Raw genomic sequence first — 57,543 nt, 5'->3', positions numbered from 1 at the left:
CTGGATTGGCACAAGATGCGATCGCTTCCACCACCGATTCCATACAAGTGCCTGAAAGTACAACAACGTCAGACACTACGGTAATCCAAGCGAAATTAGCAACCGAATCGGCAAGTGAAGATTTGACAAGGTTGGCAAAAGATGCGATCGCTTCCACCAATTCCATACAGGTGCCTGAAAGTACAACAACGCCAGACACTACGGTAATCCAAGCGAAATTAGCAACCGAATCGGCAAGTAAAGATTTGACAAGGTTGGCAAAAGATGCGATCGCTTCCACCAATTCTATACAGGTGCCTGAAAGTACAACAACGCCAGACGCGATTGTGCAAGCGAAATTAGCAACCGAATCGGCAAGTGAAGATTTGACTGGATTGGCAAAAGATGCGATCGCTTCCATCACCGATTCCATACAAGTGCCTGAAAGTACAACAACGTCAGACACTACGGTAATCCAAGCGAAATTAGCAACCGAATCGGCAAGTAAAAAATTGACAGGATTGGCAGAAGATGCGATCGCTTCCACATCCTCTGCCAATCCCCCTGTACAGGTGCCCCAAAGCACACAAATTACAGAACCCACCGTTATACAACCTCTGGTGGAAACAGAGCCGCTTGAGGAGAGAGAAGAACTGCCTCAATTACCTCAAGTGCTGACAAATCTATCCATTCTCAGCCCTCTAGCTCAACAATCCAACCTTCTTGCTTCCCCATTTTCAGACACAGGAAGCAAGAAGGTTGAGGCATCCTTCCTTGCACCGATTACCTCAAACTTCTCGCCTGCTTCGGAGCAGTCTATTCCTATCCAGAGAATGCCAGAAGAGTCATGGAAGAAAAATCAAGAAGCTACAGCATTTCCAAGCAGCATAGAACAAGTGCAAGCAGCAACTTCTTCCCTTTCCTCTCCCTCTGAGACTCTACCTTCTGCAAACAGTTCTACGAACACCAGAGAGATACCAACATCTTGGTCAAGTATTTTTGAATTACTAGGCGAGAGTACACCTAAAGCAAGCGAATCGATAGTTGTACAACCCCTCTCAGAACCGAGGACGTGGGATGCAGCGCCAAAGCCGATAGTTTCCAAAGCATCCGACTACAACAGCTCCCAATCAAATATTTCCCAGCCCATGATAAATTCCCAACAAAACAATAGTTTGGGCAATGTTATTCAGACATATTCCATGCCCTCGCGTCGCACATCAGCCTCTGGAATGGAAGCTCTTATACAGTTGATGGGGGAGGCTGATAGCCAAGTAGGAGCAATCGATCAAAGCTTGTCTAGCGTTGATGATTCCTCACCGGAGGAAGCCGCTGACAACTTAGAAATTCTAGCTCGTGAGGTCTATAGTTTTATACGGCAACGGTTGGAAATAGAGCGAGAGCGTCGAGGAAACAACTATTCAGGACGCCTGCCCTGGTAAAGTCACTGCCATTATTAAGGAGAATGATATGTCAACCACTCGTCTGGTCAAAGCAAAACTTATTCCAAAGGTTCCAGCGCAGGGTGTGGACACCATTGAGTTCATGTTCAACCCCACCAAACTTTCCTTCAGCCGGAGTGTTCAAATCAATTCCCCTCAAGGCGCACGTACTGCTAAAGGACTGCCGAAAGTCAGCTTCCAAAGTATAGATCCTTACAAGCTCACCATCTCAGAGATTCTGTTTGATACCTATGAAGAAGGCACCAGCGTCCTCTGGTACATCAACAAATTGAAAAAAGCTGTTGAGTTTGCCGATGGTCAAGATGTCCCGCCCGTCTATGTATTTACCTGGGGTGCCCAAGAATACCTGCGTTGCTTTGTGCAATCACTCAGCTACGAACTGACCATGTTTCTACCTGATGGCACTCCAGTGCGGGCTTCAGCTAGCCTGACCCTCCACGAGGTAGATGTACTTATCCCCCCAGGCTCTCCGGAAGCTCCTTCTAGTGTGAATCGCGTCGGGGAGAGTCGAGACAGCAAGACTCGAAAGGCGACATGAGTGGTAATCATTTGTTTGGTGGCGCGGAACCAGAATGGTTAGAAAAAGAATTGTAGTTCGACCTTTGGAGAATGGGCGATCGCGTAGAGTTTCTTCTAAACTAGCTGAAACTCTCGTTCTAAATTTTGAATTTAGATTTTAGATCAGGACTCGCCGCACATCACCACATCTGAGGGCAACCACAGGGGGATTGCCCCTACAAAACGCTATATGTATAAGCTTTGCCTAAGTCCTGAGATTAATGTCTGCGCGGGTTTATAGATACTTTCGACAATTGGGCAATCATCAGCGTGTAGAATGCCCCTATTCAAATACCAAAGATTAAAAAAATTGCCAGTTAGCCTTTAATCCAAAATCTAAAATTTAGAATCTAAAATCATTTACGTGTTGCCTACAAATGCCAGAGAATACAGCCCGCTACATATCCCATCCCCAAATAAAGATTGATGGAGATGATGCTCCTGGGAGTTTGATGGAAGATATTCTTCAAATCTCCGTGGAAGAAAGCCTCCATCTCCCAGCCATGTTTACCCTAATCATCCGGAACGACTACTTTCCGGGGCGCGAAGGAGAAGAACTTTGGCGCTACGAAAACTTATTAACAATTGGGAAATCCGTCCAGATTGGTTTTAAATCCAGCACTACAGAAGATGCTGATTTTGACGATACACAGCAAGGTAACATCCTGAATGGCGAGATTACGGCAATTGAAACCCACTTTACCAGTGGCTCTCAAGCTCCGGTCGTGATTCGCGGGTATGACGTTTCCCACCGCCTACATCGGGGACGCTACAACCGCTCTTTCCAAAACATGACCGATACTGACATTGTTCGGCAGATTATCGGTGAATTGGGGATTACAGCGGGCACCATTGACGAAAGCGGGGGTCCTTATGGCTTTGGCGATCCAGTTGGCTATATTTTCCAAGAAAATCAAACCAACATGGAATTCTTGCGAGAACGGGCAGCTCGGAACGGCTTTGAGTTGTTTGTGCAAGATGGGAAACTGCACTTCCGCAAGCCGGTGGCGGGTGATTCTTTGGCTCTCAAGTGGTTGCAAGAAATACATAGTTTCCAGGTTCGGGTGACAAGTGCAGAACAGGTAGATTCTGTTGAAGTGAGAGCTTGGGATTATAAAAGTAAACAGGTGATTGCATCTACTAAAAGTAGTCAAACAACACAGGTCATTACCGATACTAAACAAGGTAAGGGCAAAGCGACTAGCACTAGCTTTAGCAGTACCCCCAAGATGATTGTTGTCGATCAGCCAGTCTCTTCTCAGGCAGAATCAGACGCGATCGCGCAAGCTTTGTATAACGAATTATCGGGGGAATTTGTCTACGCTGATGCCAAGGCTGAGGGCGATCCTCGAATTCGACCGGGACGGGTCATAAACTTGGCAAGTATGGGAAAATACAGCGGCAAGTATTACGTCACGACAACCCGTCACGTCTACCAGGAACGGTTCTATACTACCGAATTTAGCGTGCGGGGATTGCGGGGAGACGATCTTCTAGCAACCTTGTCTCCCCGAACCCATCTTCAAGCCGGACAAACGTTGTTAGTGGGGATTGTCACCAATAACAAAGATCCCAAAAAATGGGGTCGAGTTAGAGTAAAATTCCCCACTTTAACAGAGGAACACGAAAGTAACTGGGCAAGAGTGGTGGGGGCAGGAGCTGGTGTAAATCGCGGTTTTGACTGTCTGCCAGAGGTCAACGACGAGGTATTAGTTGCCTTTGAACACGGCGATATCCATCGCCCCTACGTCATTGGCGGAGTCTGGAATGGTAAAGATGCACCGCCGGAAGATGTGAATAATACAATTTCAGGTGAGGGAAAAGTCCGGCTGCGGACGTTTAAAACCCGTACCGGGCATAAATTTCAGTTTGTGGAAGAAGATAAAGATACCAGTAAGGCTGGCTTCTATATTGAGACGATAGGCGCTCATAAATGTCACATGAATGACAGCGAAAAGTTTGTGGAAATTAAAACCACTGACGGTCATTATGTACGCCTAGACGATCAAAATAAGAAGATCGAAATTAAAACTAAAGGCGGTCATAAGATATTAATTGACGATCTCAATAAGAGGCTGGATATTACAACCACTGGCGGTCAGAAGTTGCTGATGAATGACACGACTAATACCATCACGATGCAGGCAGTGCAAAAAGTGAGTATTTCAGCACCATTGGAAATTCTGCTGCAATCAGGTCCTAGCAGTATAAAACTGGCACCTGCTGGCATAGAATTTCAAACCGCAGCCAAATTAAGCGCTCAAGCAGGCGGAATCTTAGACTTGAAGTCTGGGGGTGCTGCCACTATGAAATCTGGTGCGGCTTTGTCGCTGCAATCTGGCGGTGCTGTGAGCGTGCAGTCTGCCGCAGCGTTGAACCTGCAAGCAGGTGCGGCGGTGGCGATTATGGCAGCTGCCACAGCCAGTATGACCGCGCCGCTGATTCGGCTGAATTGTTAACAATTGCGGGTGGCAAAGAAGAAATAGCGATCGCGACCAATGGCTAATGCCTAACCATACGAAGGTGGTACACAATTAGCCAGTCTTCGATTAACAATTAAGGAAGTCAATGTTACCAGTAGCCGTACTAGGCGATGTCGCTAGTGGTAGTCCCATTATTGGACCTGGGGCACCAACCGTGCTAGTTATGGGGCGACCTATCGCTTGTATGGGAGATGCTGTCGCTGGCCCGTCGATTGCTGGCGGTGTTCTCGCTATGCCTTGTTCTGTCACCGTCCTGGCTTGCGGACGTCCAGTGGCGCATATGGGCACAATGGCTGTGGGAGTGACTCCTACTGTGCCTCCAGTTCCCATTTCTTTACCTGTTATTGCCACAGGCGTCACAGTATTAGTTATCCCTTAATTAGCAATTAAGGAGGTGGAATTATTATTAGGATTGGGTTAGCGATCGCGTAACCCATCCAGATGTTGGGTTTCCTACGTCAAACGCCACGCCTCTCAACGCGGGAAACACAATCTGCACGGGGGTGGCTCCCATTCCCTACGAAAATCTTCAATTTAATTGCATCTAAAAGCTGATAGTTTGAGGAATCTTTCACTTTCTTCAAAGCCAAGACTTTCTTCGGCTACAACCCGCTTTGGGGTAGAAGGGCACCGCACCTAGAACCTAGGCTAAAGCCAGCGCCGGGATAACTCGACTTTTGGCGAATAGTCTGGGACTTTCAGCTTTAGTAAAGTGGCTGCGATACTAGGCACAGAGTCACTTTTATGCCAGAAGGATCGGATAAGCAGCGCCGCCACTTGGGTACGGGATGGTCTTTCCCACTACGGGTGAACGTACAGGGAGGGCTTCAACTCAGTTCCGCAGAACGGAATATCGAAGAATCTATTCGGATTATCCTGCGGACTGAAATTGGAGAAAGGGTGTATCGACCCAATTTTGGGTCGCGCTTATCGGAAATGGTCTTTGCGCCCATGAATACCCAAACCCTTCTGCTGTTGCGTTTGCACGTACAAGAAGCTCTAGAAATGTGGGAGCCGCGCATTGTCATCGATCTGGTGCGTACCGATCCCGATCCCATCCGAGGTCGGGTGGATATTATTGTGGAATACCACCCTAAGGGCACTTATGATGCTCTTAGCTTGGTCTATCCTTTTTACCTGAACGGCAAAGAGGAGTAATGGTTAAGGAGGGTTTTGAGTAAGAAGAGAATTCTTTAATTCAAAATTCAAACCTGATTTATCGCATCTCTACAACTTTTGCCCAATTACTAATTACCAATTCCCAGTTACCTATTATTTATTAATAATGGACTTTGATTTTTTACCCAAGTTACCGAAGTCCGATTTAGATGATCGGACATTCAAAGATTTAGTAGATGAGTGCATTCTGCGAATTCCTCGCTATTGTCCGGAGTGGACGAATTATAACCCTAGCGATCCAGGCATCACGCTGATTGAGCTATTTGCGTGGCTGACTGACCAAATGTTGCTGCGGTTCAATCAAGTTCCCCGTCGCAACTACGTTGCTTTTTTAGAGTTATTAGGGGTGCGCCTGCAAGCTCCAGTTCCAGCTCAGACAGACTTGACTTTTTATCTGAGTGCTGCTTTGCCCGAACCGTATACGATTCCATCTGGGGTGGAAATTGCCACCGTCAGGACAGAAACTGAGCAAGCGATTGTCTTCAGTACCAACCAGCCGCTGGTGATTGGCAAGCCGAGTATCCGACATTTTCTAACGGCTCAGACGGTTGAAGATACTCCCCAAATGTTGCGCGATCGCTTCACGAACCTTTGGACTTTGCGCCCTGACGGTGAGTGGATGGGTAGAGAATTAGCCTTTTTTGATGAGCAACCCCAGTCGGGAAATTGCTTTTATCTGGTATTCGACCCGGAGGACGAATGCGAAGGGAATGTTTTGGCAGTCAAGTTTAAAGGAGAAGTGGCGACATCCACCGGCATTAATCCCGACGCGCCTCCTCGCCGCTGGGAAGCTTGGAATGGCGCGTACTGGCAGCCAGTTTTGTTGCAGGAAGCCGACGATGGCACTAAAGGATTTAGTTTCAGCGAATTCGCCCGTACTGGGAGCAATCCCCTTCAGAGTGGGGATGTCGTGCTACATCTGCCCCAACGCTGGCCGGTGAGCCACTTCCTCACCTACCAGGGTCGCTGGCTGCGCTGCGTTTATAGTCACATCGACCCTACGCAACCGGGTTACAGTAGTTCCCCGCGCATTGTGAGTTTGTCGGCGAGGGCGATTGGTGGTACTGTCCTCGCTTCTCAATGCGAACAGGTTAGAAATGAACTTTTGGGAGAAAGCGACGGTACGCCCGGTCAAACTTTCCAATTGCAAGGCGTTCCTATTTTGACACGGCGGGAAGATGAATACATTCTGGTGAGTCCGCCTGGAGCCTTGCCTCAAATATGGACAGAAGTCAATGACTTTGCCGATTCTGGCCCCCAGGATCTTCACTACACGATTGACTCGCGGACTGGGATGGTTCAGTTTGGTCCCCTGATTCGAGAACCCGCCCAACTCCAGCAGCAGACGCAGTTGCGTGCGAGAACGCAGATGCAGAACCTGGTGAGCGATCGCCTGCTGAATGCCAGTCCCCGTCCCGAAGAAGTGCGATCGCTAGAGCGTCAATATGGTGCAGTGCCGCCTAAAGGCTCCGCGATTCGCATGGTCGCCTACCGCACGGGAGGAGGTCGAAAAGGCAATGTTCAACGAGGAACCATTACCATCCCCAAGTCAGCAGTCCCCTACGTTGCCAGAGTCATTAACCATATCCCCGCCCGCAACGGTGCCGACGCCGAATCCTTGGAAGACGCCGTCATCCGAGTGCCAGCAATGCTCCGCACCCGCGATCGCGCCGTCACCCCCGAAGATTTTGAGGTACTGGCACTACAGGCAGCAGGCGGTGGCGTGGCTCGTGCCCGTTGTCTGACTCCTACCGATAGTAGCGAAGCCGGAACCGTCCGACTGATGCTGGTGCCCCAGGCGAATACGGATGCGATCGCGCGGGGGGAAGGCATTCACCCAGACCTATTTTCCCTCAGCCCTCAACTGAGCGAGCAAATCCATGCTTACCTGAATGAGCGACGACTGCTGGGAGTGCAAGTGCGTCTGCAAGCACCCGAATATATCGGAGTGTCCGTTCAAACTGAAGTGGCACTAGAGCCAGAGTACAACAACCCCCGCGCCCAAGAAGAAATTCTTCTGAAATTACGGGTAGCCCTGTACCGCTTCCTCAACCCGCTTACTGGCGGGATGGATGGGAAAGGTTGGCCTTTCGGACGCCCCCTTTATCCTTCAGACATCGTCACCTTATTCCAGCAAATTCCAGGCGTTCGCTATTTAGGTGTGGTGCAGCTGTTTGAGTTGCGTCAGCAGGAACAAACCTGGGTACGAACACTGCCTCAAAATCCGGTCATCGATCCCGGTCCTTTAGGGTTAGTCTGTTCCTGGCTGAACACTCGCCTGCGCTCCGGTCATGTCGTCAACCTGATTCAATAAAGGACACAGGGATGAGGGCTGAGGACTGAGTGCAAGGGTGAAGAGAATGAGAAAGTAGTATCAGTTATTCTAGATTTTTGACCTCGCCTGCGCTCCGGTCATGTCGTCAACCTGATTCAATAAAGGACACAGGGATGAGGGATGAGGGCTGAGGGCTGAGGACTGAGTGCAAGGGTGAAGAGAATGAGAAAGTAGTATCAGTTATTCTAGATTTTTGACCTCGCCTGCGCTCTGGTCATGTCGTCAACCTGATTCAATAAAGGACACAGGGATGAGGGCTGAGGACTGAGTGCAAGGGTGAAGAGAATGAGAAAGTAGTATCAGTTATTCTAGATTTTTGACTGCTGTGGCTTTTCACTTTCTGATTCCTCATTCAGTCCTCCTCCCTCACTCCTGATTTTCAGCACTCACCACTGACTATGACTCAAAGCACGTCGCACGGTAAAATCTTACACCTGACACTCACCCCCATGCAGCTTGCCGAGGCAGTTCAGCCAGTGGGGGCGAGTAGCACTGCCAATGCGCTGGCACTCAGTGGCAGTGTCAGTACCGAAGGCATGACGAGCAATCAATTGCTTGTGTATCCAGGCGAACCGAGTGAAATGGTGGTACAGCTAAAAAACCTGGGAACCCGAATCCTACAGGTTAACCTGCAACTTGAGGGCAACTTCCTCAGCCAGTGGTGTCGCATTGGCATGGAGGGTCATGAAATTGCTCCAGGTCAGCAGATGGATGCTGTGTTATATTTCCAAATCCCAGCCAATTTCTTTGAGAATAACCAGTCTTTAGAGTCGGGTGAAACCCTAGTCGTCGATTATCATAGCCGCCTTTATGTGTACTACACAGAGCAAGCAGGAACTGGGGGGCTTGCCATACCAGGCAGGCAACTGCTCGAATCCGCAGCCTTCAACCTCTATGTACGTCCCCGCAGTCTCTACCTAGATTTTTTGCCCAGTCTCTATCGGGAAGTAGACTTTATTGGTCGCTTTTTGAAGATTTTTGAGGAGACTTTTGAACCCGCAGTGCAGTCGATGGATCTTCTGTGGGCTTATTTAGATCCCTTGACTGCGCCGACGACGCTGCTACCCTTTCTTGCCCACTGGGTAGCATGGCCGATGGACCCCCGGTGGAGTCTGAATCGGCAGCGATATCTGATTCGTCAGGCGGTGGAACTTTATCGCTGGCGTGGGACGCGACGGGGGTTGCGGCTCTATCTACATCTCTATACAGACTTGCCCCTCGACGATCATCTACCCGAAGAAGCTGATAAGCACATTAGTATTGAAGAAATCTTTGGTCAAGGTTTCCTTTTAGGGGAAACGCGCCTTGGCGAAGACTCCATGCTGGGCGGTGGGCGTCCCTATCACTTCATTGTACGCCTGCGACCTGACCGACTTGGTCAAGTCGATGAAGGATTAGTGCGGCACATCATCGACCAAGAAAAACCGGCTTTTTGCACTTACGATCTTGATATTGCAGAGGTAATCGGGAGTGGGTAATCGTAATAAAAAAAGCAATTAGTCATTAACAATCCTTCAATTAGCTATTAACAATGATGTTTCCTCCACCACCGACTAATCCTTTAGAACGTCTCCAGGTTACTGATGGTCTGTTGATGAATGCCGACCGCTGGCGTCGGACGCATGAGTACCACCGACAGCGACAGAATATCCATTATCAGTCTCTTAACCAGCCAGGGATTGTCTGCGGTTTGGGCGTGCGCTTGATTGCGGCACCAGCGGAAGTTGCGCCGCAATTCCGGGATGGACGTTGGGTACAAATTCAGCCGGGAATTGCGATTGACTTGGCGGGAAACCCAATTATTGTTTCCGAACCGATTGAATTTCGGGTGTCGGGTGAGACGCTAACAGAGAACCCTCAGATGGTTTATCTGGCGATTAGTTATGTAGATCCGGAAAAATTGCGCCGGAAAGAGTCTCGTGAATTTGAAAAGGAAACTTTCCGGCTTGATGAAAAGACTACTCCACCGAGTGAAATGGAAGTGGAATTGTGCCGAATTTTTCTGCGATCCGAGTTAGAGGAATTAGAGAATCCTAGGGATGTGTTTTTTCCGACGGTTAATAGCTTAGATTTGCGTTATCGAGCGATCGCGCGATCGCGTCCCCAAGCAGTTGTCCGCGTTGCCCAAGTGACGCAGCAGCAACCTGCCGATGAGCGTAGTTTTTCCCATCTCTCTTACTTACTCAATTCGGTTGCTGCACTTTACCCCAGCTTACAGGGAGCGGATCTGATTGGACAAGTTCCCTTTTTGGGTACCGAAAAGTCTTTGCCGCTTGCCGCTTTAGGCTATGATCTGCTTTACTTCAGGGGTCGTCAGGCACTCTATTTAACGACCCCTGAATTTGAAGCCCTAAAAAATTATTTAGAGACAGGGGGTGTCCTGCTAGTCGATGCTGCCACCGATGCCATAGACCTGATTGAGAGCATCATGGCGATCGCTCAACAACTCGGAACTCCTTTAGAGGATATCAGACGCCTGAGCCGAAATCATCCCTTGCGGACACAGCCTTTCTTGTTTGCAGCGTTACCCACTTTGAATCAACAGCCCATTCAACTCGGCTATGGCGGAGGAATTATCTTAGTAGTTGGCAGTTTGTCAGCAGCTTGGGGATTGGATGACAAGTTTTTACTGTCGCGAGAAACTATCCGCACCGCCCAAGAATTGGGAATTAACCTTCTGCATTTCGCATGGCGCAGGCGGCAACTCACCCAATTATTAAGAGCAGATAAGCCCGCATCAACCGTCGCCAAACCCTCTGTCAAACAAGCTATTTTTGACAAATTACAATTTTAAAATCTTCTATCCTCCAAACAAAAACTAGACGGTGTTTTTTCCGGTGTTCTTGTTCGCTGCTAGTAACAGTTAGCAAATAAAGGTCATTAGCTATCTAGCTACTATAGCAATTTTAATAAGTTGATGAAATTCTCTCTCTCTCTCTCTTTCTTCCTTAGCGCTCTTTGCGCTTTCGCGGTTCATTAAAAAAAGGTAGCTTTCACCAATTCAATAAGACTGCTATCGCTAAAAAGGTATATTTTTGATGGTAAATAAAAGTCTCATCAATGCTAAATTATCCACCCAGTTACTTAGATACAAACCGGGAGGGATACCGGCTTCCTTAGAAGTAACTGTTACAAATGAAAGCAATCAATTTGCTACTTTTCAAGTAGAACTGCTAGCAGCTGGTGCTGACTCTAGTGTGGCTAATTCCTGGTATAAACTATCTCCAGGAATTAGCGCCAAAACGCCCCCTGGAGATAGTACAAAGTTTTATGTAGCGATTACTGACACGCCCGTTCCTGGGTTTGTTGGCAAAATGAATATCACAGTCCGCATCTTCTCGATGGAACTGCGGGAAGAAGAAAGACAACTTCTCAGAATAGCCATTGAGCAGGGAACTGGCTCCATCCCCATGCAGGTTGAGCTGCCAGTCCGAGAATTCGTAGTTCATCCGACAGACTTGGTCGAAATACCAGTCTGGGTATACAATCCCAGTCAACTATCCACCAATGTCGTGCTACATTTTGTGGGCATAGAGCCGACTTGGCTAGTCGAGAGTGCCCAACGACGGCTGCAAGTTGCACCAGCGGGCAAGGTAGAAACAAGTTTCTTATGCCAAATACCCATTGCAACCCTTGCCCCCAGCCAGGTATACCCTTTTACCGTTGAATGTACTCAGCACAATGGTCCCCCATCCAGGAATGCAGGATCAATCAAGATCGTTGCTGCGGGATTTATGGATTTCAGTTGCACCCCAGCCTTGCAGCAAATCCCTCCATCGCGGAATTGGCTACCTAGATGGAAGTCTAACTCCGCAAGTTACAAACTCAATTTTGAGAATGCCAGCAATTTAACTCAGCAAGTGAGTTGCGAAGTCGAGGCGGAGGATCAGCGGAGATTCCATTTGCAGGTCATCCCTGAAGTGGTAGACCTGAACCCAGGCGAGACGACTCAGTTGCAGCTGGTGTGTACGAGGAAGCGGCGCTGGTGGGGTTCAGTCCAAAAATTTCTTTTAGAAGTTAGGGCGATTGTGTCGGATGATCGCTTAGATGTCCGCAATGACACCCAAATCTTGAAACTGCTCGTCCAGCCGGTTCTCCCTATCTGGATGCAGTTAGCGGGATTAGTATTGCTGCTTTTCCTGCTCTGGTCGCTGTCGTGGCTAAACCCCGGCAACCCATTTTGGGGTCACAAAGCTTCTGTCACGTCGGTGCAATTTAATGGACTAGGCGAGCAACTGATCAGTGGCTCGAATGACCAAACCGCAATCAGATGGCGCACTTCAGGCTTTGTGAATCCTTTGATTAATCAAGAAATTGGGGTTGTGGGAAAGGCGGGTAAAGCCGTGCGCGTCATCCGGTATAAACCAGTAGACAATAATGTGGTTGCAGCAGGCTTAGAGAATGGGGAGATCCAGCTGTGGAATGTATCGGGGGAAAAGCAACCGATAAATTCTTTCTCTTTCCAAAAAGACGATCGGGTTTTGGCTCTAGAATTCACCAAAGACTCGCGTTATCTATTGAGCGGTCACGGGAGTGGTTTGGTTGCGGTGTGGGATATAGAACGCGACCTCGACAATCCTAACTCTACCAATCAACCGCTGCGAGGGAAGAAATTTGATTTTGTAGTGAATGCTTTAGCATTGGTGGGAAAAGCCGATAGAAACTTAGCGATCGCGGGACGCTACAACCAATTTGTAGTCTGGAATTTGGCAAAAGATAAGTGGGGGCGCGTATCCTATCCCCGGCAAGGAGGTCAGGAAGATTACATCGTCAGCTTGGATAGTGCTGAATACAAGCCGAATCTTTTAGTCACTGCTGATAACCAGGGGTATATTACCTTATGGAATATGCAAAAATGTCTTGCCGAGCAGGGACCTTGTGAAGTTTTGGATGAATGGTCAGATGGTCACGGCGGCAAGTCAGTTCGGTCGGTAGCCTTGAGCGCCAATGGTTGCTACTTGGCGAGTGGAGGGGATGACGGACGGGTGATGCTTTGGCCTCTGACTGCTGAAGGTAAACGCGATTCCCAATTAAAAGGCAGAAAAATCGATCTCTCGTTTGGTCAGTCTTGGCATATTAATAGTGTAGATATCAAAACGGTCGGAAACTCTATCTTCGTAGTTAGTGGTAGTGATGATACTGAGGTGAGGTTAAAACGTGTCGATCGGCTACCGCAACTACAGTGCGACCAACAAAACTGAGGTAAAAAAACTGAGAACTGAGCAGGACGCCTCACTGAGTTTTCAGTCGCGTAGAGACGCCGATTTATCGCGTCTCCTCAGTCCTTATTTCTGGGGAGGGAAACAATGACAACGAGACAACCGTTCGATGCTGGTTCCTTAGAGAGACAGGGGAGACAGGATGAAAAAGCCGGTGGTCTCACAATGGTTGATGTCCTGACGCTGCCAGACTCCCAGCGACAGATCGTGCAATGGATGATGCGTAAAAAATCAGAAGTCAGTCTGGCTGAAGTGGCAGATCGTACTGGCTCAGGGGAGGACGTAGCGATCGCTCTGTTGGACGATCTGGTAGATCAAGGCTTTGTACAGGAGACGGAAGTTGCAGGCGAATTACGCTATCGGATGCGTCTTGCTGCCAAACGAGGCAGTCAGCAGTTGCCTCAAACCATCCACCAAGCGCTGGCTCCTGGTAATCCCCTCGCGGTTATCCTAAATCCTTCCGGAGACTACGCCCTCGTTGCCGGAGCGACCTTCGATCTATGCATCACGGTGAGTAATAAGGGCAATCAAAGTGCCTTAATTGATATTTTTGTCGATGAAGTATCCCAGCCTCTTCGTCAGTGGTGTGCTTCTCCCCATCAGCGGCTGGCATTAGGTTCCAACTCTACCAGCGAGGCGATCTTTCAGTTTCAGGTGCCAGTCGAGACGAAACCGGGCACCTACCCATACCTGCTGGTAGTCGATGCGCCGCAACACTACCCCGAAGATACCCCGATCCGGCATCAAGCGCGACTCCAGGTTTTACCGCCGATTGAGACTGCCATTCGGGTTAGCGACCCCACCTTTAGTCTTGTACCAATCACCAGTTCTGCTGTCCCAGCTCGTCTCCAACCCGGTTCGCTGTTGCAAGTTGTGGTGAACGTACACAACCGCTCTGACCGAGTCGATCGGTTTCGGCTGATGTGCCCGGATCTGGATGAGAAATGGTTTAGCGTGCGTTATCCGGAAGGGCTAGAGTCGCCGGGACTGGTGACAACGACGACGGGATTAGACCTCAACCCCGGAGACAGGGGGCAAATCCTGCTACTGTTAAACCCGCCAATGGACGCGCTGGCAGGAACTTACTATCCCACCGTTCGCTTATATTCTGTCAACAATCCAGACCTGGTGCTGCTGGATGTCGTTTACCTAGAAATTCTCCCGACTTACCTTCTGACCGTAGAATTTCGCACCCTGGTAGGTAAGGTGAGACGCCTATCCGGATTGTATGAACTCAGATTAAATAATGGGGGCAACACCTCGCGCGAGGTGATCTTGCGCGCCAAAAGTTTGGATGAGGAGGATGTGTGTTCTTACACGGTGTCGCCTTCCCTGGTGCGGATAGCGCCTTTTTCTTTAGCGATCGCCGAAGTTCAGGTAAAACCGCTCAAGTGGTGGCGTCGTCCTCTGTACGGGGGAGGACGGTTGATCGGCTTCGGCGTTGAAGTTGAAGATACGCAGCAGTTACCGCTGATTAATGATGTACCTCAGGGGACGCTGTATTGGGAACCCCGTCCTTGGTGGCAGTTCCTGCTGGTATTGCTGCTTTCTATAGGAATTCTGGTAGCGATCGCTTTCCTGATTTGGTTGCTATTCTTTAAGCCAAAGCCGCCACCAAAAATTCTGCAATTTAGCTCTGAAGACCCTCTCTATCAAGCCTCTGAAGGCGACTTAATTCGTCTGAGTTGGCAAATTCGCCACCCAAATCAGATACAGTCGCTCTTGCTCACCGGGCAATCGCCTGACGGAACGGCTACCGTTGAACCAATTTCTTACGATTTCCGCCAGGGTGTTCCAGAGCAACTCAAGTCATTTTGTGCGATTCGGCAGGTTTTAATCTGCAAAAATGTGCGTACAGATGCCCGCAAAGCCGGTGACTATGTTTTTGAACTGAAAGTATTCTCGAAAAAGGGAAAAGATGCCGCATCGGACACCCTGAAGACCAGTCCGATCAAAATTGAACCGGAGCCTCCCCCGAAGATTATCGAGTTTTCCTCTACAAAACCTATTTATGCAGAGGTTCCTGGCAACCCCACCAATGCCAATAAAAAAGTCAGCGATGAAAATAAAATTCGCCTCAATTGGAGAGTTGTCAATCCAGAGCAGATCAAAGAGTTGCAGTTGATCGGGCGATCGCCTGACGGTGCGGTGAATAGTGTATTGAAGCGGTTTGACTTCAGCAAAGGTGTTGCAACTGGTTTGGCAAAATACTGTACCGCCGACGCAGCGCTAATCTGCAAAAATGTGCCTACAGATGCTCGCAAACCTGGAGACTACATCTTTGAATTGATGGTCGTTCCCAATACAGGACAACCGGAACCATCAGATTCTAAAAAGACGGATGCGATTAAAATTAAAGCTCAACCTTCTAGAATTGTTAATTTTCAAATCAACAATCAAGAAGCTTTACCAAAATATATTGTTCCAGTCAATCAGGCAAAACCCGGTGCAATTATTAAAATATCTTGGAAAGTAGAAGGCGGCAACGATATTAAGGTTGAGCTGCTTCCGGCACCCGGTACGGTTCCAGCTCAAGGCAGTATCCCCTATACTCTCAGTCAAAAACCGGGTAGTGAAACGATTACGCTGCAAGTCACCAATGCCTCTGGCGAACAAATTAGCAGAGCAGTTACAATTGAAACTTTTGAACCGCCGCCCCCACCGGCTCCACCTGCCTTAGTCCCGGCTCCACCTGCCCTAGTCCCTACTCCACCTGCCTTAGCCCCGGCTCCACTCGTCCCACCGCCGCTACCCCCAGCTCCCCCTCCCGGAGCCTCTGGGGCACCCGCCGCGACCTCTAATACTGGTTCCCCAGAGGCTTCTGGCGCTGGTACCCCTGCTGTTAGTACTCCTGCCGCCGGTACTCCTGCCACTCCCGCCGCCGGTACCCCTGCCACCCCCGCCGCCGGTTCACCCACACCCAGCGAGCCTGGTTCGCTCTCGCCCTCCGAGTTACCACCCCGTTCTGACTGACTTAATTAACGACTGGTAAGTAAGCGAATGCAATTAAATTGAAGATATTTGTAGGTTGGCTTGACGGAGGAAATCCCAACACCTGCATTGGTTTCGCTTATGCTCTACCCATCCTACAAATCAGGACTTACGCAAAGCTTATACATATAGCATTTTGTAGGGGCAATCCCCCTGTGGTTGCCCTCAGATGTGGTGCTGTTGCGTAAGTCCTGAAATAATTAATCCCACTTACTTAAGTAGGTAGACATAATTAAACTAAACATATGAGGTAGGGAATGGTTGAGGTAACGTTACCCAACACTGAAATGGGTTTGATGGGTTACTCTCCCTTGAAGGCTAAAGCCTTACGGCATGAACGCGCCTACGCTTATGCTCTACCCATCCTACAAATATTAGATCCATCTACTTAGTAGGTTTTGGTGTTTGGGGTAGTCGATTCAATTGGCTTTCACCCCCTATGCTGTCAATGTTAATTGAAGGAGTAGGGACTTTCCGACCGAAAAGCTTCTACAAACCGTCAAAATATTATTAAATCAGCACTACTTACTACCTGTGTCAACAAAAATGCCAGGACGGGCTAACAATTAAGTATTTTAGAAACGTCGGCACTTTTAAATAAAAATCCACTGCTAGAACGCTCATTCTATATATAAAAAAGAAAAACAGCGTTAAGCAGTGGAAGTGTCAATCTGCTGGAGACTAGGCTTGTTAATGTTTTTGTCTTAAAACTTAGTAGCGTCGAGAGAAGCCACCACTACTGGGTCTGCGATTACCGCCGCCGCCGCCAGATGGTCTTGTATCTTCACGGGGTTTGGCTTTGTTAACTTTTAAATCCCGACCCATCCACTCCGCTCCATCTAGAGCTTCAATGGCAGCCGTTTCTTCAGCTTCAGTTTCCATTTCCACAAAACCAAAGCCACGCGGGCGACCTGTCTCGCGGTCAGTGGGTAGCTGAACCCGCTTAACAGTTCCGTATTCGGCAAAAACTTGGCTAAGGTCTTCTTGGGTGACGTCGTAGGATAGGTTGCCTACATAGATAGACATGGAAGTATCTCGCTTTATGCAGATGGTGTAGAGACTTCGATTCGGCGAGATGTCTGTCAACATAGACAACCAACTCACTCAGCCGAATTAAATTCCCAGTGATTAACTTAGCACAGGATCGGTCTTCAGACATTCGCCATTGGGTAAAATAGCATGAAATTTGTCAAGTGAATGATTTGGTAATTTAATTGACAATTTTCTGCCAAGTATTGCAGTTTATACAGAAGGTAAAAACAACAGCTACACAGGGTTTCCAACCGCTACAGATGGGGGGAAAAGTCATGTGTTTGGCGATCTTTCCAATGCTGGATGCTGGTTAACATATAGAGTGGAATAGCTATTATGGCAGAGATGGCTTTTAAAAACTTTGACAAAAAGTGGCTACTCGACTGGCACAAGTGACTCTCGCCAGCGCACACTAGGGTTGTACTCAAGAGGCTCCTGAACACTTCTTATGTTTCCAGATGAACCTCCCGCTTCTGGTAGCGGCTTTCGCGCTCTGATGAAGAATCGACCTTTTCTCATCCTGTGGATAGGGCAGATCGTGTCTCAGGTAGCAGACAAGGTCTTCTTCATTTTGTTGATTGCGTTGCTGGAAAACTATCAGACGTCGCTGATGGGGGCAAATTCTATGCGTTCCGCCATCATGGTAGCTTTCACGCTTCCCGCAATCTTCTTTGGCTCAGCTGCGGGTATTTTTGTAGATCGCTTTCCGAAGAAGCAAATTATGGTGGCTTCTGATTGGATTCGCGGTTTATTGATGCTATTGATTCCCATATTGCCAAAGCAGTTTTTAATTTTGTTAGTAATTACGTTTTTGATCTCTACTGTCACGCAATTTTTTGCACCAGCAGAGCAGGCGGCTATCCCCCTATTGGTAAAGCGCGAAAATTTAATGACGGCAAATGCGCTGTTTACAACCACCATGATGGGGTCGCTGATTGTCGGTTTCTCTGTGGGAGAGCCGCTGTTGAGTCTAGCCAGAACTTGGGGGGGAAAGTATGGTCAAGAAATTTTGGTGGCGCTTTTGTACCTGTTGGCTGCTGGTATCAGCCAGTTAGTGAAAATTAAAGAAACTCCGATTCCGATAGGATCGATGGCAGTTCATCCTTGGAACGATCTCAAAGAAGGCTTCAGTTATTTATGGAAAAAACGCCTTGTTCGGACTGCGATGGTGCAGCTGACAATTCTGTATTCGGTGTTTGCGGCTTTAACTGTACTGGCAATTGAGCTGGCGAAGGAAATAGGTCTCAATGAGCCTGGTCAATTTAGCTTTTTACTATCCGCTGCTGGGGTGGGTATGGTGTTTGGTGCGGGTGTCTTGGGGCATTGGGGCGATCGCTTCCACCACAAGCCTTTGCCTCTGGTGGGTTTTTTGAGTATGGGCTTTGTATTGGGTGTGTTTACGTTGACTACACATCTCTGGCTGGGCTTAGGATTAAGTGCCCTGTTGGGACTGGGTGCCTCGTTCGTTGGCGTGCCGATGCAAACTCTGATTCAAGCCTCAACGCCAGAAAATATGCGCGGCAAAGTTTTTGGGTTTCAGAATAATGTCGTCAATATTGCTCTGAGTGCCCCGCTGGCGATCGCTGGCCCGCTTACGGATCAATTTGGCTTGCGAGGCGTTCTTTTGAGTATGAGCATTATTGTGAATATCGTTGGGGTCTGGGCGTGGCTCAGTACCCGCAATGTTTTGGAAGATGTAATCTAGCTTGAAAGGAGGACTCTCGGACCGATCTTAGCCGCTATCCTTGGCACACCTCCTTCCCGGCGGCGTGACCGAATTGAGCAATAAAGTCAGAGAAAATAAACACTCTCCAATTTTTGTGGATTAATCCCTCGACAGGAATTGATATCAGGATTAGACTTAAGAATTAACCCTCTATTTCTGATGCTGAATTAGATAGAAACCTTAAAAAAGAACTTAAGTTTAGTGAGAGGTTGACTGGTGCGATCGCAAAGCGTCTCGGAAAAAGAATCAATACGTCAAATGAGCAGCCGCAGAACAGGTGCATTTGCCCTGATTGACAGTCTGAAGCGTCACGGTGTTCAGCATATTTTTGGCTATCCGGGTGGTGCAATTCTGCCGATATACGATGAACTGTACCGGGCGGAAACGGATGGCGGGATTCATCACATCTTGGCAAGACACGAGCAAGGCGCGGCTCACGCGGCGGATGGCTATGCTCGTGCCACCGGCAAGGTGGGTGTCTGTTTTGCCACGTCTGGTCCTGGGGCAACGAACCTAGTGACGGGCATTGCTACAGCGCACATGGACTCGATTCCAATGGTCGTGGTCACGGGGCAGGTGCCTCTTAACGCGATTGGCAGCGATGCGTTTCAGGAAACCGATATTTTCGGAATTACGCTGCCAATTGTGAAACACTCCTATGTCGTGCGCGATCCCAAAGACATGGCGCGGATTGTGGCAGAAGCGTTCCATATCGCCAGTACGGGGCGTCCGGGGCCGGTGTTGATTGATGTGCCGAAAGATGTGGCATTAGCAGAATTTGACTATGTGCCGGTGGAGCCGGATACCGTAAGATTGCCGGGATACCGTCCTACGGTGAAAGGCAATCCTCGTCAGATCAATGCAGCGTGTACCTTACTTGGGCAAGCACGGCAGCCGTTGCTATATGTGGGCGGGGGCGCGATTACAGCCGGTGCCCATGCAGAAATTCAGGAACTGGCAGAACTCTTCCAAATCCCCGTAACAACGACGCTGATGGGCATTGGTGCCTTTGACGAGAACCATCCCCTCTCAGTTGGGATGTTGGGGATGCACGGCACCGCCTACGCTAACTTTTCAGTGAGCGAGTGCGACTTGCTGATTGCGGTGGGAGCCAGATTTGATGACCGCGTGGCGGGTAAGTTGGATGAATTTGCTTCTCACGCTAAGGTTATTCATATTGACATCGACCCCGCAGAGGTGGGAAAAAATCGCGCTCCGGAAGTGCCTATTGTCGGCGATGTGCGGAACGTGTTGATTGACTTGCTGCGCCGATGTCATGAAACCAATGCTGCCTTTGAGCTAAATCAAACGAAAGCATGGCTGGAGCGGATTAATCGCTGGCGAGAAGATTATCCTCTGGTGGTGCCTCAATATCCCGATAGTTTGGCACCGCAAGAGGTGATTGTAGAACTGGGGCGTCAAGCTCCTCAAGCCTACTACACGACAGACGTGGGTCAGCACCAAATGTGGGCGGCGCAATTTCTCAAGAATGGGCCGCGTCGGTGGATTTCCAGTGCTGGTTTGGGCACGATGGGGTACGGGATGCCAGCGGCGATGGGTGCTAAGGTAGCGCTGCCGAACGAAGAGGTGATTTGTATTAGCGGCGATGCCAGTTTCCAGATGAATTTACAGGAACTGGGGACGCTGGCACAATATGGCATAAATGTCAAGACCGTTATTATCAATAATGGCTGGCAGGGAATGGTGCGTCAGTGGCAGGAGGCGTTCTACGGAGAGCGTTACTCGTCCTCGAATATGGAAGTGGGGATGCCAGATTTTGTGCTGCTAGCAAAGGCGTTCGGGATTAAGGGGATGTCGATCCGCGATCGCTCGGAACTGAAAGATGCGATCGCCGAAATGCTGGCTCACAATGGCCCAGTTTTGCTGGATGCCCAAGTCAAAAGGAACGAAAACTGTTACCCAATGGTGGCTCCAGGTAAGAGCAACGCTCAAATGATTGGCTTGCCAGAACGCCGCAAGTTGGAAAAAGCCGCAGAGCTAGTATATTGCAGCGGTTGCGGTGCGAAAAACATCGCCAGCAACAACTTCTGTCCGGAGTGCGGTACCAAAATCTAATGGGTAATTAGTGATGAGTTTTTGAGCGATCGCTGATGAGTTCTTAATCGTTTGGATGACTATCCTTTACTTTGGGATATTACACTGAGGCTGGCTATCGATAGCCAGTCTCTTTATTTTCAGGCTGAGTCTGGAAGAATTTGGATGAGATCGCCTTTACCCTGAAAAGGGGCGATCGCACAATCTAAAAGTATTCGCAAATCACCGTTTTTTAAGCCTTTAGTAATCTTTTGATTACCTATCCTTTACCTTAGGGGGTTAAAGTGGCAGTGCCTATCCATAGCCAATTTTTCATAGCTGGAAATAATTACAGCCATGCCCCCAACTTCCAAAGCAGTTCTAGCAATAGACCAATACGATCCCAATGAAGGGCGTCGTTTGCATTTTTATGCCAAGGGAGACCTAATTCCCCTCGTACCACAGGGCATTTGGCAAATCGATCGGGGTTTGGTGCAGCTGAGTACACTTTGCCCGAATGGAGAAGAAGTGTTGCTGGGTTGGGCAGGAACTTCGACATTTTTTGGTCTTTGGATGACCTGGCTGCAAGCCTATCAGGCAACGGCGCTCTGTGATGTCTATTTAAGATGGTTTTCAGTCACAGAAATAGAAGCTTCCCCACGTCTAGCTCAGCTAATTTTGCCGCAAATGGGGCGACGGATGCGACAAGCAGAGGCACTTTTAGCCATTGTCGGACAGCGACGGGTAGAAGATCGCTTGCAGCGACTGCTGTTGCTGTTAAAAAAGGAAATCGGTCAACCTGTGGCTGGTGGAACTCGTCTGGGGGCGCGCCTCACCCATCAACATATCGCCAGTGCCATCGGTACCACCCGCGTGACCATCACGCGATTGCTCAGCAAGCTACAACAGCAGGGATCGATTAGTCTGGATAGCGATCGCCATATTATCTTAAAAGATGAGAGCTTTGCCAGCATCTCTGATTGGTGAGTCGCATTTGTTAGGAGTAAGCTTCTGTCTCTCTCAGTTATTTCGATTCCATCGGCAGCGAATCAACAGCCATCTGGGTTGATTGTCGTGTTGCATGGCTTTGGAGGGAATGCCCAGCAGTTGGCATCCTTAGCCCCATTTTTGAATTTACCGGAGTATCAGTTTTTGGTGCCCGATGCCCCTTTTACGAATCCCTATGTAGCGGGGGGGCGAATGTGGTACGAATTTGGGAAACCAGGAGGATCTCAGTCTCAGGATTTAGTCAAAAGTCAGCATTTGCTTACTGAGTGGCTCAAATCTCTCGAAAGTTCAACTGGCGTCCCCCTTTCACGCACAATTTTGTGTGGCTTTTCTCAAGGCGGGGCAATGACGCTGGATGTAGGATTGAATTTGCCTTTAGCGGGTTTGGTGGTGTTGAGTGGCTATTTGCATCCCCTCTCTCCACAACCTGATGCTACTTATCCACCTGTATTAATTTTGCATGGGAGACAAGATTCTGTGGTGCCGCTGAGTGCTGCCCAGAAGGCGCGGGACGCTTTAACAGCGCTGGGAGTATCGGTACAATACCAGGAATTTGATATGGGGCATGAGGTTCAACCGGCAGCTTTAGAAGTGATGCGGAAGTTTGTCAAGGCAAATACTTGATCGGTGCTAGCCGCTAATGACTGCTCTCGTTAGCGCAACGCTTGACGGTCTGAGGTAAAAATCCTGTTCAGCGTTGCGGTGCGAAGCACGGACTGAGTATAGCCCTTAACGCCATCAGGGCTGGAAATATGGAAATAATGACGCGAGAGTTTCTTCAGGCTGCGCCAGCAGAGAAACAATTCTTTCTTCTTGTCCATAATTAAATAATGGTGCTTGAAACCATTATTTATTCAGCCCTCAGCCCTCAGCCCTCAGTCCTCAGCCCTCAGCCCTCAGCCCTCAGTCCTCAGCCCTCAGCCCTCAGCCCTCAGTCCTCAGCCCTCAGTCCTCAGCCCTCAGTCCTCAGCCCTCAGCCCTCAGCCCTCAGCCCTCAGCCCTCAGCCCTCAGCCCTCAGCCCTCAGCCCTCAGCCCTCAGCCCTCAGTCCTCAGCCCTCAGCCCTCAGCCCTCAGCCCTCAGTCCTCAGCCCTCAGTCCTCAGCCCTGTTTCGGTCAAATCTCCCGCTTAAAGCTAGTAGACCCGCTAACTTGACGTTTTTTTAAATCAAGCGATCGCCAGTAATGGCGTTAAGATAAAATGGTTGGTTGCATCTGTATAATTCATGGCACAGATGCAGATTGAGGGAGGCGCGGTCAATGACAACTGTTAGCATTTCCAACCGGGATATTTCTGCTGTGACGGCAACTGAAGTGGAACAGCTGGCTGTACGGCTAGAGCAAGATAATTACACCAATCCCTTTGAAGGATTGGATGATTGGCATTTGCTCAGAGCGATCGCTTTTCAACGTCCAGATTTAGTTGAACCCTACCTCTACCTGCTGGATTTTCAACCCTTCGATGAAGCTTAAATGCAAAGTGGCAGACGAGTTCTCATTGGGATAGGCGGCGGTATCGCCGCCTATAAAGTTTGTGAGGTAATTTCGGCGCTTGCCAAAACTGGGGTGGAAGTTCGGGTGATTCTTACTGATTCTGCTCAAGCATTTATCACCCCTCTAACAGTGGCAACGCTGTCTCGTCATCCTGCTTATACGGATGAAAATTTCTGGCAACCGACACGCGGACGCCCTTTGCATATTGAGTTGGGAGAATGGGCAGAGGTTTTGGCGATCGCTCCTCTAACCGCGAATACTTTAGGCAAGTTGGCTTATGGTTTCGCTGACAATCTGCTTGCGAATACTGTCCTCGCTTCCACTTGTCCGGTGTTGTTAGCACCAGCAATGAATACGGATATGTGGGAACAGGTGGCAGTGCAACGCAATTGGCAACAGGTATTCGTAGATAAACGCTATCACAGTGTTGGTCCCGGTGCTGGACTCTTGGCTTGCGATCGCGTCGGTGCTGGACGTATGGCAGAACCTGCTGAAATTTTGCCGCAAATTACATCTCTATTGCACACTGGCGGTAAGCGAGATTTAGCCGGGAAACGAGTTTTAATTAGTGCTGGAGGAACGCGAGAGCATCTCGATCCGGTGCGCTTCATCGGCAATCCTTCGACTGGCAAAATGGGATTCGCATTGGCACAAGCTGCACTGCATCGCGGTGCATCTGTGACACTGGTGCATGGGCCAATGGAGACGCAATTAATCGCCTCTCTACAAAAGGTGCAATCGATTGGTGTGATGAGCGCCCACCAGATGCAGCAGGCGATGTTAGAGTGTTTTCCAGATGCCGATTTGATAGTGATGTCGGCGGCGGTGGCAGATGTGAAACCAGCCGAGTATAGTGCCCAGAAATTGCCGAAGCGATCGCTTCCCGCTTCCTTACCTCTAGAATCTGTACCCGATATCGTGGCAGAATTGGCGAGTCTCAAACAGCCGCATCAAAAGTTAATTGGGTTTGCCGCACAGACTGGGGATATTGTTACGCCAGCGCTGGAGAAGTTGCGGAAGAAAAAATTGGATGCCATTGTTGCTAATCCCATCGATCAACCCGATGCTGGTTTTGGCAGCGACAACAACCGAGCTGTGTTTCTTGACAATCAAGGGCGCAAAGTAGAGATTGAACCCTGTAGTAAATTGCAGATGGCTCACTCTTTATTTGACTTTGTTCAAGGTGCTGGCTGAAAGGACAAGCAGTGCTTAGATCCCATCATTTTTCAGCTTCTCAACCTATTTTTGAGTGGGCAGAAGCCGATTTCTTACATTTCAGGACTTACGCAAAGCTTATACATATAGCGTTTTTTCGGGTTCAATCCCCCTGTGGTTGCCCTTACTATGTGTTGATGTGCGGCGAGTCCGTCCTGAATTTAGACAGCCCAGGCGATTAAGAATGAAGCCGCAATATAAGCAAAAGCTTCAATTAATCCAGCACCCAAATTCGGGACTTGTTGACGCGCGATTTCATCGGATATTTTTACTCCTGGCACCAAGATTAAATCTGCAATCCAGCGAATTACAATCAGTGAGGCTAAGCAAAATAACAGTGTTAAACCATATTGAGTAAAACTAATTACCCAGTTTTGAAACTCGGCGGCAAATGCCACGCGCACTATATTACCCGTCGCAATAAGTAAGCCTGCTAACGCCACGCCAGCAGCGGGATTATTGCGCCTTTCAATCTCTTCAAATACATCGTATTTAGTGACGTAGGGATAGAGAACACTCACCAAAACGAGTACGCCTAAGCCGACAATCCAGCAGACTAACCCTACTAGCCAAGTGCCGCTTTCTCCTCCGAGTGCGGCGCTGAGAATGAGTCCATTGGCGATGTGATTGCCAAATTCTACAGCAGCAGCGCCTGTGTTGCGTTCTTCGAGAATTTCGCGCTTACAATCAAAGCAACGCAGAATTAAACGATCGCCTACCCAAGCACCCGCCAACATGAATAAAATTACTGTGGCACCATAGCTTGCCAAATTGAGTAACTTGTCCTGCCAATTGTCTGAAGGTTGTCCTAAAACACCACCCAGTGCAATGACGATGCCGAGGTAATATCCGACGAGAGCGATCGCTACGGCTGAATTATCTTTAACAAATAGTTCTAGATTTAATTCCATGCGACGGAATAGTTTTTGATAAGCTAGTTGTCCCAGCCAGAACAACCCAAAGCCTACCACTAGCTCTAGAAGAATAAATCCTAATTGACTGACTTGTTCCACTATTTAACTCCTTATCAAGTTTTTTAATATCAATAGGATTTACGCAACATCACCACATCTGCAACCACAGGGTGATTGAACCCGAAAAAACGCTATATGTATAAGCTTTGCGTAAATTACGATTAAATCAATTTGGATTCTTTAAGTGTTTTAATAATCCAATCATTGTATCTGCTAATTGGTCGTAAAAAAAGTAATCCTGAGCGCCGATAGTTGTTACCGTCACACCACCAAACTGACTTTTAAAGCGGGAAAATTTGGCATAACTATGATTGGGATCGTGAGTAAAACCATAGAAATCATACAAACTGCAACCGCGTGATTTTGCCCGTTGCATTGCCGCCCAGTGTAAACTGTAAGTTGCCATGACTTCCGGATGTTCAAAACTACGTCCGCCGTAAAGATAAGTTGCGCGATTGCCCCAATAAACCACCAAGATAGCGGCTAATATTTTTCCCTGCCAGGTTGCGAAACCAATCTCTGCCATATTTGCCTTAAATAAGGTTTGGCAAAGATTGATGAAAAATTTGTATGGTTCGCCAAAAAACTGCTGACGTTTTACCGTTTCCCAAAAGATATCGTAAAACACAGGAATTGCCTGCGAGTCTGTTCTAAATTCGGTTTCTACACCATGACGCCAACTCAAACGCAAATTATATCGTCCTTTTGGCTTCATAGTTGCTAACATTTCAGTTTCAGTTAATTGTAGATCAATTAACAGGGTTTCTGAGGGCAATAAATCAGCGGGGGCACGCCTAAATTCGGCAAGCCAATCTGGTTTTTGATGCCATAATGGTTCAATTCGTAGCGCCACCGCTGCTATTTTTTTAGCTAAAGATGCCGCTTGTTTCAGCAACATCTGCATTCCTTCTTTTTCCAATTGTGCAGGTAGCAAAGGGGCACCTGGAGCAACTAATAAATTTGCTTTATTAGGATGAGGATAAAAATAAAAAATGCATCCTCCCACTAATTCTTGCTTGTAGAATAAACCATAACGGAACGTTTTGTATCCTTCTAATTCCTTGAAATCTGCCCAAGCCCAAGATTGCATAAAGCATCCTGTGGGCGCAGTTTGCACAAACAAGTCCCAAAGATGGCGTTCTTCTAAATTTAGCAGTCTTAGGGTTAAAGATAATTCTTCTGCTTGAATTTTTTGCCCATGATTTATATTTAAAATGTCAGTCATGATTCGAGCGATTTGTTAATAAGTTTATCAACCAAATACCGCCTGCCGCTGTCAAAATAAATCCTAAGGTTTTATTAAACCAATTCCATTCTCCCTCGCTATAATAAGTCGTTCCTACTGGATATCCGCTAGAGCCAGAAGAATGGCTACTTCCTGAATAGTATCCCTTAGCAAATACAGCATCTGGAGAGGCTAAATTTGCCATTAGTAATGTCACTGAAAGCATCATAATAAATTCTGCTGCCCGTGGTGATAAGGCTGAAAGTTGCTGTCCAGATCGGACTTTATCAGACAATTGTTTTAGTTCAGCGGCAATCTGAGGCGGCAGTTCCTGAGCGCGGTCTAAAATACTGCCCAATAAGCGCGATAAGTCTATTTCTGATAGTAATTGTTGCAGGTGCGCTAACCATTCTGCCGTCATCTTAGGGCTGTGATAAGGATGTTGTACCGGCAATAATTTGCTAATATCTACGTCATTTCGCTCAACTTCTTCTAACCACATTTGGGCTGTTGATTCTAGTTGAAGGAGATCGCGCAAACCTATCAGTCCAGTCCCGGATTCTTCAATATCTAAAAAATTAATGGTTTTTCCTTCAGTTGCTTCGGTAATTTGGGTTAATTGAATATGAGGATTAAGCAAATAGTAAAATAGCTGCGGACAATCCAGGGTGTGAATGTTTACGCTGTGGCGAATATGAGCGATCGCGTTCTCAAACTCAAACACTTTGAGCAGATTTTCAAGAGCGATCGCCTGTAAATTTTTAGGTAGGATAATTGCTTCTAGTTCAGAATGCTGAATTGAAACTGGAGACGCTAAAAAGAACCCCCAATTGCCATAGTCATGCCGCTGAAAGGATGGAATTGCTAGTTGTAAAGGCTTTGCCATCAATCCAGCAGCTAACAAAGTTTGATATAAACACCAAAAACCTGTTGTACGATTTTCTGGAGAAACAGCATTCGTGCTAATAATGCCACCTGGATAAAGCACCCGGCTAATAGTTTTAAACCATTCTTGAGTGTATATTGCAGTATCTTCTGTACAACTAGGATAAGTAAAATCGCAAATAATGACGTGATAAGATTTTTCCTTGATTGTCGATAAAAATTCAAATGCTTCTTGCGTGTAAATAGTTAAGCGATCGCTTTCTAAGCTTCCCTGATTAAAATCCTTAAATACTTTTTTACCTAGTTCTAAAACTTCTGGATTGTAATCCACTAAATCAACTTGACTCACTTCAGAAAATCGCAACACATCCCGTGCAGCTAATCCATCCCCGCCGCCACAAATCAATACTTGCAACTCTGTCTGAGGAAACCGTTTGACTGCCAGTGCTACCGATGGAATCACTAAATATTCGTGATAAATGGCTTCATCAGCGGTATCAAACTGCAAATCACCATTGATATAAAAAGCCAACCCGTTATTATGTTGTTCAATAAATAAAGATGTAGGCATTTTTTGACTATCCGAATATCATCAAAAATATTCCGCAAATCATGAGAAAACTGGCTAATAATACTTGAGCAATAAAGCTGCCAAAATTACTTTCTTTTACCCCTCGTTCAATATCAGAAAACTCTTCTGGCTTCACTATTTTGGTAGAGTAAATATGTCGTTCGCCATTAGGCCAAGCTTCAATCGCTAAATTCCATTGACGATCTTTGTCCCAATAATCCCAAGTAATTCGAGATGTCTCCTCTTCGTCTCCTTCATAGTTTCCCTGAGTTGATGACTCAAAATAATAGCGTCTGCCCAAGGCGTGCAATTCTGGATAAGGTGTTTTTTGCCCTTGCATATCGTGCCAAAGACGAACAGCCAAATTATTAAGTGATTCTGGCTCAAATATCTTAGGATCGGGAATTTCTTCGGCAAGATACCAATTTACCAAGGATTCTGGATTTTGAGGATCGATTTCTCGTAGCAAATAATATTCTTTTCCTGCCTGAGATTTTAGCAACCACTCTGTTGTTTCATATCCATAGGAATCGTCATAAGTGCTGTATTCTTTAATCTGCCATTGAACCCCATAATATTTTAAGCGATCGCTTGGACGTAACTGTTCAAGTTGAGTTCTCGTAATAGCGGAAGACATAAAAGTTTGCAGAGCTGCTGAAAATTTGTTTGAATACAGAAAAAAAATGAATTTAAATTTACTCTTTTAGAATAATTAAATGCATTTTTGCTAAAAAATAGAGTGAGTTAGAGTAGGCAGCATTTATTATATTCACAACAGCGCTTAACCTATAGAATAATCAATAAGACTTCATAAAAATATAGATTTTTTATAATTAGCTACTCAAGACGATAGAAGAGGTTCAATAACCCTACCCACCAACCAACTTCGCAAAAAACATATCCGCTGGGCAGATGACCTGCGGGAGCGCGATCGCTATCAAAAATAAATTCTTCATAAGGAACCCAAACGCCATCAATCCGCCATCCTACGCGATCGCCTAAAATACACAAAATTTCATAATTTGCACTTCTCGTCCCTCCAATCCTCTCCCAGATATATTTTTGTACGCTAAAACCAAAGCGCCCTTTGCTGTGTTTTATCCAGAGTTGGTTAATGATGCGAAGGTCTGAAACTGGAAATTTTTTGATATCTTCTACTCTCAGCCAGCCTTCGGTTTCTCGACCGGAAATTTTCAGCATGACCGTCGTTGTTTCCTCATCCGCCTCTTGCCACTTTCCTAACGCTAAAAAAGTCTGTAGTTGCCGGTAATCTATTCTTGACGCTGAACTTTGTCGATTTGTTAAAAAATTGCGGTTGGTAGCGATTGAACTTGCATTATGAGTTTTTGATAACGGAATCTTGCTTGATACCGGCTGCTTAAAAGTGTAGGCGGCAATCTTATTAAAATTGAGCAATTCTAGCCACTCCTGCACCGACTGAGGGCGTTCCTCGGCTTGAAATTCCATTCCTTTAAGAATCGCCTGATTGGCTAAATTACTAATGCTTGAATTGAAGCGTTGCGGTGAATTTAACGGAATCCCCGCAGCTCTAGCAGGAGCTGGTAGCGGGACTTCTCCAGTCAGCAAATAGTAGAGCGTCGCCGCGAGTGCATAAACATCCGTATATTCGCCCCGCCTCGCTTGCTGAGCATACTGTTCAATCGGAGCAAAACCTGGAGTAAAAGTTTGCGTATGAGTCTGCGTCAAATCGGGGATAAATTCCCTAGCAATGCCAAAATCAATCAGCACCGCCTCGAATTTTTCGGCACGCACCATGATATTGGACGGCTTCACATCCCGATGCAAAAAGCCTCTTTCGTGGATGAAAGTCAGTGCTTCACCAATCTGGCGGATGTAGTGCAATGCTTCTGTTTCCGACAAAACACCCAGATTAAGTACGCGCTGCTCCAGGTTTTCTCCTTCAACATACTCCATCGCCATGCAAGGTAACTGTCCTTCAGAGAAGGCATTGTCAATCTGCACAATATGAGGGTGTCGGCACACAGCTAGTCGCAGCGCTTCTTTCTGGAAATCTCGATTGAATTTGTCTCGGTACGCTGTAAATTCGCGTTTAGTCAATACCTGTTCGTTCAGCGTCTTGATAACGACAAAATTCCCTTTTTTGTCTCTAGCTAAAAAAGTGATGCCATAGCCACCTTCTCCCAGCACCCTGTCAACGATGTATCGTCCACCATGCAACATCTGCCCAGCGGCCCAAACCATTCCTTAAACTTTCCCTGACACTTAGGCTAATTTTGGCATACCCTTGGTGTCAGGTTTGTTAAATATTTGACCCACTCCAGAAAGCTCCATAACGGAAGGGAACAAAGGTGAGATGAACCAGAGCGATCGCTCTCGTTTTTGAGTGCTATATTCAGCGTAGAAACGCCTAGATGAAGGCAATTGTTATGACTCAGGAACTCATAGATTTAAGAAATAGCATCATTGAGGGACGCTACACAGACGCTTTAGTGATTTTAGATGAGCTGGATTGGATGAGTAAAAAGGCAACCCTGCGTAATATAAAATCCTATTTAGTTAGAATGCTAATTCACTTGATTAAAAATCAAATAGAGCAGCGATTAACCAACTCTTGGGTAGCTTCAATTTCAGATTCTCTCATACAAATTCAAGACCTGAATCTCCAAGACAACAAAACTTCTCACTACGTCAAGCCTGATGAATGGGAACCAATGCTTGTAGATGCACTGGCAGCTGCAATTCGTCCGGCGAGTGTGGAAGTACTAAATGGAAGAGTTAAACCGTCTCAACTCTCAGAAATGGTGGATAGAACTCAGATAATCCTGACAGCTCAACAATTACTTGCTTTGACGTATGCTCATTCAGCAAGTATTTTACCTGACATCATTGATGAGTATTTAACTCAGTTACCGGGTGGGCAAGATTGGTTTGAAGACAGGCGAGAATAGAGAAGCAGAAATACAAAGGTGATGAATCATTGGAGTAACTCTATTAATCCATTGATCTTTGAACAAACAGGATTAGCTCATGAAGCTGAGCTAGGACTCAACGGTGAGTGTTTTAATGAGCAATCTGCGCTGATGCTCAAGGACTTGCTAAAGCTACACTATCGCAGCGCTTCACTATTGCCAAAAAACTGTTCAGTCATCCGTTCATAGTGCTGGCAGAGGTTCGATCGCTCAAGCAAATAATCAAGGATTGAGCTTTCAAAACGTGGCTGTATGAAATTACCAATGTAGCCATAAGCCGTCGCATCTAACGTTGTGGGTTGGTCTCCCATCGAAGGATGGTGCAGTGTATAAGGTAATCATTTTCTCAAACTCCTTCATGTTATTAAAACGAGATAATTAGGCGATCGCAGTTGTTAAGGGCGCTTGCTCTGAAACACGCCCTGCGGCTTTAATCAAATCGGCTGCCTTTTCGCCAATCATGATTGTGGGTGCGTTCGTGTTTCCCGTCGTGATGGTTGGCATAATTGAGGCATCAGTTTAGGCTTTGTTTGGTCTTGAAATTTGTTTAAGTCCCGCTAAGCAAGATAGGCGATCCCAAAGCCACCTTTACCCAACTGCCTATCGATAATTTACCGCCCACCATACAACTTCTGCCCAGGATGCCAAACTATTGCTAAAGCCTGCTGACACTACGGTTAATTTTGGCATAAGGGTAGCCGTTCGCTTACACTAACTTCTGGCACCCGCGCTACAGCCCATTTCCAGGAGGGGTAGCTTCTGGCGTAAGTTTATATAGGCAGTCAAAATGAGCAGATCCAAGTCAGGAATGAAAAAAATATTGTTGTCCGGTTTGTTGTTGTTGCTACCGCTGGCGGCTTGTTCGCCCAACCCATCCGGGACTTCAGCGACGAACGGTGGAACTGAGACAAAGCCTCTGGCAATCGGTGCAATTCCCGATCAAGATCCGCAAAAGTTACAGCGTCAGTATGACAAGCTAGCTGCCTATCTAGAAAAGGAACTGGGTGTGCCGGTGGAGTATAAGCCGGTTACTGACTATACGGCGGCGGTTACTGTCTTCAAAGTAGGAGATTTGGATTTAGTTTGGTTTGGAGGATTGACGGGGGTGCAGGCACGGTTGCAGGTACCGGGTGCGGAAGCGATCGCTCAACGCGACATAGACGCCCAATTCCACAGTCTCTTCATCGCCAACAAAAAGGCTGGACTGAAGCCATTTAAAGATATTTCTGATTTAAAACAGCTCAAAGGGCATAGCTTTACTATGGGGAGCGAATCTTCAACATCCGGGCGTTTAATGCCTCAATATTTCCTGCAACAAGCTGGACTCAAACTTGAAGATTTGAAAGGTCAAGTCGGTTTTTCCGGCGATCACGATAAGACGATCAAATTGGTGGAAGCAGGCACCTACGATGTAGGTGCTGTAAATGAAAGCGTCTGGAAAAAGCGAGTCGATTCCAAAGAAGTAGACCCAAATAAAGTGCAAGTCCTCTGGCAAACACCTGCCTATTATGACTACCACTGGGTTATCAATCCGGAGGTCAAAAAGCGCTATGGCGATGATTTTGCCAAAAAGGTACAGAGCGCTTTTTTGAAACTCGACCCCACGGTGCCAGAACAAAAAGAAATTCTCGGCTTGTTTGAGGCTAAAAAATTTATCCCCACTCAAAATTCTAACTATGCTCAAATTGAAACGATTGGTCGGCAAATTGGCAAAATTAAATGAGCCTTTTTAGGTGATAAGTTTTGCTTTATCAATCCCTAACTTTTGCCCGATTTCGATCAGAAAATATTATGATTTTATCGGGCTAAAATACTTGTGTTTTGCACTGTAACGTCATAATATAGTAATTGTATTTGTCTAACCACAAAGCGTTGTGGCAGACGCGACGAGGACAATGTCCTCGTCGCGAAATCAAAAGGTTGGTAAAGGGAAAGTGCTAATTCTAATAAATTAGAATTAATTATAAGGGATGATTAATAATTCCTAAGGCTCCCATTAGCGATTATCCATTACCGCTGGTATGAGTCAAAACTTACCGATTTTTGAACTCAAAAACGTTACGAAACAATTTGGTAAGTTTCAGTCTCTTGCTGATGTCAATTTGCAGATTCGGGCAGGCGATCGCGTGGCGCTGGTTGGTTCTAGCGGTGCGGGGAAAAGTACGCTGATTAATTTACTCAACGGGACGCTGCTACCGAGTCAAGGAGAAGTCTGGGTACTGGGTCGCAACCTTGCCGATCTTCGTCCCAAGTTGCTGCGCCAAGTCCAGCGCCAGATAGGTACAATTTATCAACAATTTCACTTGGTTGATAATTTGCAGGTGATTCACAATATCAATGCTGGACATCTGGGGCGCTGGTCGTTTTTCAAAGCAGCAGTTTCGCTGATTTATCCTTTGGAAGTTGAAACTGCTCATAAAGCTTTGGCACAGGTGGGGATTGCAGAAAAACTTTACGAACGCACCGATAGTCTTTCTGGTGGTCAACAGCAACGGGTAGCGATCGCTCGCGTCCTCGTGCAAAATCCTACCGCTATTCTTGCTGACGAACCCATCTCCAGCCTCGACCCCGAACGCAGCCGCGAGATTATGGATTTATTGCGCCAGTTGAGCCAGGAAACGGGCAAAACTTTAGTCACCAGTGTCCACGCAATTGAATTTGCTCGCAGTCATTATCAGCGCATCATCGGTTTGCGACAGGGACGCATTTTGTTTGATACCCCCGCTGAAGCACTGTCAGACGCGATGATTGAGGAGTTGTACAGGATGGAGAATTGATATTGCTTCCGGTTGCTGAAGTTTTGTATTTCTTTAACACACGCGGTAGCGCAAAGGTTCGCACTAGATCGCGATCGCTTGTTGTTAAAAGAGGAGTTTTGGCAAGGAAAGCGTGAGAAACACTAGCGATCGCCAACCAACAAACCTCCCTCAGCGCCCCTCACCGCTTAACTGGCGTACTGTGTGGGGATTGGTGTTTGTCGCGTCCCTCATTTGGTCGTTGCACTTAGCAGGCGTATTCCAGCGGGATTTAATCAACGAAGGCGGCTGGAACCTCGTTTGGCGCTTTATCGTTGCTGCATTCTCACCCGATCTCAGCCCGGAATTTCTGCATCTAACTCTAGACTCTACTCTAAAAACCCTTGCTTACGCCGTGTGTGGCACTTTCTTCAGCGTGCTGATTGGTTTGGTGGGGGGTGTTTTTTGTTCTGAGATATGGTGGGAATCTGTTTCAAATTCAAAACTCAAAACTCAGACGCGATCGATCGGGTTTCTACAACTCAAAACTCAGTCTCCTTGGGTGATGGTACGAGGAGTTTTGGCAATTCCGAGAGCAATTCACGAGTTAATTTGGGGATTATTTTTCGTCAATATTTTTGGACTCGATCCGCTAGTAGCAGTGCTAGCGATCGCAATTCCTTTTGGTGCGATTACTGCCAAAGTCTTCTCGGAGATTCTAGACGAAACCCCCCATCAGCCACTAATGGCACTCCTGAATAGCGGCGTTTCACCTCTGAATGCTTTTGCCTATAGCTTGATTCCCCAAGCCTTTCTAAATCTGCTGTCCTACGCTTTCTATCGGTTTGAGTGTTCGATTCGTTCCGCCGCCGTACTGGGGATTATTGGTGCAGGTGGACTGGGGTATCAAATTCTCCTCAGCCTCCAATCTTTGCGCTATGAGCAGATGTGGACGTTTTTGATTGCCCTGATTGGATTAAATGGTGCTACGGATTTTTGGAGTGCTTTGCTACGCCACCGTTTGGGTGCGCCAAGTCGCCTGGATTTGAACGTCCTGAATCTCCAAGGGCGCAAACAGCGGTTTTATCAACAAGATCCAGTAGTACAGGTGTCATTTCTCGGCGGCATTGTTTTAGTCATCTTCTCCTTCTGGTACATCCAGGCTGATTTCTCAAAACTTTGGGCACCGCGAACTGCACAGCTATTGGCAGGAGTGTTTCAAGATGTCTTCCCACCGGATGGGAGTCAGCTGAGTCAACTATTTACCCTTTCAGCTCAAACTCTGGCTATGTCCATCCTGGCAATGGCTGGGGCTGGATTAGGAGGCATTTTATTATCTTTCCCAGCAGCAAATAATTTCCTGTTGCCAGGAGGGATTCTGGATACTGGTAGAAGATCCCCCCAACCCCCCTTAAAAAGGGGGGCAAGAGAAAATCTCACACTCCCCTTAAAAAGGGGGACGGGAGAAAATCTCACACTCCCCTTTTTAAGGGGGGATCTCCGAGGAACTGCTGTACTGATTTTTACCCGCTTCCTACTACTCGTTGCCCGTGCCGTCCCCGAACCCATTTGGGCGTTAATCTTTCTGTTTGTATTGTTTCCGGGAATATTACCTGGAGCGATCGCCCTCGGTTTACACAATTTAGGTATACTAGGGCGTCTGATGGCGGAAGTGACGGAAAATCTAGATGAACGTCCAAGAGCGTCGCTCAAAGCTTTGGGCGCTACTGGTTCCCAAGTCTTCCTCTACGGCGTCTTACCCCGCACTTTGCCCCGCTTTATTGCATATATCCTCTACCGCTGGGAAGTCTGCATCCGCGCTACGGTAATTGTAGGGTTAGTGGGTGCGGGTGGATTAGGTCGCTTGCTCACGGAACAACTGAGTAGCTTTGACTACAAAGGTCTCCTCACAACTTTGATAGCCTTTCTTGCCCTCACTTTTATCGTAGACCTCATTAGTGCCTCAGTGCGGCGAGCAATTAGGTAATGCAGCTTCCACCCCATCCAAGATATATGGATTCTCAGCTACTTCGACCAACCAGTTCTACTCTATAAATTGTCATTCCGTTTTGTAAATCAAAAATACCGATCCAATTGGATTAGAATTTTCCACATAGATTTTGTTGTTATAGTAAAAAGCTGTTGAAAACCCGCCATCAAATAACATCGCTTCCTGAATATTACCTAAACAGTGATTTTTAGAAATTCCTTTCAGGAGATCATCAAACTTATCTGGATACAATGGCCCATCATCGACGTTGTTAACCAGTAATATTACATAGCCTTTGGAAGTAATCGCTGCCATCGAGCGACTGGTTTCGTGCTTACAGGCATATTCTCCCAAGTCATTACAAATATCTTTGAATATTCCATTTTGATAAAATCTTCCATTTCCTCCTACTAAATTGTAATTTAAAATTTGCTCGTTTCTTTTCCCAATCTGAATCGTAGCCTTTCGCTCTTGTGTACCTCCTGAAATTCCAAAGGAAGACCGCTTATCTTTAAATAAACCAGAATATTCTACACCCCTCGAAATGTTCAAGCCTTGGGGTTTATTCTCAGGATCTATATAATCCCCATTAATGGCTGCAATCGGTCTTTTGCCATTTAGTTTGGCATTATCATCCGCTATAATTTCATGAAACTGTTTTGGGATATATTCTTTGCGTAATCTCCCTTTAGCATCTTTAGCATAAATTTCATGGGCTAAAGCAAGACTAACCTTAAAATCTAGTTTTGGAGATTTGGGATCAAAAAGAATAACATAATTTGCGCCTTCAGCCTTGGTATTACCTTGATGATCCGTTCTGATAAATTCTATGCTGAACTGACATTCTTGGCTTTGGCAATCGCATAAATTATTAACAGTTTTTCTGGCTGTTATTAATTTTATTACTTGAATTTGAGTAATTGTTGGATTATTTTTAAAATAAAGATAAATGCTAGATATTATCATAAATAATAATAATATGCCCAATGATTTGGTTTTTGTAAACATACAGTAAGGAATTTGCAAAAAATGTATGTTTACATCTTAAGCCTAACAATACCTAGGATGAGGGTGAAGATTAACCACCCTACAAGTATTTTAATAAATAATAAGTATTGGGGAATTGCTAGTTGTCATGAGTCTTTAGGTCTTTGCTCAGAATTTCTGACCAAAAACGAATCACCAATGACGGATGCTCAATTACCGTTCGCTAAGCCGACCGCAGAGACTGACGAGAGCCAGTGGCGCTGTTGCAACTGATACATATGGTTAAACAGTTGCCAGCAATACTGTTCTGGAAGCCCGCAGGTTAAGGCACCGCGCAGGACAACGTTGAAGTACCAGTCGTTGGGGGCGAGTTCTTCTGCTAATTTGTTAACGACAACGTAGGTACGAACGCTGGTATATATGCGATCTTGGCAGGAAACATTGACCATTTCCTGGCGATAACCGCCTTGAGGGACTTCTTCGCGTTCATCTAAGCGATCGCTCAATCTCCACGGTAATCTATACAGAACTCCTTCGACTGAGGCTGATGGGTCTTTCACCATATCTAAAACACCACAGTTGCGAAGCGCTGAGCGGCGATAAAATCCTAGTCGATATCCTTTGAGTGTGGCAGCACCAATCACGTAAGTATGGGTGTTCTCGCCGAATGTACGCTTTAAATCGACCGGGCACATACAAGAACCGTAAGCAAAATAGTAAAACATCGGCTCTGTTTGTTGCTGTTGTTGCAATCTCAACGCTTGATGTGCAGGATGATGAGATTGTACCCAGGTGTGTTTTAAGTGTCCAATGCGATCGCTCATCTATCTTTAGGAATACTTTTACTATGGACAAGATTTTAGCAGAATCTTCTTATTGTATACCTTCATATCCCGATAGGTAAACCGTAGATTGTAATTTGGCTTCCTCCTCAGGAAATCGGACAGAGAAGGGCAGGGTTTGAGAAGCCAAATTTTTTGGAGTTTCCGGAGGTACAAGCGATCGCCAAAGCACCTTCCTCAAGAATTCAGTAGCTGGAGTAGCTGGAGCTTTTTAGCGATCGCCAAAAAGCAATCCCTCTGCATTCAGTTGCTTTACTTACAATGACTTACGTAAGAACTCTCTGAAACTTTTATTCCTTCCTCTCTTGAAGCGTCCTTCGCGGTTCGTTTTTCCATAACCAGGACTTACGCAACTTGCGCGACATCTGGGGCAACCACAAGGGATTGCCCCTACAAAACGCTATATGTATAAGCTTTGCGTAAGTCCTGCATAACTTTGCGTAGATCCTGACTTACAATTATTTAGCAAATAGTGAAAGCAGCCCTAGTGTGGGGCTGCTTTCACTATTCGCCAAGAATGAGAGTATCCAGATGCTGCCTAATTTTATCTTTGGGCGCTGCTGGCAAGCCGATTCCAACCTTGGATCGCTTTCTCTAAAGGTGCAGGCAAACTACCTCGATTAATATCGGTGTAGCGAACCGTACCTTCTCGACTGGTAAGCGTGTAGGTGATGTAATCGGCAGCACCGCTGGGTGCTGGGTAACTCAGGTTCTTGAATTGGGCAAATTGCTGCCGTTCTAGCAATTGCTGAAACTGTCGTACCTGTTGCCCAGAAATGCGGAGAACGCTACGCTCGGAGTCATTGGCATCGCCGATACGAACGCGCATCAAGCGTCCGTCATTCAGTAAAACAGTTTCGTAGGTTCTACCAGCAAAACCGCCACTGGCGATCGCTCGAAACACCACATTTTTATCTAAGGATGGTGGTAGTTCGCTAGCAGGAATTGGCGTCGGCTGGAGGGTACCCGCATCGCTTATCTTGCTAGCGTCTTGATTGAACTTAACGAGAGAACCATTGTCGTTCGTGTGATAAACCAACAGTTGTAGCTGGTTTTGTACCGTCACCTGCCAACCAGGGATTGCAAGAGTAGCACAACTCTCGTTAATACCGCCTAAACCGAGACAGCTATCCCAATTTTGCTGTTTAGCCTGAATGATGCTGAGTTGGTTCGCTGGCACTTTGAACTGTCGGGAAGCCTCCAGCAAGACTGCATCCCGAACGGAATTCGGCAAACTCGCTAGTTGATCCAGCTTCACTACAGAACCGGCTGCATTCGTGCGATAAACCAAGCGTTGTCCATTTCCTTGTACCGTCACCCGCCAGCCTTCTACCGTCGCTGGCGCACACAAAATATCAGGCGCGTAAATCCCTAAACAAGCATCAGGCCAAGTTTTCTGTTCCGCCTGCACGAGGCGAATCTGGTTAACCGGCAAACCCAACTGCGTGGAGGCATCAGCGATAACAGCATTAGCAATGGATTTGGGGAAGTTTTCTGGGATGTTACTGACAGGAGTATCCGACTTTTGGAGGCGTAAAACTTGCCCTGTAGAATTGATGCGATAAACCCAAGTTTTGTTACCACTAGACATGACAACGCGCCAACCGGGAACTAATGCTTGAGTACAAAATTCACCAGATTTCGGAAGTCCCAAACAGCCATCGTTCCAAGTTTTCTGGTTAAAGTCAGTAATCTTGAGCTTTCCCGGAGCGATACCAGTTTGACGCGACAAATCTTGACGAACGGCGTTAGCAATCCGAGGCGGTAAGCGATTAGCTTGCTTACGGTCAAGATTTTGCCCAACTTTCTGGTCTTTAACCTTAACCAGTTCGGTGGTAGACTCAGAAAGTCTGACTGGGGCAGCAAATGCGGTTTGCAGCAGTGTCAGACCTGCGCCCAAAGACAAGATGCCAGTTAGAACTAGAGCGGCAAAAATCCGCTCGGATTGGTGAACTGTTTCACCGGGATTTACTGGTTTGGAGTGATTTTTGAAAATCTGTCTCATAGAAACCTCAATAGATTTGTTTTTGTAGGTGGAGAGCGTGTCTGTTGAGACAAGCAGCACTCCAATGCTCGTCCAATGCGTATAGCAGATAAGAAGCTTGACGCTGCTATCGTGCGAGTTAGTTCCGCTGTTTGGTTCACCTGAATGGGTGATTTTTTACAAGTTTCAGATGGCGATCGCCAGCCAACTTGTTAACTTCTGCAAAAACAGGTTTCTACGATCGTGTAGGTGTGTATTTATTCCAGCAAAGGAGCGATCGCCATGACTGTGTTAGTAGTCGCTACGGGAAATCCAGGCAAGCTGCGAGAGATGCAGACGTATTTAAGCGGATTGGGCTGGGAATTGACCCTGAAGCCAGAGGAACTGGAGATTGAGGAGTCGGGTGACACCTTCATGGCTAACGCTTGTCTGAAGGCATCCCAGGTGGCACAGGCGACTGGAGAGTGGGCGATCGCAGATGATTCTGGGTTGGAAGTAGACGCCTTAGAGGGCGCACCCGGTATCTATTCCGCTCGTTATGGCAAAACCGACACCGATCGAATTGAACGCCTGTTGAATGAACTAGGCAACGAACTGAATCGGGAAGCGCAATTTGTTTGTGCAATTGCGATCGCTCGTCCGGATGGCGCTCTAGCTGTGCAAGCCGAAGGAGTTTGTCGCGGCGAAATTCTCCACTCCCCTCGCGGTACAGGTGGATTCGGCTACGATCCGATTTTTTACGTATCCAAAGAGCAAATGACTTTTGCGGAAATGACTCCTGAGTTGAAGCGCCAGTGGAGCCATCGAGGTCAAGCCTTCAAAATTCTCTTACCCCAGCTACAGACATTAAAGACTGAGGATTGAGTACAGAAGTTAGAAATCAAGTTACCAGAAATCAGTTTTTGGCGATCGCCAAAAATTCTGATTTCTGAATTTTTAATTACTCCTGACCTCTAACCCCGAACTCCTCAGTCCTCAGTCCACCCTCCGGGAATGCGAAGCGCCTACAGTCCTCAGTCCACCCTCCGGGAAGGCGAAGCGCCTACAGTCCTCAGTCCACCCTTCGGGAAGGCGAAGCGCCTACAGTCCTCAGTCCTCAGTCCTCAGTCCTCAGTCCTCAGTCCTCAGTCCTCAGCCCTCAGTCCTCAGCCCTCAGCCCTCAGTCCTCAGTCCTCAGCCCTCAGTCCTCAGTCCTCAGTCCTCAGTCCTCAGTCCTCAGTCCTGATTTAGACGGCTTCCAGATTCTTTTCCCCCGTCCGAATTCGGATCACCTGCTCTACCGGGCTGACAAAAATCTTACCATCACCAATTTCACCCGTTCGGGCAGCGGCAATGATTTTCTCAATCACCATATCAACCTGGCTATCTTCAACAACGATCTCTACTTTTAGTTTTTGCAAAAACTCAACCGTGTACTCGGAACCGCGATAACGTTCAGTTTGACCTTTCTGCCGCCCAAATCCTCGGACTTCAGAAACGGTCATTCCCACAATTCCCGCATTGACTAGCGCAATTTTAACTTCGTCGAGTTTAAAAGGCCGGATAATCGCTTCAACTTTTTTCAAGCTTCTAACTCCTCAGTTGGTTCTGGATTTTATCTGTACAATCAATTTGTACAACCAAAGGTACTCGTAAAGCGGCGGCTATGTTTTATCACTGCTCAAACAAAGATTTTTGTATTATATGATACAGATTGCTCTTTACTCCCACCAGAAGCATCAATTGTGCCAACCCTAACTAACGGGTTTCTAGTAGATATCGCTGACTCATCAACGTGACAGACGTGACTAGGCAGTGAAGATGCACGGGTTTGGAAATATTTCCCCGATTTGTATCAAAGCCGTCGTTCCAGGCAAATGCACCCGGTTCTCCGACTCCCAACAGAGTCAATCCTTCCGTCAATCGGCAATCTCAACGACTATTATTCAAAAGCGGACGCACAATCAAAAAGCCGGTGCCAAACGCTGTCGCCACAATCAAAAAGATGACGATGATTAACCACCAGCCACTCACATCTGCGGAACGTTCTGGCTGAGTTGGGCGACGATACCGACCTTGTTCCTGTTCGATTACCAAGCTTTCTGAAAAATCGCTTAGTGGTGCTGGTTCAGCTTTGGGATGAGGTAAAACTTCCACTGGCGGAGCAGTAGCCGCCGGACGAGGAGAACGAGGAGGCTGTGGAGGACGCCGCTTAGGTGTTGAAGCGCTTGGTGCAGTCCGAATTTCCGGTTCAATGGAGGGAGGGGGAACTTCAACTCGACCCCCGGAGGGAAACGAAGTAACCACCTGTTGCGCGTGCAAAGCTGACTGAACAACTTTTTCGATTTCTTGTCGCAGCTGTTGATTTTCTTTAGCTAACTGCTGATTTTGGGAATTCAGAGAGTCCAGCATCGCTTGTGCTGCTTGTAACTCTGCTGAGAGTTCTTTGTAAACCGAAATTGGCACCGAGGGACGGTAGGTATTCATTGGGCTTTGGGCAGTCTGCTCGGAAATATAAGCATTTTGCATCGGCGAACGGGTCGAGGGATTGGACATCATGGATTTAGTTTAAGTTCTGTAAGGCAACAATAATGGAAAGTGAGGCGACTCTGACAGCCATTTTTTAACAAATTTGCTATTTAATCAACTAGGAATGTGCCTCAATCGATTTTTACGGTGTCAATGCTACAACCTTTTAATTCTCCGATTGTTTTAATTCTCCGATTGTAGGAGGGGAAAAAAATGTCCCACTGGCCCCTGACCCTTACCAATGGCTAAAGCGTATTTTAGAGCAGTGGTGACGTAATCTTTGGCTTTTTGAACCGCAGACCACCGATCTTTGCCTAGGGCTAGATTAGCAGCGATCGCGCTACTGAGCGTACACCCCGTGCCGTGAGTGTTCGTCGTATCTACGGTAGCGGTTTTCAAGGTTTCCAGATGCTGCCCATCAAACCAGATATCAATGCCGCGTAGATTCCCCTCCATGCCGCCGCCTTTCACTAATACAGCCGCACCACCTCCCAAATGATAAATCCGCTGGGCAGCAGCCCGCATATCATCCAATGTATGAATCGGCAACCCACTCAATAATTGAGCTTCGTAGCGGTTGGGCGTCACAATCGCTGCTTTGGGGATTAAGACATCCCGCAACGTTGCCACGGCGTCATTGTCAATCAGCAGGGCACCCGTGCGCGATACCATGACGGGATCGACCACTAAATTCTCTAGTTTGAAAGCTTCCACAGCTTGCGCTACAGCCGCAATAATCTCCCCATTGAGCAACATCCCCGTTTTAGCTGCTTGGACGCCAATATCCGTCACCACAGCCTCAATCTGGGCGACAATTGCTGCTGTCGGTAAAGCATCCACCCGCGTGACTCCCAGCGTATTCTGCGCCGTCACGCAAGTAATGGCACTGGTGCCGTGAACGCAGTGAAAGGCGAATGTCCGTAAATCAGCTTGAATGCCAGCACCGCCGCCGCTATCGGAACCGGCAATCGTTAGAGCAACAGGTACGCTTGATGAGTCTGTAATGGTCATAGTAATGGGGTATGGGGTATGGGGAATGGGGAATTAGTTAATACCAACAAACTAAGGACTACTAACAATTACCTATTACTCTAAATTTTGATGAAACTAACCTGAATTGACTTGAATAATTAGATTTTACAAATCGCTGCATATATGGTAATGCTCGATTCCCAATAAGCCGATTCGTTGGCAAATTATTGTAGTGCGGCTCTTCAGGAGCGGGTAGATTAGGGTTATGTGCCCAAAGACCTAATAGGGGGGCAGTATACGATGAGCTGCACTAATTTCCAGTTTAGGAGGAGAAATCAGTGCCAAGAGAGAGCGTGGATGTAGCGATCGCTCCCGTTATCAGTCAAGTCTTCCCACTCCTGGGATAGGTAATCATGAGGTCACAAGAAGCACTAGCTCTGGTAAAAATCTTGAGTAGTCCTCAGTCCTCAGTCCTCACTCCTCAGTCCTCACTCCTCAGTCCTCAGTCCTCACTCCTCAGTCCTCACTCCTCAGTCCTCAGTCCTCACTCCTCAGTCCTCACTCCTCAGTCCTCACTCCTCAGTCCTCAGTCCTCACTCCTCACTCCTCAGTCCTCAGTCCTCAGTCCTCACTCCTCACTCCTCACTCCTCAGTCCTCACTCCTCAGTCCTCACTCCTCACTCCTCAGTCCTCAGTCCTCAGTCCTCACTCCTCACTCCTCACTCCTCAGTCCTCACTCCTCAGTCCTCAGTCCTCACTCCTCAGTCCTCAGTCCTCAGTCCTCAGTCCTCAGCCGATCCGTTTCGTGGGAAGTTTAGAAGAATTTTGCACCCTGCTAACCAAGGCTGGATTACCCAGGTATCAATTAAAAATTAAAAAAGAAGTGTTCCATTTTTCATTTTTAATTCTTCTAGCGTTGCGGACGCCGTCTTTGGAGAAATTCCGGAATATCCAATCCTCCACCTTGTTGAGGTCTAGGCTCAAACGTGGGGGTAGAAGGAGGAACGGGTGACGGTGCAATGGGTCGCTGTGTCTGTCTGGAGGTGCGTGCCTCCCTCGCCGCCGGTGTAGACTGAGTTTCCCCGCTAAATCCAGTCGCAATGACGGTAATTCTCACCTCACCTTGCATTCGGTCATCAATCACTGCCCCAAAAATGATATTCGCATTCGGATCGACCACTTCATAGATGGTTTCGGCTGCGGCATTCACTTCGTGCAGCGTCAGGTCGCTACCGCCGGTAATGTTAAAGACGACACCTCTTGCTCCTTCAATCGAAGACTCTAGCAAAGGTGAGGAAATAGCTGCGACGGCGGCTTCTCTGGCTCTCGATTTCCCAGAACCAACGCCAATTCCCATCATTGCCGATCCCGCATCTGCCATCACGGCTCGGACATCGGCAAAGTCCACATTGACCAGTCCGGGAATCGTAATGATATCCGATATCCCTTGAACACCTTGACGCAGGATATCATCTGCTACGCGAAAGGCATCTTGAACTGGCATGGTTTCTGGAATCACTGCCAGCAGCTTATCGTTAGGGATGACGATCAGCGTATCTACCCGACCCTGCAAAGCGGCAATGCCTTCATCTGCCTGAGACGTGCGACGGCGTCCCTCAAAGGTGAAAGGACGAGTGACGACGCCTACCGTCAAGGCTCCCATTTCTTTGGCAACTTCTGCCACAATCGGTGCTGCACCCGTACCCGTACCGCCTCCCATCCCGGCGGTAATAAATACGAGGTCAGTATTTTCTAAGGCATGAGCGATCTCGTCGCGCGATTCTTCCGCTGCCTTTTGACCAATGGCAGGATTGCCCCCAGCACCTAAACCTCGCGTTAACTTCTGTCCCATTTGCAAGCGTTTAGCAGCAGAGGAGTGAGACAGCGACTGGGCATCGGTATTGATTGACCAAAACTCTACGCCACTGACATCACTGGCAATCATGCGGTTCACCGCATTGCCCCCACCCCCACCAACACCAATCACTTTAATTTTGGCGACGCTACCTAGCACGATGTTGTCACTCCTAGATTCTTCCCTGGGTGTTCCGTTGGCATCGTGATTATGGCCTAAATGTAACACGGCGTTATTAAAGGGATTTGCGCCGTCCACTGCGGGTGAACGACCTGCGTTCCCTGAGGCATTTGAGTTTTGGTGGGCAAGCCCTGGTTTACTATTGAGCGTCATTGCAATAGAAAGGGTCAATAAACAACTTTTTAGTTTAGGTAGCGATATGAGTCAACTATAGGGTAAGTTGACCCTTAAAACCAACGAGAGTCATAGTGCATTGACGTTCTTGAAGGTGACTGGCGTCAACTGTCTGAAGGCTGATACTGTTCGCAGGATGAAGGATGTTAGCGCGGCGCTTTCTTGGCAGGATGAAGGATGAATTTAGTCGAAAAGACGCCTTCTGCCTGAAGCCACTAGCGTTCCCTCTAAGCTTATAAGGTTTTGGTTTTTTTGGGAGGGTTGTCTTTTTTCATTTGAATTGCTGGGGCATCGGGGTTTTTGAGGTCAATATAGGCAATCTCGCTGGTGGAAAAATGTGCTGGCAAATCTCGCATTCGATCGAGGACGGTGAGCTGATAGGCAAACCGAGAAGTGTAAGCACCAAAATGTACCCATCCTTGCTCGGTTTTCAGAATTAAATTGGCTGGGTTTTGCCAATCAATCTCAAACACCTTGACCGGACTGCGGCTGACGGCTTGGTAAAGTGCCGACCAGTAGGGGCGATATTCATCCCGATAGCCAATGATTTTTAAGGTTGGCAAGGGGATGGTGCGCTCCAGCTCGGTGTAGCTTTCTAAGGGCATCCAGACGCCTTGTTCGTCCAACAATCCCACCAATACAGGCTGGAAGTGCGTTTTGCTGTTTGAGGAGTTTTGGCTGGAAGCAGGAGTGTGGCGCGTGTGCGTGCGGAGGGCGATCGCTACTGGCTGTCGTTCCTTGACTTGTACGGTTAGTCCTGGTGGCAACATTTGCCGGGTGACGGTGGCTTCCTTGATGGCAGGTTGTAATTCCAACTTTTCGGCGATGACTTGCGGCTGGAGCCGCAGCAAATACTGAGGGTAAGATAGGGGCAGCAGCGACCGAATCGCTTGGATTGAAAGCGTTTTATTGCCTTCAATCGCAATTTGATCGGGTTTGCGGATCACCCAGGCGGGTAAAGTCGTCACCCAAACTAAACCGCCTGCTAAACCGGCGACGAATAGCGATCGCCACATCGCTTGAAAAGATTTTATCCGTCGCTGGCGACGTAATTTTTGACGCCGTTGGCTCAATTCGGTTTGTGATACTGATGCGATGCTTGTCATCCTAACTTCTCAATCGGGAGTTTTTGGTGCTTGAGATAGACTGCACTCAACACAGCTTGGTTGTTGGTTCGCCGTAAGTTTAGGCGATGTCCCTATTTCACTTCAACGGAGCGGTTGGGGGATATGGCGCTACGCTCGCCAATCCGCTGACTAGAGAGCCAAAGTCACGATCTGTTGGCTCGGCAATTTCATCTGACAGGGCGCTGACAGAATCTTTTTCGCTCTTCAGCACGGCTGATCAGGAACTGTAGCGGGAAATTCTAACGTCTAAATATTAACGTGACAGCGTCATCATGCACTCTGCTTAGACTACAGAAAAAGAATTTGAGATTGGGGATCGCTGTTCGTCGCTAAAGTCTCGGCTTTTTCCATCGTGCGGCTTGAGAGTCGGCACGATTCGGCGACGATGAGCGCGAACAATACGACCTGGAATCGAAGAGCATCTGAGGCTCAAACTGAGGGCGATCGCGCCGTAGCAACAAAGTAGCCGGTGGTCATCCGATGGTCAGACGACGCAGGACAAGCAAACCTCTCAAATCTCCTCAATACCAGTATGTATCTGAGTGCAAGGGGGTGCGCCCCTCCAGTCCGACTGGGTCGATTTAGCGGAAGCTGTCTAGCAGTACAAAAAACAGTACAGGGATTGATCTGGATACTCAAGAGGTCGGCATGAAATTGGATTTGGAGAGATTTTATAAGGCTTGTAACCCCTCTAAGACACTAATCTTCTCTAGCGCGGAAGATCGTCCCTACTATATCGATTTCTCATCGGTGCGAGGTGGCAAAATCATTGAGGCGGTGGGGCGAACCATTTCTCGGATTTCACCCGACGATCCCACTAGCCAGTTATTTACCGGACACATCGGCTGTGGGAAGTCTACAGAGCTGTTTCGCTTGAAAGCCGAGTTGGAACAGCAGCAATTTCATGTGGTTTATTTCGAGTCCAGTCAAGAATTAGACATGGCGAATATCGATATCAGTGATATTTTGCTAGCGATCGCGCGTCAAGTCAGTGAAAGCCTGGAAGAAATTCAGATTCGACTCAAACCAAGTTACTTTTCCAATCTCTTCAACGAGATCAAAGACATCTTGCAAACTCCGATTGATGTTTCCGCTGAAGCCCAATTATCTGTCGGGATTGGCAAAATTACCGCCAAAACTAAAGATAGCCCCAAGCTGCGGGATCAGTTGCGGCAGTACCTAGAACCCCGCACCGAAGGCTTTTTAAAAGCGATCAATGAAGAAATCTTGAAACGGGCGAACGAAGAACTGAAGCGACGCGGTCAAAAAGGCTTGGTGGTGATTATCGATAACCTGGATCGGGTCGATCCTCGACCCATGCCTTCGGGAGCCACCCTGCCAGAATACCTGTTTATCGACCGGGGCGCACAGTTACGCCGCTTGAGTTGCCATGTAGTTTACACGATCCCCCTGTCCTTAATTTTCTCCAACGATTACGAAGCTTTGAAGAATCGTCTGGGGGGTGGGGTTGCTCCCAAGGTGTTGCCAATGGTGCCGGTGCGGAACCGCGATGGTCGTGATTGCGAGGCAGGAATGATGTTGCTGCGAAAGATGGTGATGGTACGAGCCTTCCCAGAAGCGAACGAACAGCAGCACCTGGAGCTAATGACCAAGGTTTTCGATGCTTCGGAAACGCTGGATCGGTTGTGCCGTGTTAGTGGTGGTCATGTGCGGAATTTACTGGGATTGCTTTACAGCTGTCTTCAGCAAGAAGATCCGCCCTTCTCGCGTGCCTGTTTAGAGAATGTGATCAAAGAATACCGCGATGATTTGGCGCTGGCGATTGACGACCAGGAGTGGGACTTATTGTTTCGGGTGGTGCAGCAGCAAAATGTGAAAGGCGATAAAGAATATCAGACGCTGCTCAGAAGTATGTTTGTCTTTGAATATCGGGATGAGCATGGACGCTGGTTTGGACTGAATCCGGCTTTGATGGAGACTCCAAAATTCAAGTCTTTAGTCGCTCTCCACCCCTTAGAAGCGTGATGCATTAATCTTGGATTAACGAAAGAGGTTAGGGGAGAGGTCAGTTTATCTGGGTACTGAGAAAGCGATCGCCTCCTATCCTTGATTACCTGTAGGGGCTTTTCGATTGCCGTGCCCCTACTCGACATTGTTTTAGATGGAGCGTGCCCTAGATTCGCAGCGCGGTAAACTGTTTAAACTAGCTGGTAACAGCCAGCCCCTGATAGTTAAAGACAGTGTCCTATGAGTACATTCTTATTAGAACTCGGTACAGAAGAATTACCTGCAAGTTTTGTGAATGATGCGATCGCGCAATGGCTCAAGCGCATTCCTGCCAGTCTCGCTGAAAATAGCTTGGCTCACGAGGCGATTGAAGTTTATGGCACACCTAGACGCCTCGCAGTGCTGATTAAAGGGTTGCCCACTCAGCAACCGGATCGAGAAGAAGAAGTCAAAGGACCACCCGCGCAGGCGGCGTTTAAAGATGGACAACCAACGAAAGCGGCAGAGGGGTTTGCGCGGAAGCTGGGTGTGGAACTCAACGCTTTAGAAATTCGCCCCACCGATAAAGGCGATTTTGTCTTTGTCCGGCAAACCATCCCCGGACGCCCAACTGCTGAAATTCTCACCCAGTTGGTTTCCCAGTGGATTTTTGGATTAGAAGGCAAGCGGTTGATGCGCTGGGGCGATGGGGAAATCAAGTTTCCGCGACCGATTGAGTGGTTGGTGGCTTTATTAAATGATGCCGTACTGCCAATTGAGTTAGTCAATGGTTCCGAGACGATTAAGAGCGATCGCATTACCCGCGCTCATCGGGTTTTGCATCCCGAAACTGTGACGATTTCTCAGGCAGATGATTATGTCAATTGTCTGCGTTCTGCTTCGGTGGAAGTAAATCCAGAATCGCGTCAAATCAAAATTCAAGAACAAGTCCAGGCTGCGGCTCAACAAATGGGTGGTTACACCGAAATCTACCCGGATTTGTTGCAAGAAGTCACTCATTTAGTGGAATTTCCTACAGCAGTTGTCGGGAAATTTGATTCCGAATTCTTGAGCCTCCCTACTGAGGTGATTACTACGGTTATGGTAACTCACCAGCGTTATTTTCCAGTTTTTAAAGCTGAACAATCCCAAGAATTACTTCCGTATTTTATCACAATTTCTAATGGCGATCCGGCTAAGTCAGACATCATCGCTGAAGGAAACGCACGGGTAATTCGGGCACGATTAGCGGATGGTCAGTATTTCTACAAAGCTGACTTGTCCCAATCTTTAGAAAACTATTTACCCCAACTGGAAAAAGTAACCTTTCAAGAAGCTTTAGGGTCAGTTCGTGAAAAAGTAGAACGACTGGTTAAAATTGCTGGTCACATTACTGAGCAACTGCAATTAGGAGTGGATGAAAGGAACAACATCGAACGAGCTACTTTACTATGTAAAGCGGATCTCGTGACTCAAATGGTGGGAGAATTCCCCGAATTGCAAGGCATCATGGGACAGAAATATGCCTTGGCAAGTGGCGAATCGGAGGCTGTGGCAACTGCAATTTTTGAGCATTATTTGCCGCGAGGTGCCGGGGATTCTTTACCCCAAACTATAGCGGGGCAAGTTGTCGCTTTGGCGGATAGGTTGGATACTTTGGTAAGTATCTTTGGGTTGGGAATGCTGCCGACAGGTTCTTCCGATCCCTTTGCTTTACGCCGTGCGGCGAATGCAGCGATTAATATCACTTGGGCAGCAGATTTACCGATTAATTTGTATCAATTGTTGCAAAAAATCGTGGCTGATTTTGTTGCCAAATATCCCAAGACAAAAGCGGAGGAATTAGTGCGGCAATTGCAGGAATTCTTCTTGCAACGCATCCGCAATCTCCTACAAGATGAGCGAAATACTGATTATGACTTGGTGAATGCAGTTCTGGGAGAAAACGATCCGGAGTATACAGAACGAGCGTTAAAAGATTTATTGGATGTACGCGATCGCGCTTTATTCCTCCAAACAATTCGCAATAATGGCAAGCTGAATGAAATCTACGAAACTGTCAACCGTTCGACTCGCTTAGCAGCACAAGGCGATTTAGATAAAGCCCAGTTGAACCCAGAGGCGGTGGTGCGTCCAGAACTATTCCAGAAAGCATCAGAACAAGCTTTTTATGATGCTTTAGTGCAGATAGTTCCACAAACTCAAGCATCTCAAGAACAGCGAAATTACCAGCTATTAGTGGATGGTTTGGCGCATATTGCTCCTACTGTTAGCAGTTTCTTTGATGGTGCTGAAAGTGTTTTGGTAATGGATGCCGATCCCAATATCAAGCGCAATCGTTTGAATATATTGGGGTTATTGCGGAATCATGCGCGGGTTTTAGCAGATTTTGGGGCAATTGTGAAGAGTTAGTAAGAAAGAGGTAGGTTGGGTTGAGGAACGAAACCCAACACTAAAATGGGTTTGATGGGTTACTCTTCGAGAAGGCTAAAGCCTTACGGCATGAACGCGCCTACGCTTATGCTCTACCCATCCTACAAATATTAGACCCATCTACTTAGCGCTATAGAGTGCGAAGGAAGAATCAGGAAGGAGGGAAATGAGTTTTTAAATACCGCGATCGCGGTATGATACAGGATTGCTAAACTAGGGACTTTGCACTGCTATTTAGTCTATGCCCATCGCTCATATTATCGGTTTGGGAAAATCGGGAATTGCCGCTGCACGGTTGTTAAAACGGGAAGGTTGGGAGGTGACGATTAGCGATCGCAACTCGTCCGAAAATCTCCGCCAAGATCAACAACAGCTTGCCAATGAGGGAATTACCGTGAAGTTGGGCTATTCCTTGGAACTCAACGGTTCCGATTTGCCCCAGCTGATTGTCGTCAGTCCCGGCGTTCCTTGGGATGCGCCGATATTAGGAGAAGCGAGGAAGCTGGGTATAGAGACAATTGGAGAAATAGAACTGGCTTGGCGACATCTCCAATCTTGTCCTTGGGTAGGCATTACTGGCACTAACGGCAAAACTACTACGACAGCTTTAGTTGCGGCGATTTTTCAAGCGGCTGGTTTCCATGCTCCCGCCTGCGGCAATATCGGCTATGCTGCTGGTGAGCTAGCGTTGGCAAAGCCTCCAGATTGGGTAATTGCCGAACTCAGCAGCTATCAAATCGAGTCTTCTGCTACAGTTGCACCCAAAATAGGGGTTTGGACAACCTTCACACCAGATCACCTCAGCCGTCATAAAACCCTAGAAAACTACTACAACATTAAGGCACAGCTACTGAGTCAGTCTCAGCAGCAAGTGTTGAATGGAGACGATCTGGAACTGCGAAAAACTGCACGCGATCGCTTTCCCAATGCTTACTGGACAAGTGTGAAAGGTAAAGCCGATCTGATTCGTGAAAAAGGTTTCTACATCGAAGACGGTTGGGTTGTAGAGACGCCAAATTTGGCATCTCTACCAGGTGAAAAGATTGTGCAAGCATCGGCGTTGCGGATGGTGGGAGAACACAATCTGCAAAATCTGCTGATGGCGGTAGCGGCGGCGAGACTGGCGGGAATTGAGAAAGAGGCGATCCAAGAAGCGATCGCTAATTTCCCCGGCGTTCCCCATCGCCTGGAACACATCCGCACGCTAGCAGGAATCGACTTCATCAACGACAGCAAAGCCACAAACTACGACGCCGCCCAAGTCGGATTAGCTTCCGTCAACAGTCCCGCGATTTTAATTGCTGGTGGTGAAGCCAAAGCGGGTGATGACACCAGTTGGCTAGAGACGATTCAAGCCAAAGCCACCGCCGTATTACTCATCGGTGACGCCGCATCTGCCTTTGCCAAGCGACTGCAACACGTTGGCTATTCCAGTTACGAAAGTGTGCAAACGATGGAGAAGGCTGTCCCCAGAGCGGCTGAATTAGCTCAAGCTCATCATGCTAAAGTTGTCTTACTTTCTCCTGCCTGTGCCAGTTTTGATCAATACCAAAACTTTGAGCAACGGGGCGACCATTTCCGCCAACTTTGCCTTGAGTTACTGTAGCAATTAAACAAGTTGAGCCGTCAATTCTTTAACATCTAGCTGATAGCAAGGGATTGTATCCGATAGAATTGCACTGACTATCATACTCGTATGAATTTGTAGCTGAGCATAAGGCAGCGCTTCAAACAAAAGGCGTTCTTTTGGAAAAACAACCCGTTCAAAGTACCAATTTGGGATATTCGCAATCCGAGCAATCTGAATTTTTCTGGTGGAATTAATATAACAGCAGAGAATTCTATCAGAACAATTGGAAGGTAAAGAATCAAGTATCTGAGTCATAACTATCTGTTTTTGTAAGGCTGAGGATTAATGAATATTGCTTGGTCTGGGAACTCCTATCAATTTTGTTGATAGCCCGTTGATTGATTAAGTTGTCAGTTAATCGGTTAAAAATTTTCTCATCAGGCATTTTTGCCCCAGCCAAATTTGCGCCATTCAAGTCTACTCCAATTAGAATAGCTCCCAGCAAATTTGCTCCAGTCAAGTTGGCTCGATTTAGTTTCGTCCCCCTTAAATTGGCATTACAGAGATTTGCTTGATTCAAATGTGCCCGACTCAAATCTGCCAAAGTTAGGTTGGCGTCAGTTAAGTTTGCCTCACATAAATTCGCCCCCATTAAATTTGCCGCAATCAGGTTTGCCTCACTCAAATCTGCTGCACGCAGGTTAACTCCTTTTAGGTTTGCCCCGATCAACTTGGCTCGATGAAAATTCCTCTTCCCGGCTGCATATTGCTTGAGAAGTTCATCAACATCCATAATCCTTAACCCACTTATAAGTTGCACCAAAAAAAAGCTCCTCAAAAACCACAACAACATTCACTTTTTAGTTGAAAATCGAAGCAGAATTGGCTCTAAAATTTACAACCTTCGGCTGTTATTTATAATTTGCTGTTGCAGTCATTTCTTCCCAGGAGAGACGTTGAGGGAGAGGTCTGTCGGGTCAAGTCTTGGCTTAAGTGGGTAGGTGATTGTTTTACATCAAGATTAAACTGAGCAACAGTCATTTTGTTGTATTCGTCCTGCATAAATTCATACAGCATCCAAAACCATTTATCTCGATATGGCGTCCCTTGAGGACATTCTGAAGCCATTTTAAAGGAATCTCTCATTGATACTAGAAACCCATATTTATTTACGTCTTCTTCCTGTAGACACTTCCTCCGCCAATAGCTTGTAAGAGTATCTAAAGTAGCTTCGTTAAGCAGATAAATCTCTTTGTTTTGACTCATATTGAATTTTTCAACAGAATTTGTTGTCCTGAATAAACTGCTTTGAATAATCTCCGAAAATTAACTAATTAGATAGATGAAGAAGCAGCATAGCAGATGCTTTTTTAGTTGGAGATTGTTCGCTTAACGTTGGTTACAGTAACTTCTTTCTATCTGTCGTAGTTGTAACCCTGACTTAACTTTTGCAAGAGTTTTTAGATTTGGCATTTCCTGGTAGCAATGACTACAAAACCAGTAAACTTTCCCCAAACCAATATGGCGGACTAAGGAGTGAGAACAGCAAGGACAAAAAGACATATTTATTTCCTATTGAAGCTCTTTTGGGCAAGTTAAAACGAAAAGGTGAAAAAAATGGGAAGAAGTAAAGTTGGATGTTCAAACTCTATTTCTGTAAAATAACACCCAAAAGTGAAGAAGTCGGGAAGAAGTAAAGTTCAATTTAATTAACGTAACAATTCTTAATGACAGAGGATCCTATTGGAGGCGATAACCTACGCCATAAACGGTTTCAATCAAATCAGCGGGAGCGCCTGATGCTTGCAGTTTCCGCCGTAAATGCTTAATGTGAGCCTTGACTGTCTCTTCTTGAGGTGTCTCTTCAGGCTGCCAAAGGCGTTTGAGAATCTCATCTCGCCTCAATATGCAGCGACCCTTTTGCAGGAACAGTTCTAGTAAGCCACACTCTTTGGCGGTCAAATCTAGAGGTTGAGCGGCATAGGTGGCTTCAAAGGTAGCCGGATTGAAGCGCAAGTCTCCCCACTTCAACACCGACTGCAAAGCCGAACCCTCTGAGTACATTAATGTCTTGGTAGAAGCTAATAGCTTTGTCAGTTTTTCTCGCTCTTGTCTGAGTTTGATTAGGCTATCTTGTTGGGTTTTTAGGAGTTTTTCTTGTCTGATTAGAGCTTTTTGTTGAGCTTCCTGGTTTTTTTGCCTTATAAGTCGGTTTTTTTGGCTTGTTTTCTGTGCTTTTTGTTGTCTTACGCTATCTTTTGATTGATTGAGAGAGCTATCGGCATCGTTAATATTGAGAGAATTCATCTGTCTCCGGTGTAAAACGAAGCTACACTAGCTAAGTAGAAATTGGGTTATCTAGAAATTTGTAGACCTCAATCGCCGCGATCGCATAGACCTACTTTTTGACGTTAGACCCAAAAAGTGAAAATCTTGGGTAATTGTGTAATTTACGCGATCGCCGCTAGACTTCTCCATCCGGTTTGCGATCGCCATCGCTTCGCTTAGCGCTGCTTAAACTTGAGAGTACTGTTTCAGGCGATAGCCCAAACCGTAAACCGTTTCAATCAAATCAGTCGGGGCACCGAGGGCTTGCAATTTCTGCCGTAAACGCTTGATATGGGTCTTAATTGTTTCTTCTTGAGGGATTTCTTCAGCCGACCAAAGGCGATCGAGAATAGCACTCCGACTCCACACACGGCAACCATTTCGCACTAACAACTCTAGTAAGCGATACTCTTTTGCAGTCAGCGGCAGAAGATAACCGGCATAGGTGACTTCACAGGTAGCCGTATTACAGCACAAGCTTTCCCATTCAAGTACAGGCGGCACGGTTATAGTGCTTCGGCGCAGTAAAACACGGATGCGAGCTAATAACTCTTGCAGGTCAAAGGGGTAAACGACATAATCATCTGCGCCTGCATCTAGTACCATTACCTTCTTAGCAACGCTATCCTGGGTCGTCACAATTAGGATAGGTGTGCGATCGCCCATGCGCCGCATCTGTTGACAAAAGCTGATATTGTCCAACTTCAGCAAGGACAAATTTAAGATAATCAAGTCGTAGGGAAAAATTTGCGATCGCTCCCATCCTGTTTGACTATCGGGGGCAAAATCAACTACATAATTTTGGTCAACAAGCGCTTGTTTCAGGGTTTTAGCAAGGTATTGCTCGTCTTCCACTAGCAGAATTCTCATTAAGAGCTTCACTTAAAAGTGAAAAACTAGGGAAAAAGCCGGGGATTTCTCTAGAGTATCACTGACGAGTTTGTTAAAGCATCCATCTTTAGCACAAGATGAAAAGAATGTCAATAATCTTGGACAAAATTGCCAGTTATTGCCGAAAATTGTAGCCAGATGATTGTGAGGAGGTGGATGGATCGGATTCCAGGCGATCGCTCTCCAACAGTTGAGTTGTGGCGATCGCAACGATCTGGGCGACTCCTTGAAAGAACGGTCGATCCAGAGTGGTGGGCGTATCGCTGGGCTGATGGTAGTGAGGGGTACGCAGATTCGCCGTATCGGTCAACAGTACTGCACCCACTCCCCGATACCAGAACGGCGCATGATCGCTACGCAACACATCGGGGGTCATGATGCCTTTTAAAGGTACGGGTAGGGTGAGAACGGCAGGTAAGCCGGGTTGAGCGGACTTTTTAAAAGCGTCTAGCAGTGGCAAGTGTTCTGTGTCGCCGACGACCGCCAGAAAGTCGCCTTTATCGGTGGGTGGAGTGATGGGCAAACCAGAGGGAAGTTTCTGGCAGCCGGGGGTGTAGCAAGCATAGCCCACCATATCCATGACGATGACGCCGCGCAGGTTATCTAAATTCGTCTGCTTTGCTGCAAAGGCAAGACTGCCCCGGAGTCCCAATTCCTCTTGGTCAAAGAATGCCAATTGTAACGTCCGGGGAGTGGGGCGGGAACCGAAAAGACGAGCCATTTCCAGAATTACGGCAACGCCGCTGGCATTGTCATCGGCACCAGGAGAACCGAGAACGGTGTCGTAATGGGCTGCGATGAGAACGGTGCCTGCTTTCTTGTCGGTGCCTTGGCGAGTCGCAACGACGTTGACGCCGCCCTCGAAGGGTTGTAATTTGGGCGACCAACCCAATTTTTTGAGAGATTGGGTGAGATATTTGCGGGTGCGATCGCGTTCTGTCTTGGTGTAGCGCTGAAAGTTTAATGCTTTGACGTGCGCCATCAGCCGCTTTCCGTCTACATTCGGGGCGTTGACGGGTTTCTCAGACGCCACTGCCACGTCGAAATGCTGGACTGGAGGTGCTGGAGTGCTTTCTACCCGGCTTTCGATGACTGGCTGCGATCGCTGCTGGAAGAATTCATGGCTGCTGACGACGACGGCGATCGCTACCAGTGCTAACACCGAGACTATCCATTTCCTCATGTTTCTACCTAAAATTACGGTTTGTTTATCGCCGTCCCCCTTCCAGACCTAGAATAACGACTGAGGGAGTTGGGTCGATTCCAGCTTTCGACCGAACCAGCCGCTCTTCGAGGTTTCTAATAAACAAACACAATGTTGGATTTGTTGCTAGTTATGGCTCTGGGATTTTTGGGGAGTTTTGGTCACTGTGTGGGAATGTGTGGCCCTCTCACCGTAGCGTTTTCCCTTTCCCATCAGCAAAATACCGCCCCTAGCTGGCAGCAACAACTATATTTTCACGGGCTATTAAATTTGGGGCGGATCGTCAGTTATACCCTGACGGGTGTTGGACTGGGGGCGCTGGGTTCTCTATTAATTGCCGGAGGGCAGCTGGCGGGGATCGGGAGTGACTTGCGACGCGCGATCGCTATTTTCACCGGACTGATGCTGATCTGGTTTGGCTTGGCGCAGATTAAACCAGATTTCTTGCCTCGGTTCCCGATTTTACATCCCCTCAAGGAAGGCATCTGGCACAATC

At 47.3% G+C, this 57,543-nt stretch carries 53 protein-coding genes and 1 pseudogene (2 of these 54 running past the window's edge); 30 read left to right on the top strand and 24 right to left on the bottom strand.

The genetic code is table 11. The features are described 5' to 3' along the window. From ACFW2W_RS10335 to ACFW2W_RS10285, 11 genes are all read left to right on the top strand, one after another. Window positions 1–1,421, top strand: partial view of a hypothetical protein gene (locus ACFW2W_RS10335; RefSeq protein ID WP_378176921.1) — the end only. The gene continues 2,392 nt to the left of window position 1, outside the view; only the last 1,421 of its 3,813 coding nucleotides appear in the window; its start codon lies off the left edge, out of view; the stop codon is at window positions 1,419–1,421. 28 nt (window positions 1,422–1,449) lie between these two features. Then, a complete protein-coding gene (locus ACFW2W_RS10330; RefSeq protein ID WP_378176918.1) occupies window positions 1,450–1,980 on the top strand; it encodes a hypothetical protein in 531 nt (176 codons plus the stop codon). Between the two features lie 397 nt (window positions 1,981–2,377). Continuing rightward, entirely contained in the window at window positions 2,378–4,459 is a 2,082-nt protein-coding gene (locus tag ACFW2W_RS10325) for a VgrG-related protein (protein WP_378176916.1), read from the top strand. A gap of 109 nt (window positions 4,460–4,568) precedes the next feature. Beyond that, a complete protein-coding gene (locus ACFW2W_RS10320; RefSeq protein WP_378176913.1) occupies window positions 4,569–4,862 on the top strand; it encodes a PAAR domain-containing protein in 294 nt (97 codons plus the stop codon). 365 nt (window positions 4,863–5,227) lie between these two features. Further along, on the top strand, window positions 5,228–5,641 hold the full coding sequence (locus ACFW2W_RS10315) for a GPW/gp25 family protein (protein WP_378176910.1): 414 nt from the start codon (window positions 5,228–5,230) through the stop codon (window positions 5,639–5,641). Between the two features lie 127 nt (window positions 5,642–5,768). After that, window positions 5,769–7,976 (top strand): putative baseplate assembly protein, encoded by a 2,208-nt coding sequence (locus ACFW2W_RS10310; RefSeq protein WP_378176908.1) that lies wholly within the window; start codon window positions 5,769–5,771, stop codon window positions 7,974–7,976. A 419-nt stretch (window positions 7,977–8,395) separates the two neighbouring features. Next, window positions 8,396–9,475, top strand: coding sequence for a phage tail protein (locus ACFW2W_RS10305; RefSeq protein ID WP_378176906.1), 1,080 nt, complete (start codon window positions 8,396–8,398; stop codon window positions 9,473–9,475). A gap of 53 nt (window positions 9,476–9,528) precedes the next feature. After that, on the top strand, window positions 9,529–10,791 hold the full coding sequence (locus tag ACFW2W_RS10300; RefSeq protein WP_378176904.1) for a DUF4159 domain-containing protein: 1,263 nt from the start codon (window positions 9,529–9,531) through the stop codon (window positions 10,789–10,791). Between the two features lie 244 nt (window positions 10,792–11,035). Continuing rightward, on the top strand, window positions 11,036–13,198 hold the full coding sequence (locus ACFW2W_RS10295) for a hypothetical protein (RefSeq protein ID WP_378176902.1): 2,163 nt from the start codon (window positions 11,036–11,038) through the stop codon (window positions 13,196–13,198). Between the two features lie 105 nt (window positions 13,199–13,303). Next, on the top strand, window positions 13,304–16,189 hold the full coding sequence (locus ACFW2W_RS10290) for a hypothetical protein (protein ID WP_378176900.1): 2,886 nt from the start codon (window positions 13,304–13,306) through the stop codon (window positions 16,187–16,189). 275 nt (window positions 16,190–16,464) lie between these two features. Beyond that, window positions 16,465–16,599 carry a hypothetical protein gene (locus ACFW2W_RS10285; RefSeq protein WP_378176898.1) on the top strand — a complete coding sequence of 45 codons (135 nt, stop codon included), beginning with the start codon at window positions 16,465–16,467 and terminating at the stop codon, window positions 16,597–16,599. 319 nt (window positions 16,600–16,918) lie between these two features. Here the strand turns inward: ACFW2W_RS10285 and ACFW2W_RS10280 are convergent, their stop codons facing one another. Next, window positions 16,919–17,233 carry an RNA recognition motif domain-containing protein gene (locus tag ACFW2W_RS10280; RefSeq protein WP_378177204.1) on the bottom strand — a complete coding sequence of 105 codons (315 nt, stop codon included), beginning with the start codon at window positions 17,231–17,233 and terminating at the stop codon, window positions 16,919–16,921. Window positions 17,234–17,687: 454 nt separating this feature from the next. Between ACFW2W_RS10280 and ACFW2W_RS10275 the strand changes: the two genes are divergently transcribed. The 4 genes from ACFW2W_RS10275 to ACFW2W_RS10260 all read left to right on the top strand — a co-directional run bounded on the left by ACFW2W_RS10275 (window position 17,688) and on the right by ACFW2W_RS10260 (window position 22,631). Then, the gene (locus ACFW2W_RS10275) at window positions 17,688–18,944 is read left to right on the top strand and encodes an MFS transporter (RefSeq protein ID WP_378176896.1); all 1,257 of its coding nucleotides are present in this window, start codon (window positions 17,688–17,690) and stop codon (window positions 18,942–18,944) included. A gap of 237 nt (window positions 18,945–19,181) precedes the next feature. Further along, complete coding sequence (gene ilvB / locus ACFW2W_RS10270) at window positions 19,182–21,041, top strand: biosynthetic-type acetolactate synthase large subunit (RefSeq protein ID WP_378176894.1); 1,860 nt, start codon at window positions 19,182–19,184, stop codon at window positions 21,039–21,041. A 315-nt stretch (window positions 21,042–21,356) separates the two neighbouring features. After that, entirely contained in the window at window positions 21,357–21,986 is a 630-nt protein-coding gene (locus ACFW2W_RS10265) for a Crp/Fnr family transcriptional regulator (protein WP_378176892.1), read from the top strand. A 24-nt stretch (window positions 21,987–22,010) separates the two neighbouring features. Continuing rightward, the gene (locus tag ACFW2W_RS10260; protein WP_378177201.1) at window positions 22,011–22,631 is read left to right on the top strand and encodes an alpha/beta hydrolase; all 621 of its coding nucleotides are present in this window, start codon (window positions 22,011–22,013) and stop codon (window positions 22,629–22,631) included. A gap of 29 nt (window positions 22,632–22,660) precedes the next feature. On the opposite strand, the gene ACFW2W_RS10255 is transcribed toward ACFW2W_RS10260, so the two are convergent. Next, on the bottom strand, window positions 22,661–22,828 hold the full coding sequence (locus tag ACFW2W_RS10255) for a hypothetical protein (RefSeq protein WP_378176890.1): 168 nt from the start codon (window positions 22,826–22,828) through the stop codon (window positions 22,661–22,663). A 9-nt stretch (window positions 22,829–22,837) separates the two neighbouring features. Here ACFW2W_RS10255 and ACFW2W_RS10250 point away from each other — a divergent pair, with 9 nt between their 5' ends. The 3 genes from ACFW2W_RS10250 (at window position 22,838) to coaBC (ending at window position 24,693) form a co-directional block, all read left to right on the top strand. Then, the gene (locus tag ACFW2W_RS10250) at window positions 22,838–23,161 is read left to right on the top strand and encodes a hypothetical protein (protein ID WP_378176888.1); all 324 of its coding nucleotides are present in this window, start codon (window positions 22,838–22,840) and stop codon (window positions 23,159–23,161) included. Between the two features lie 104 nt (window positions 23,162–23,265). Then, window positions 23,266–23,478: a DUF2555 domain-containing protein gene (locus tag ACFW2W_RS10245; RefSeq protein WP_190818072.1), complete on the top strand. Its 213-nt coding sequence runs from the start codon at window positions 23,266–23,268 to the stop codon at window positions 23,476–23,478. Next, window positions 23,479–24,693 carry a bifunctional phosphopantothenoylcysteine decarboxylase/phosphopantothenate--cysteine ligase CoaBC gene (coaBC, locus tag ACFW2W_RS10240; protein WP_378176886.1) on the top strand — a complete coding sequence of 405 codons (1,215 nt, stop codon included), beginning with the start codon at window positions 23,479–23,481 and terminating at the stop codon, window positions 24,691–24,693. Window positions 24,694–24,875: 182 nt separating this feature from the next. Here coaBC and ACFW2W_RS10235 read toward each other — a convergent pair whose 3' ends face one another. From ACFW2W_RS10235 to ACFW2W_RS10215, 5 genes are all read right to left on the bottom strand, one after another. Further along, window positions 24,876–25,727: a DUF350 domain-containing protein gene (locus ACFW2W_RS10235; protein ID WP_378176884.1), complete on the bottom strand. Its 852-nt coding sequence runs from the start codon at window positions 25,725–25,727 to the stop codon at window positions 24,876–24,878. 127 nt (window positions 25,728–25,854) lie between these two features. Beyond that, window positions 25,855–26,913 carry a lipid II:glycine glycyltransferase FemX gene (locus ACFW2W_RS10230; RefSeq protein WP_378176882.1) on the bottom strand — a complete coding sequence of 353 codons (1,059 nt, stop codon included), beginning with the start codon at window positions 26,911–26,913 and terminating at the stop codon, window positions 25,855–25,857. Further along, complete coding sequence (locus ACFW2W_RS10225) at window positions 26,906–28,369, bottom strand: spermine synthase (RefSeq protein WP_378176880.1); 1,464 nt, start codon at window positions 28,367–28,369, stop codon at window positions 26,906–26,908. The genes ACFW2W_RS10230 and ACFW2W_RS10225 overlap by 8 nt, the downstream gene beginning before the upstream one ends. A gap of 7 nt (window positions 28,370–28,376) precedes the next feature. After that, complete coding sequence (locus tag ACFW2W_RS10220) at window positions 28,377–29,006, bottom strand: DUF4178 domain-containing protein (protein ID WP_378176878.1); 630 nt, start codon at window positions 29,004–29,006, stop codon at window positions 28,377–28,379. A 200-nt stretch (window positions 29,007–29,206) separates the two neighbouring features. After that, window positions 29,207–30,592: a GUN4 domain-containing protein gene (locus tag ACFW2W_RS10215; protein ID WP_378176876.1), complete on the bottom strand. Its 1,386-nt coding sequence runs from the start codon at window positions 30,590–30,592 to the stop codon at window positions 29,207–29,209. A 185-nt stretch (window positions 30,593–30,777) separates the two neighbouring features. On the opposite strand from ACFW2W_RS10215, the gene ACFW2W_RS10210 reads away from it, so the two are divergent. Then, window positions 30,778–31,299: a DUF29 family protein gene (locus ACFW2W_RS10210; RefSeq protein WP_378177198.1), complete on the top strand. Its 522-nt coding sequence runs from the start codon at window positions 30,778–30,780 to the stop codon at window positions 31,297–31,299. 158 nt (window positions 31,300–31,457) lie between these two features. Here the strand turns inward: ACFW2W_RS10210 and ACFW2W_RS10205 are convergent, their stop codons facing one another. Together ACFW2W_RS10205 and ACFW2W_RS10200 are read right to left on the bottom strand one after the other, a co-directional pair. Further along, a complete protein-coding gene (locus ACFW2W_RS10205) occupies window positions 31,458–31,631 on the bottom strand; it encodes a glutathione S-transferase C-terminal domain-containing protein (protein ID WP_378176874.1) in 174 nt (57 codons plus the stop codon). 67 nt (window positions 31,632–31,698) lie between these two features. Then, complete coding sequence (locus tag ACFW2W_RS10200) at window positions 31,699–31,824, bottom strand: hypothetical protein (protein ID WP_378176872.1); 126 nt, start codon at window positions 31,822–31,824, stop codon at window positions 31,699–31,701. Window positions 31,825–32,128: 304 nt separating this feature from the next. On the opposite strand from ACFW2W_RS10200, the gene ACFW2W_RS10195 reads away from it, so the two are divergent. The 3 genes from ACFW2W_RS10195 to ACFW2W_RS10185 all read left to right on the top strand — a co-directional run bounded on the left by ACFW2W_RS10195 (window position 32,129) and on the right by ACFW2W_RS10185 (window position 36,042). Further along, window positions 32,129–33,043, top strand: coding sequence for a putative selenate ABC transporter substrate-binding protein (locus ACFW2W_RS10195; RefSeq protein ID WP_378177195.1), 915 nt, complete (start codon window positions 32,129–32,131; stop codon window positions 33,041–33,043). A 298-nt stretch (window positions 33,044–33,341) separates the two neighbouring features. Next, complete coding sequence (locus tag ACFW2W_RS10190) at window positions 33,342–34,097, top strand: phosphonate ABC transporter ATP-binding protein (protein WP_378176870.1); 756 nt, start codon at window positions 33,342–33,344, stop codon at window positions 34,095–34,097. A gap of 190 nt (window positions 34,098–34,287) precedes the next feature. Then, window positions 34,288–36,042, top strand: coding sequence for a PhnE/PtxC family ABC transporter permease (locus tag ACFW2W_RS10185; RefSeq protein ID WP_378177192.1), 1,755 nt, complete (start codon window positions 34,288–34,290; stop codon window positions 36,040–36,042). 72 nt (window positions 36,043–36,114) lie between these two features. On the opposite strand, the gene ACFW2W_RS10180 is transcribed toward ACFW2W_RS10185, so the two are convergent. From ACFW2W_RS10180 to ACFW2W_RS10170, 3 genes are all read right to left on the bottom strand, one after another. Further along, entirely contained in the window at window positions 36,115–37,053 is a 939-nt protein-coding gene (locus ACFW2W_RS10180; protein ID WP_378176868.1) for a phosphodiester glycosidase family protein, read from the bottom strand. A 188-nt stretch (window positions 37,054–37,241) separates the two neighbouring features. After that, window positions 37,242–37,856, bottom strand: coding sequence for a gamma-glutamylcyclotransferase (locus ACFW2W_RS10175; RefSeq protein ID WP_378176866.1), 615 nt, complete (start codon window positions 37,854–37,856; stop codon window positions 37,242–37,244). Between the two features lie 562 nt (window positions 37,857–38,418). Further along, window positions 38,419–39,879, bottom strand: coding sequence for a hypothetical protein (locus tag ACFW2W_RS10170; protein WP_378176864.1), 1,461 nt, complete (start codon window positions 39,877–39,879; stop codon window positions 38,419–38,421). A 261-nt stretch (window positions 39,880–40,140) separates the two neighbouring features. On the opposite strand from ACFW2W_RS10170, the gene rdgB reads away from it, so the two are divergent. Continuing rightward, window positions 40,141–40,722: an RdgB/HAM1 family non-canonical purine NTP pyrophosphatase gene (rdgB, locus tag ACFW2W_RS10165; RefSeq protein ID WP_378176862.1), complete on the top strand. Its 582-nt coding sequence runs from the start codon at window positions 40,141–40,143 to the stop codon at window positions 40,720–40,722. A 129-nt stretch (window positions 40,723–40,851) separates the two neighbouring features. Continuing rightward, window positions 40,852–41,088 carry a hypothetical protein gene (locus ACFW2W_RS10160; protein ID WP_378176860.1) on the top strand — a complete coding sequence of 79 codons (237 nt, stop codon included), beginning with the start codon at window positions 40,852–40,854 and terminating at the stop codon, window positions 41,086–41,088. Here ACFW2W_RS10160 and ACFW2W_RS10155 read toward each other — a convergent pair. The 4 genes from ACFW2W_RS10155 to thiD all read right to left on the bottom strand — a co-directional run bounded on the left by ACFW2W_RS10155 (window position 41,085) and on the right by thiD (window position 43,377). After that, on the bottom strand, window positions 41,085–41,423 hold the full coding sequence (locus tag ACFW2W_RS10155; RefSeq protein WP_190412314.1) for a P-II family nitrogen regulator: 339 nt from the start codon (window positions 41,421–41,423) through the stop codon (window positions 41,085–41,087). The genes ACFW2W_RS10160 and ACFW2W_RS10155 overlap by 4 nt on opposite strands. A gap of 172 nt (window positions 41,424–41,595) precedes the next feature. Then, on the bottom strand, window positions 41,596–41,760 hold the full coding sequence (locus ACFW2W_RS10150; RefSeq protein ID WP_378176857.1) for a hypothetical protein: 165 nt from the start codon (window positions 41,758–41,760) through the stop codon (window positions 41,596–41,598). Between the two features lie 9 nt (window positions 41,761–41,769). Beyond that, window positions 41,770–42,396, bottom strand: a complete 627-nt coding sequence (locus ACFW2W_RS10145) for a hypothetical protein (RefSeq protein ID WP_378176855.1) — start codon at window positions 42,394–42,396, stop codon at window positions 41,770–41,772. Window positions 42,397–42,549: 153 nt separating this feature from the next. Continuing rightward, window positions 42,550–43,377, bottom strand: a complete 828-nt coding sequence (gene thiD / locus ACFW2W_RS10140) for a bifunctional hydroxymethylpyrimidine kinase/phosphomethylpyrimidine kinase (RefSeq protein ID WP_378176853.1) — start codon at window positions 43,375–43,377, stop codon at window positions 42,550–42,552. Between the two features lie 374 nt (window positions 43,378–43,751). Here thiD and ACFW2W_RS10135 point away from each other — a divergent pair, with 374 nt between their 5' ends. Further along, window positions 43,752–44,156 carry a hypothetical protein gene (locus ACFW2W_RS10135; protein ID WP_378176851.1) on the top strand — a complete coding sequence of 135 codons (405 nt, stop codon included), beginning with the start codon at window positions 43,752–43,754 and terminating at the stop codon, window positions 44,154–44,156. A gap of 92 nt (window positions 44,157–44,248) precedes the next feature. Here the strand turns inward: ACFW2W_RS10135 and ftsZ are convergent, their stop codons facing one another. Beyond that, window positions 44,249–45,526: a cell division protein FtsZ gene (ftsZ, locus tag ACFW2W_RS10130; protein ID WP_378177190.1), complete on the bottom strand. Its 1,278-nt coding sequence runs from the start codon at window positions 45,524–45,526 to the stop codon at window positions 44,249–44,251. Window positions 45,527–45,780: 254 nt separating this feature from the next. Then, window positions 45,781–46,653, bottom strand: coding sequence for a cell division protein FtsQ/DivIB (locus ACFW2W_RS10125; protein ID WP_378176849.1), 873 nt, complete (start codon window positions 46,651–46,653; stop codon window positions 45,781–45,783). Window positions 46,654–47,322: 669 nt separating this feature from the next. On the opposite strand from ACFW2W_RS10125, the gene ACFW2W_RS10120 reads away from it, so the two are divergent. From ACFW2W_RS10120 to murD, 3 genes are all read left to right on the top strand, one after another. Beyond that, the gene (locus tag ACFW2W_RS10120; RefSeq protein ID WP_378176847.1) at window positions 47,323–48,660 is read left to right on the top strand and encodes a P-loop NTPase fold protein; all 1,338 of its coding nucleotides are present in this window, start codon (window positions 47,323–47,325) and stop codon (window positions 48,658–48,660) included. Window positions 48,661–48,882: 222 nt separating this feature from the next. Beyond that, window positions 48,883–51,033 (top strand): glycine--tRNA ligase subunit beta, encoded by a 2,151-nt coding sequence (glyS, locus tag ACFW2W_RS10115; RefSeq protein WP_378176845.1) that lies wholly within the window; start codon window positions 48,883–48,885, stop codon window positions 51,031–51,033. 262 nt (window positions 51,034–51,295) lie between these two features. Continuing rightward, complete coding sequence (murD, locus tag ACFW2W_RS10110; protein WP_378176843.1) at window positions 51,296–52,660, top strand: UDP-N-acetylmuramoyl-L-alanine--D-glutamate ligase; 1,365 nt, start codon at window positions 51,296–51,298, stop codon at window positions 52,658–52,660. Window positions 52,661–52,684: 24 nt separating this feature from the next. Here the strand turns inward: murD and ACFW2W_RS10105 are convergent. The 3 genes and pseudogenes from ACFW2W_RS10105 to ACFW2W_RS10095 all read right to left on the bottom strand — a co-directional run. Then, a pseudogene (locus ACFW2W_RS10105) lies at window positions 52,685–52,939 on the bottom strand (DUF1830 domain-containing protein); the annotation flags it as partial. Further along, window positions 52,923–53,444, bottom strand: coding sequence for a pentapeptide repeat-containing protein (locus ACFW2W_RS10100; RefSeq protein WP_378177188.1), 522 nt, complete (start codon window positions 53,442–53,444; stop codon window positions 52,923–52,925). The gene ACFW2W_RS10100 and the pseudogene ACFW2W_RS10105, both read right to left, overlap by 17 nt. Window positions 53,445–53,539: 95 nt before the next feature. Then, a complete protein-coding gene (locus tag ACFW2W_RS10095; RefSeq protein ID WP_378176841.1) occupies window positions 53,540–53,890 on the bottom strand; it encodes a hypothetical protein in 351 nt (116 codons plus the stop codon). Window positions 53,891–54,072: 182 nt separating this feature from the next. Between ACFW2W_RS10095 and ACFW2W_RS10090 the strand changes: the two genes are divergently transcribed. Next, window positions 54,073–54,255, top strand: coding sequence for a hypothetical protein (locus ACFW2W_RS10090; protein WP_378176839.1), 183 nt, complete (start codon window positions 54,073–54,075; stop codon window positions 54,253–54,255). A gap of 109 nt (window positions 54,256–54,364) precedes the next feature. Here the strand turns inward: ACFW2W_RS10090 and ACFW2W_RS10085 are convergent, their stop codons facing one another. From ACFW2W_RS10085 to ACFW2W_RS10075, 3 genes are all read right to left on the bottom strand, one after another. Further along, complete coding sequence (locus tag ACFW2W_RS10085) at window positions 54,365–54,931, bottom strand: winged helix-turn-helix domain-containing protein (protein ID WP_378176837.1); 567 nt, start codon at window positions 54,929–54,931, stop codon at window positions 54,365–54,367. Between the two features lie 207 nt (window positions 54,932–55,138). Then, window positions 55,139–55,822 (bottom strand): response regulator transcription factor, encoded by a 684-nt coding sequence (locus tag ACFW2W_RS10080; RefSeq protein ID WP_378176835.1) that lies wholly within the window; start codon window positions 55,820–55,822, stop codon window positions 55,139–55,141. Between the two features lie 136 nt (window positions 55,823–55,958). After that, a complete protein-coding gene (locus tag ACFW2W_RS10075; RefSeq protein ID WP_378176833.1) occupies window positions 55,959–57,026 on the bottom strand; it encodes a M28 family peptidase in 1,068 nt (355 codons plus the stop codon). Window positions 57,027–57,158: 132 nt separating this feature from the next. On the opposite strand from ACFW2W_RS10075, the gene ACFW2W_RS10070 reads away from it, so the two are divergent. Next, window positions 57,159–57,543 carry the 5' portion of a sulfite exporter TauE/SafE family protein gene (locus tag ACFW2W_RS10070; RefSeq protein ID WP_378176831.1) on the top strand. Its footprint extends 884 nt past the window's final position, so only the first 385 of its 1,269 coding nucleotides appear in the window; its start codon is at window positions 57,159–57,161; its stop codon lies off the right edge, out of view.

Origin of the sequence: Coleofasciculus sp. H7-2, assembly GCF_042747725.1 — a bacterium.
Classification (GTDB): Bacteria; Cyanobacteriota; Cyanobacteriia; order Cyanobacteriales; family FACHB-T130; genus FACHB-T130.
This window is presented reverse-complemented; position numbering and strand designations above follow the sequence as displayed.

Bases quoted from the DNA above. Each gene is read 5' to 3' on its own strand.
- ACFW2W_RS10245 (WP_190818072.1), top strand. From the start codon at position 23,266: ATGACAACTGTTAGCATTTCCAACCGGGATATTTCTGCTGTGACGGCA.
- ACFW2W_RS10210 (WP_378177198.1), top strand. From the start codon at position 30,778: ATGACTCAGGAACTCATAGATTTAAGAAATAGCATCATTGAGGGACGC.
- ACFW2W_RS10075 (WP_378176833.1), bottom strand. From the start codon at position 57,026: ATGAGGAAATGGATAGTCTCGGTGTTAGCACTGGTAGCGATCGCCGTC.
- ACFW2W_RS10120 (WP_378176847.1), top strand. From the start codon at position 47,323: ATGAAATTGGATTTGGAGAGATTTTATAAGGCTTGTAACCCCTCTAAG.
- ACFW2W_RS10330 (WP_378176918.1), top strand. From the start codon at position 1,450: ATGTCAACCACTCGTCTGGTCAAAGCAAAACTTATTCCAAAGGTTCCA.
- ACFW2W_RS10095 (WP_378176841.1), bottom strand. From the start codon at position 53,890: ATGAGTCAAAACAAAGAGATTTATCTGCTTAACGAAGCTACTTTAGAT.
- ACFW2W_RS10290 (WP_378176900.1), top strand. From the start codon at position 13,304: ATGACAACGAGACAACCGTTCGATGCTGGTTCCTTAGAGAGACAGGGG.
- ACFW2W_RS10315 (WP_378176910.1), top strand. From the start codon at position 5,228: ATGCCAGAAGGATCGGATAAGCAGCGCCGCCACTTGGGTACGGGATGG.
- ACFW2W_RS10325 (WP_378176916.1), top strand. From the start codon at position 2,378: ATGCCAGAGAATACAGCCCGCTACATATCCCATCCCCAAATAAAGATT.
- ACFW2W_RS10310 (WP_378176908.1), top strand. From the start codon at position 5,769: ATGGACTTTGATTTTTTACCCAAGTTACCGAAGTCCGATTTAGATGAT.
- coaBC (WP_378176886.1), top strand. From the start codon at position 23,479: ATGCAAAGTGGCAGACGAGTTCTCATTGGGATAGGCGGCGGTATCGCC.
- ACFW2W_RS10145 (WP_378176855.1), bottom strand. From the start codon at position 42,396: ATGATGTCCAATCCCTCGACCCGTTCGCCGATGCAAAATGCTTATATT.
- ACFW2W_RS10195 (WP_378177195.1), top strand. From the start codon at position 32,129: ATGAAAAAAATATTGTTGTCCGGTTTGTTGTTGTTGCTACCGCTGGCG.
- ACFW2W_RS10230 (WP_378176882.1), bottom strand. From the start codon at position 26,913: ATGACTGACATTTTAAATATAAATCATGGGCAAAAAATTCAAGCAGAA.
- ACFW2W_RS10275 (WP_378176896.1), top strand. From the start codon at position 17,688: ATGTTTCCAGATGAACCTCCCGCTTCTGGTAGCGGCTTTCGCGCTCTG.
- ACFW2W_RS10255 (WP_378176890.1), bottom strand. From the start codon at position 22,828: ATGGACAAGAAGAAAGAATTGTTTCTCTGCTGGCGCAGCCTGAAGAAA.
- glyS (WP_378176845.1), top strand. From the start codon at position 48,883: ATGAGTACATTCTTATTAGAACTCGGTACAGAAGAATTACCTGCAAGT.
- ACFW2W_RS10175 (WP_378176866.1), bottom strand. From the start codon at position 37,856: ATGAGCGATCGCATTGGACACTTAAAACACACCTGGGTACAATCTCAT.
- thiD (WP_378176853.1), bottom strand. From the start codon at position 43,377: ATGACCATTACAGACTCATCAAGCGTACCTGTTGCTCTAACGATTGCC.
- ACFW2W_RS10135 (WP_378176851.1), top strand. From the start codon at position 43,752: ATGAGGTCACAAGAAGCACTAGCTCTGGTAAAAATCTTGAGTAGTCCT.
- ACFW2W_RS10160 (WP_378176860.1), top strand. From the start codon at position 40,852: ATGCGAAGCGCCTACAGTCCTCAGTCCACCCTCCGGGAAGGCGAAGCG.
- ACFW2W_RS10200 (WP_378176872.1), bottom strand. From the start codon at position 31,824: ATGCCAACCATCACGACGGGAAACACGAACGCACCCACAATCATGATT.
- ACFW2W_RS10080 (WP_378176835.1), bottom strand. From the start codon at position 55,822: ATGAGAATTCTGCTAGTGGAAGACGAGCAATACCTTGCTAAAACCCTG.
- ACFW2W_RS10280 (WP_378177204.1), bottom strand. From the start codon at position 17,233: ATGTCTATCTATGTAGGCAACCTATCCTACGACGTCACCCAAGAAGAC.
- ftsZ (WP_378177190.1), bottom strand. From the start codon at position 45,526: ATGACGCTCAATAGTAAACCAGGGCTTGCCCACCAAAACTCAAATGCC.
- ACFW2W_RS10265 (WP_378176892.1), top strand. From the start codon at position 21,357: ATGCCCCCAACTTCCAAAGCAGTTCTAGCAATAGACCAATACGATCCC.
- ACFW2W_RS10190 (WP_378176870.1), top strand. From the start codon at position 33,342: ATGAGTCAAAACTTACCGATTTTTGAACTCAAAAACGTTACGAAACAA.
- ACFW2W_RS10320 (WP_378176913.1), top strand. From the start codon at position 4,569: ATGTTACCAGTAGCCGTACTAGGCGATGTCGCTAGTGGTAGTCCCATT.
- ACFW2W_RS10300 (WP_378176904.1), top strand. From the start codon at position 9,529: ATGATGTTTCCTCCACCACCGACTAATCCTTTAGAACGTCTCCAGGTT.
- murD (WP_378176843.1), top strand. From the start codon at position 51,296: ATGCCCATCGCTCATATTATCGGTTTGGGAAAATCGGGAATTGCCGCT.
- ACFW2W_RS10215 (WP_378176876.1), bottom strand. From the start codon at position 30,592: ATGGTTTGGGCCGCTGGGCAGATGTTGCATGGTGGACGATACATCGTT.
- ACFW2W_RS10225 (WP_378176880.1), bottom strand. From the start codon at position 28,369: ATGCCTACATCTTTATTTATTGAACAACATAATAACGGGTTGGCTTTT.
- ACFW2W_RS10285 (WP_378176898.1), top strand. From the start codon at position 16,465: ATGGTTGAGGTAACGTTACCCAACACTGAAATGGGTTTGATGGGTTAC.
- ACFW2W_RS10125 (WP_378176849.1), bottom strand. From the start codon at position 46,653: ATGACAAGCATCGCATCAGTATCACAAACCGAATTGAGCCAACGGCGT.
- ACFW2W_RS10250 (WP_378176888.1), top strand. From the start codon at position 22,838: ATGGTGCTTGAAACCATTATTTATTCAGCCCTCAGCCCTCAGCCCTCA.
- ACFW2W_RS10220 (WP_378176878.1), bottom strand. From the start codon at position 29,006: ATGTCTTCCGCTATTACGAGAACTCAACTTGAACAGTTACGTCCAAGC.
- ACFW2W_RS10085 (WP_378176837.1), bottom strand. From the start codon at position 54,931: ATGAATTCTCTCAATATTAACGATGCCGATAGCTCTCTCAATCAATCA.
- rdgB (WP_378176862.1), top strand. From the start codon at position 40,141: ATGACTGTGTTAGTAGTCGCTACGGGAAATCCAGGCAAGCTGCGAGAG.
- ACFW2W_RS10295 (WP_378176902.1), top strand. From the start codon at position 11,036: ATGGTAAATAAAAGTCTCATCAATGCTAAATTATCCACCCAGTTACTT.
- ACFW2W_RS10205 (WP_378176874.1), bottom strand. From the start codon at position 31,631: ATGGGAGACCAACCCACAACGTTAGATGCGACGGCTTATGGCTACATT.
- ACFW2W_RS10305 (WP_378176906.1), top strand. From the start codon at position 8,396: ATGACTCAAAGCACGTCGCACGGTAAAATCTTACACCTGACACTCACC.
- ACFW2W_RS10170 (WP_378176864.1), bottom strand. From the start codon at position 39,879: ATGAGACAGATTTTCAAAAATCACTCCAAACCAGTAAATCCCGGTGAA.
- ACFW2W_RS10180 (WP_378176868.1), bottom strand. From the start codon at position 37,053: ATGTTTACAAAAACCAAATCATTGGGCATATTATTATTATTTATGATA.